Raw genomic sequence first — 56,906 nt, forward strand, 5'->3', positions numbered from 1 at the left:
CGGAGTGGACGCATCACTGGTGTTCGGGTTGTCATGCCAATGGCACTGCCCGGTAGCTAAATGCGGAAAAGATAAGTGCTGAAAGCATCTAAGCACGAAACTTGCCCCGAGATGAGTTCTCCCTGACCCTTTAAGGGTCCTGAAGGAACGTTGAAGACTACGACGTTGATAGGTCGGGTGTGTAAGCGCAGCGATGCGTTGAGCTAACCGATACTAATGAACCGTGAGGCTTAACCTTACAACGCCGAAGCTGTTTCGGCGAAGAGACAGACAATCAAATTTCAGCTTTGATACAGATTAACAGAATTTGCCTGGCGGCTTTAGCGCGGTGGTCCCACCTGACCCCATGCCGAACTCAGAAGTGAAACGCCGTAGCGCCGATGGTAGTGTGGGGTCTCCCCATGTGAGAGTAGGGAACTGCCAGGCATCAAATTAAGTAGTAAGCCGGTGCATAAATCCGGTGGTTACAAGCAGTCTTCGGTGGAGCGGTAGTTCAGTCGGTTAGAATACCTGCCTGTCACGCAGGGGGTCGCGGGTTCGAGTCCCGTCCGTTCCGCCACTTATTAAGACATTAAGCCTGCCTAATTGGCAGGCTTAATGGCAAAAAACTTTAGGGGCGTAGCTCAGTTGGTAGAGCACCGGTCTCCAAAACCGGGTGTCGCGAGTTCGAGTCTCTCCGCCCCTGCCATATAGAATCCTTTGCTTCGGCAAAGGATTTTTTTTTGCCTGAAATCCTTCAAAACGCCTCGTCTTAATATTCAGCCAGCATTCCTGCTGGCTGATGTATCAATCCATTACATTGATTTTTAACAGATCTTTTATCTGAGATTGCTTATCACTGTTTTGCAGCCAAATTGCATACAGCGGCCTGGTAAGCGTGGTGGAATCCATCACGGTGTGCAGCCCTGCTTTAGTGTCTGCCCAGCGAACAGGTAACCAGGTACAACCTTTCAGCAGGGGCAGCTGCTGACAGGCGATCTCTGCCGAGCTGGTCGTTAACTGTGGAACATCATCAGGTGCAATCAGTCCCGTCTCGTGCTGCTGAAAATCCGGCCCCCATTCCAGGCGTAAATAGGTCAGGTCTGCCTTCATCATCGAAGGTTCAGACGCATAAAGCGCCAGGCCAAACTGGCCCACAATCTGGCTGCTAAATTCGTCCATCTTGGGGGCTTCGGTTGTGATCAGAAGATCAAGCTGGCGCTCATGAAGTTGCTTAACCAGCGACTGCCGTTGCGCAATTCTGGCTTCAAATTGCAGGTGGCTGTGTGAATGATACAGCCGGGTAAGCCACTGACTTAGCATGCATTCCCACAGAGAAGCGCTGGCCCCTATCGAGAACTCATTATGCCTCGAAGTATGTGCCACCTCTTTACGTGCCGCCTGCCAGGTATTCATGAGCGTTTCTGCGTACGGCAGCAGTTTCTCGCCGGCAGGCGTTAAGCGAATATTGTTACGATGGCGGGTAAAAAGATTCACACCCAGTTGATTTTCCAGCTGTCGAATACGAAAACTGACTGCTGACTGCGTCAGGTAAAGGGCTTCAGCTGCTCGCCCAAAGTGGCGTGTTCTGCTCACTTCAAGGAAAGTTTTAAGCAATTCCGTATCCACATCTTTCTCCGCAAAATTATTTGTCGTTATGATTTAAATGTTTTGTTTTACACTCTGTCAAGCGTAACTAATACTCCGCGCCATAAATAGCTCGGCCAAAGAATTAGGAGCGTGTAGGATGGCGGAAAGCTTTACGACGACTAATCGTTTTTTCGACAATAAACATTATCCGCGCGGGTTCTCTCGTCACGGCGATTTCACCATCAAAGAAGCTCAACTGCTTGAGCGCCATGGTTATGCCTTTAACGAGCTGGATCTGGGTAAGCGTGAACCTGCTACCGAAGACGAAAAACAGTTTGTTTCTGTTTGCCGTGGTGAGCGTGAGCCGGAGTCTGAAGCGGAACGCGTATGGATCAAGTACATGGCGCGCATTAAGCGTCCTAAGCGCTTCCATACGCTGTCTGGCGGCAAGCCGCAGATGGAAGGTGCAGAAGACTACACCGAGTCTGATGACTAAAAGAAGAGAAGGGGCTACGGCCCCTTTTTTTATGCCAGCAATTTCTGCAAATGCAGCAGCAAACGATCGATAGCGCGGTAGCTCAGCGCCTCCTGCAAATGTTTCCTCTCAATGTCAGTGCACCCCTCTACGTCGGCAATAGTTCTGGCCACCTTCAACAAACGCTGCCACGCACGTATGGACAGCCCGAACCGCGTTAGCGTCTCCTCCAGCCATCCCGCATCCTCAACGTTAAGAGAACAAAACTGCCGGATCCCGGCATTATCCAGCCGTGCATTCAGTTTGTTCTGGCGAGCGTACTGCCGCATCTGGGCTGCAATCACCCGCTCGCGTACCTCCGCTGAGCTTTCACCCGTTATGCCCGTTTGCCTGAGCAGACCCGGCGGGGGAAGGGGAATTTCGAGGGATAAATCGAAACGGTCGAGGAACGGGCCGGATAACTTGCCCAGATAACGCAACGTCTGCTCTGGCGTACAGCGGTTATGGTTGCCCTGGTAGTGCCCCGTCGGGCTGGGATTCATCGCCGCGACCAGCTGAAACTGCGCGGGATAGCTTATTTTTGCTCGTGCGCGTGAGATATGTATCTCACCGGATTCAATGGGCTCTCTCAGTGCATCCAGCACGCGGCGCTCAAACTCAGGCAGCTCATCAAGAAACAGAATGCCATTGTGTGCCAGAGAGATCTCTCCCGGCCCGGGGATAGACCCGCCGCCAACCATTGCCGTCAGTGAAGCGCTATGATGCGGCGAACGAAAAGGACGGCGGCGCCACTGTTTTTGCAACGACATCGAACTGATAAGGCTATATATGGCGGCACTTTCCAGCGCTTCATGATTATTGAGCGGTGGAAGCAACCCACTTAACCTGCTTGCCAGCATTGTTTTACCCGTACCCGGCGGGCCAATTAACAGAAGATTGTGTCCACCTGCCGCCGTAATCTCCAGCGCCCGTTTCCCTTGCTCCTGTCCCATAATCTCGCTGAGATCCTCTGGTGCATCCGCTATAGCATCATCACACTCCTCCGGCTCGGACAGTTCATGCCGCCCTTCCAGCCAGGCACAAACTTCCTGTAAATGCCCCGCGATGAGACACCCCTTCTCGGCGATAAGACTCACTTCTGATGCGTTTTCATTGGCGACAATAATTTGCCGCCCTGCACGTATGGCTTCCAGCGCTCCCGATATCGCACCGGGAACGCCTCTTAACGCGCCTGTAAGCGCGAGTTCGCCAACGAACTCATACGAGCCTAGCCGTGTCGTATTAAGCTGCTCAGAAGCCGCGAGAAGGGCAATTGCGATAGGTAAATCGTATCGTCCCCCCTCTTTAGGCAGATCGGCGGGCGCAAGGTTGATGGTGATCTTCTTCGCGGGGAAGGCATAACCGCTATTTATTATTGCGCTGCGAACGCGATCCCTGGCCTCTTTAACCGTCGTTTCAGGTAACCCGACAAGCGTGAGTCCGGGGAGTCCGTTACTCAAATGAACCTCGACGGAAATAAGCGGTGCCTTTACCCCGAGAGCCGCACGCGTATAAACAACTGACAGTGACATTTGCACTACCTCCTGGGGTAACTATGCCAGCGCCTGTTTTGTCTGTTTAGCGTCATTTTGCGAATTTACGCCGCCTGTTCAGTGATTTTAAACGCACACTGAAACCCTTGCATAACCGTGGAAGCTTCCTCGCAGAATGTAAAAAGCCCCGTTTTGGCACTAAGAACCGCAGTAAAAAAATGAAAAATATTCATTTTCTAATTTCCGTATATAAAACAACGCTTTTAAGAAATATGATTCGCTGTCTAATCAATTTCGTCATAAATAAATCTTGTGTTTGATTTAAAAACTGTGATAACTCTTTAGGTATTCCTTCGAACAAGATGCAAAAAGAACTGAAAATGACAGCCCTTCTACGAGTGATTAGCCTGGTCGTGATTAGCGTGGTGGTGATTATTATCCCACCGTGCGGGGCTGCACTTGGACGAGAAAAGGCTTAGAAATCAAGCCTTAACGAACTAAGACCCCCGCACCGAAAGGTCCGGGGGTTTTTTTATGACTAAAAAACGTAAATGAGGAGCAGAGAATGACGACTAGCACAAAATTCTGTTTCTCCCGATTTATGACGGGGAACTAACTATGAATGGGGCACAGTGGGTAGTACATGCGTTGCGCGCGCAGGGAGTCGAAACCGTATTCGGTTATCCGGGTGGCGCAATTATGCCGATTTACGATGCACTGTATGACGGCGGCGTGGAACATCTCTTGTGCCGACACGAGCAGGGTGCAGCGATGGCAGCCATCGGTTATGCCCGCGCGACAGGTAAAACCGGCGTGTGTATGGCCACTTCAGGCCCGGGCGCAACTAACCTGATCACCGGTCTGGCTGACGCGCTGCTGGATTCCGTTCCCGTTGTCGCCATCACCGGGCAGGTGGCGTCTCCGTTCATCGGTACCGATGCTTTCCAGGAAGTCGACGTCCTCGGTTTATCGCTGGCCTGCACCAAACACAGCTTCCTCGTCCAGTCTCTCGAAGAACTGCCGCGCGTAATGGCAGAAGCGTTCGAAGTGGCAAGCTCCGGTCGTCCTGGTCCGGTTCTGGTCGATATCCCGAAAGATATCCAGGTGGCGCTCGGCGATCTGGAGCCGCACTTCTCTACCGTTGAAAGCGACGATGCTTTTCCGGAAGCGGAAGTTGAAGAGGCCCGTCAGATGCTGGCGCAGGCGAAACAGCCGATGCTGTACGTTGGCGGTGGCGTCGGCATGGCGCAGGCCGTTCCAGCCCTGCGTGAATTTATCGCAACAACGCAGATGCCGGCGACCTGCACGCTGAAAGGTCTCGGTGCAGTCGACGCGGATTACCCATACTATCTGGGCATGCTGGGGATGCACGGCACCAAAGCGGCAAACCTGGCGGTGCAGGAGTGCGATCTGCTCATCGCCGTAGGTGCCCGTTTTGACGACCGCGTCACCGGCAAGCTGAATACCTTTGCGCCGAACGCCAAAGTCATCCATATGGATATCGACCCGGCGGAGATGAACAAGCTGCGTCAGGCGCATGTTGCCTTGCAGGGCGATCTCAACGCGCTGTTACCGGCATTGCAGCAGCCGCTGGATATCAACGCATGGCGTCAGCACACCGCAGACATGCGCGCCGAGCACGCCTGGCGTTACGACCACCCCGGCGAGGCCATCTACGCGCCGCTGCTGTTGAAGCAGTTGTCTGACCGTAAACCTGCTGACAGCGTCGTCACAACCGACGTAGGCCAGCACCAGATGTGGTCCGCGCAGCACATGACCTACACCCGCCCGGAAAATTTCATCACCTCCAGCGGGTTAGGGACGATGGGCTTCGGTCTGCCGGCAGCCGTTGGCGCGCAGGTTGCCCGCCCGAACGATACCGTTATCTGTATCTCCGGTGACGGCTCCTTCATGATGAACGTTCAGGAGCTCGGCACCGTTAAGCGCAAGCAGTTGCCGCTGAAGATCGTGTTGCTCGACAACCAGCGTTTAGGGATGGTTCGCCAGTGGCAACAGCTGTTCTTCCAGGAGCGCTACAGCGAAACGACTCTCACCGATAACCCCGATTTCCTCACCCTGGCCAGCGCCTTTGGCATCCCTGGCCAGCACATCACCCGTAAAGATCAGGTTGAAGCGGCGCTCGACACCATGCTGAACAGCGATGGGCCTTACCTGCTTCATGTCTCAATCGACGAACTCGAGAACGTCTGGCCGTTGGTACCGCCTGGTGCCAGTAACTCACAAATGATGGAGAAATTATCATGATGCAGCATCAGGTCGCCGTACAGGCTCGCTTCAACCCGGAAACCTTAGAGCGCGTTTTGCGCGTGGTGCGTCATCGTGGTTTTCAGATTTGCTCTATGAATATGGAGACGGCCACTGACGCCCAAAATATCAGTATCGAATTAACCGTTGCCAGCCCGCGGCCGGTCGACTTACTGTTTAGTCAGTTATCAAAGCTGGTAGACGTTGCCCATGTTGCCATCTGCCAGAGCACAACCACATCACAACAAATCCGCGCTTAAGCGTGACAGGACGAAAAAATGACGACAAAAAAAGCTGATTACATTTGGTTCAACGGTGAGATGGTTCGCTGGGAGGACGCGAAGGTCCACGTGATGTCCCACGCGCTGCACTACGGTACCTCCGTGTTTGAAGGCATCCGCTGCTACGATTCTCACAAAGGACCAGTGGTGTTTCGCCATCGCGAACACATGCAGCGTCTGCATGACTCAGCCAAAATTTATCGTTTCCCGGTTTCACAAAGCGTCGACGAGCTGATGGAAGCCTGCCGCGACGTGATCCGTAAAAACAACCTGACCAGCGCCTATATCCGTCCGCTGGTGTTCGTGGGCGATGTCGGCATGGGTGTGAACCCGCCAGCCGGTTATACCACCGATGTGATCATTGCCGCGTTCCCGTGGGGTGCCTACCTGGGTGCAGAAGCCCTGGAGCAGGGGATCGACGCAATGGTCTCTTCCTGGAACCGCGTGGCGCCAAACACCATCCCGACCGCCGCGAAAGCAGGCGGTAACTATCTCTCCTCATTGCTGGTCGGTAGCGAAGCGCGCCGCCACGGCTATCAGGAAGGTATCGCCCTGGACGTAAATGGCTACATCTCAGAAGGTGCGGGTGAAAACCTGTTTGAAGTGAAAGACGGCATTCTGTTCACGCCGCCGTTCACCTCGTCCGCGCTGCCGGGCATCACCCGCGACGCCATCATCAAGCTGGCGAAAGATCTGGGTATCGAAGTCCGCGAGCAGGTGCTGTCCCGCGAATCCCTGTATCTGGCCGATGAAGTGTTTATGTCCGGTACGGCGGCTGAAATCACGCCGGTACGCAGCGTAGACGGTATCCAGGTGGGCGAAGGCCGCTGCGGTCCGGTCACCAAACGTATTCAGCAAGCGTTCTTTGGCCTCTTCACCGGCGAAACAGAAGATAAATACGGCTGGTTGGATCAGGTTAATCACTAAGCATAAATTTGGGACGGCACGCACCGTCCCATTAAATAGTCAGACGGGAGTCAATAAAGCATGCCTAAGTATCGTTCAGCCACCACCACCCACGGTCGTAATATGGCGGGAGCCCGCGCGCTGTGGCGCGCCACCGGAATGACCGACGCCGATTTCGGCAAGCCGATTATCGCCGTGGTGAACTCCTTCACCCAGTTTGTACCGGGCCACGTGCACCTGCGCGATCTCGGCAAGCTGGTTGCCGAGCAAATCGAAGCCTCCGGCGGCGTGGCGAAAGAGTTCAACACCATTGCGGTGGATGACGGTATCGCGATGGGTCACGGGGGCATGCTCTATTCACTGCCGTCGCGCGAGCTGATCGCCGACTCGGTTGAGTACATGGTTAACGCCCACTGCGCCGATGCGATGGTCTGCATCTCCAACTGCGATAAAATCACCCCGGGGATGCTGATGGCCTCCCTGCGCCTGAATATTCCGGTGATCTTCGTCTCCGGTGGTCCAATGGAAGCGGGGAAAACCAAGCTCTCCGACAAAATCATCAAGCTCGACCTGGTCGATGCGATGATTCAGGGCGCGGATCCGAAAGTCTCTGACGAGCAGAGTGACCAGGTGGAACGCTCCGCGTGCCCGACCTGCGGCTCCTGTTCCGGTATGTTCACCGCCAACTCCATGAACTGCCTGACCGAAGCGCTGGGCCTTTCTCAGCCGGGCAACGGCTCGCTGCTGGCAACCCACGCCGACCGTAAGCAGCTGTTCCTTAACGCCGGTAAGCGCATCGTTGAGCTGACCAAACGCTACTACGAGCAGGACGACGCCAGCGCGCTGCCGCGCAACATCGCCAGCAAAGCCGCGTTCGAAAACGCGATGACGCTGGATATCGCCATGGGCGGCTCCACCAACACCGTTCTGCATCTGCTGGCCGCCGCGCAGGAAGCAGAAATCGACTTCACCATGAGCGACATCGATAAGCTCTCCCGCAAAGTCCCGCAGCTGTGTAAAGTCGCGCCGAGCACCCAGAAGTACCATATGGAAGATGTACACCGCGCGGGCGGCGTGCTGGGCATTCTGGGCGAGCTGGATCGCGCCGGGCTGCTGAACCGTGACGTGAAAAACGTGCTCGGCCTGACGCTGCCGGAGTCGCTGGACCAGTACGACGTCATGCTGACCAAAGACGACGCGGTGAAAAAGATGTTCCGCGCCGGTCCTGCCGGTATCCGTACCACCCAGGCGTTCTCGCAGGACTGTCGCTGGGATACCCTGGACGATGACCGCGCCGAAGGCTGCATCCGCTCGCTGGAACATGCCTACAGTAAAGACGGCGGTCTGGCCGTGCTGTACGGTAACTTCGCGGAAAACGGCTGCATCGTGAAAACCGCAGGCGTGGACGACAGTATCCTGAAATTCACCGGTCCGGCGAAGGTATACGAAAGCCAGGATGAAGCGGTAGAGGCGATTCTCGGCGGCAAAGTGGTGGAAGGCGACGTGGTTGTCATTCGCTACGAAGGGCCGAAAGGCGGCCCCGGCATGCAGGAGATGCTCTACCCAACCACCTTCCTGAAATCTATGGGACTCGGTAAGGCGTGTGCGCTGATCACCGACGGGCGTTTCTCCGGCGGCACCTCCGGCCTCTCTATCGGCCACGTTTCCCCGGAAGCGGCAAGCGGCGGCAACATCGCCATCATTGAAGACGGCGATCTGATCGAAATCGACATTCCGAATCGCGGCATTCAGCTGAAGCTGAGCGACCAGGAGATTGCGGCCCGTCGTGAAGCGCAGGAAGCCCGCGGCGACAAAGCCTGGACGCCGAAAGATCGCCAGCGTGAAGTCTCCTTTGCCCTGCGCGCCTACGCGAGCCTTGCCACCAGTGCAGATAAAGGCGCGGTGCGCGATAAATCTAAACTTGGGGGCTAATGATGGCCGAGTCACAACCCTTATCCGCCGCCCCCGAGGGGGCGGAATACCTGAGAGCGGTGCTGCGCGCGCCGGTCTATGAAGCCGTGCAGGTTACGCCCCTGCAGAAAATGGAAAAACTTTCTTCGCGCCTCGACAACGTCATTCTGGTGAAGCGCGAAGACCGGCAGCCGGTGCACAGCTTCAAGCTGCGCGGCGCCTACGCGATGATGGCCGGGCTGACCGACGAGCAAAAAGCGCGCGGCGTGATTACCGCGTCTGCGGGCAACCACGCCCAGGGCGTGGCGTTCTCGTCTGCTCGCCTGGGGCTGAAGGCGCTGATCGTGATGCCGGTTGCTACCGCAGATATCAAAGTCGACGCGGTGCGCGGCTTCGGCGGCGAAGTGCTGCTCCACGGTGCCAACTTTGACGAAGCCAAAGCCAAAGCGATTGAGCTGGCGCAGCAGCAGGGTTTCACCTGGGTGCCGCCGTTCGACCACCCGATGGTGATTGCCGGGCAGGGCACGCTGGCGCTGGAACTGCTGCAGCAGGATGCCCATCTCGACCGCGTGTTTGTGCCGGTCGGCGGCGGTGGCCTGGCCGCAGGCGTGGCGGTGCTGATTAAACAGCTGATGCCGCAGATCAAAGTCATCGCCGTTGAAGCGGAAGACTCTGCCTGCCTGAAGGCGGCGCTGGATGCGGGTCATCCGGTAGACCTGCCGCGCGTCGGGCTGTTTGCCGAGGGCGTGGCGGTGAAGCGCATTGGAGATGAAACCTTCCGCCTGTGCCAGGAATATCTCGACGATATCGTCACGGTTGATAGCGACGCTATCTGCGCGGCGATGAAGGATCTGTTCGAGGATGTGCGTGCGGTGGCGGAGCCGTCAGGCGCGCTGGCGCTGGCGGGGATGAAAAAATACATCGCCCAGCACAACATTCGCGGCGAGCGTCTGGCGCACGTGCTGTCTGGTGCCAACGTGAACTTCCACGGTCTGCGCTACGTTTCCGAGCGCTGCGAGCTGGGTGAACAGCGGGAAGCGCTGCTGGCGGTGACAATTCCGGAAGAGAAGGGCAGCTTCCTGAAGTTCTGCCAGCTGCTGGGCGGCCGTTCGGTGACGGAGTTCAACTACCGTTTTGCCGATGCCAAAGACGCCTGCATTTTTGTCGGCGTGCGTCTGAGCCGCGGCGTGGAGGAGCGCAAAGAGATCCTCAACCTGCTGCATGAGGGCGGCTACAGCGTGGTCGATCTCTCTGACGACGAGATGGCGAAGCTGCACGTGCGCTACATGGTCGGCGGGCGTCCATCGAAGCCGCTCAGGGAACGTCTGTTCAGCTTCGAGTTCCCGGAATCGCCGGGCGCGCTGCTCAAGTTCCTGCACACGCTGGGCGCGCACTGGAACATCTCTCTGTTCCACTACCGCAGCCACGGCACCGACTACGGCCGCGTGCTGGCGGCGTTTGAACTGGGCGAGCACGAGCCGGATTTCGAAACGCGGCTGAACGAGCTGGGCTATGAGTGTCACGACGAAACCCATAACCCGGCCTTCCGCTTCTTCCTCGCGGGCTAAGGGCTGGCCGGGTAAGCGCAGCGCCACCCGGCTTTAGTGATTCGGCAATATCTGCCAGAACGCATCAATAAGCGGCTCATGCAGCCGCTTTTTTTGTGCGCACACGCCAAGCTCAAACGGCGTCTTCTCGTCGCTGCGCTCCAGAATCATCACGCGATTGCGCACCGGTTCGGGGCTGTTTTCCAGCACCACTTCCGGCAGCAGCGCCACGCCGCAGCCCAGCGCCACCATCGACACCATCGCCTCATGGCCGCTGACCGTGGCGTAAATCGACGGATTGCTGATTTTCTGACGACGGAACCACAGCTCGATGCGGCGGCGCACCGGCCCCTGATCGGCCATGATAAACGGCACCGTGGACCAGTCCGGTTTTTCCACCGATACCTGGTTGCGCACCGGGCAGGGCAGCGCCGGCGCGATCAGCACCACCGCCAGATTCTCCAGCATTGAGAATGCCACCGCGCCCGGCAGAGTTTCGGGTTTCCCGGCAATAGCGAGATCCGCTTCGCCCGTCACCACTTTTTCCATTGCGTCGGAGGCGTCGCCGGTGGTGAGCTTAATTTCAACCGACGGATGCGCCGCGCGGAAGCGGTCAAGAATCGGCGGCAGATGGCTATAGGCGGCGGTCACGGAGCAGAAAATATGCAGTTCGCCGGAAAGTGACGGCCCCTGCTGGTCAATCGAGTGCCGCAGCTGCTGGTACTGCAACAGCGTCTGCTGGGCAAAAATGCGCAGTTCTTCACCCGCTTCCGTGAGGGTGACGGTGCGGTTGTCGCGCACGAACAGCGGCTGGCCGAGGTCTTCCTCAAGGCGCTGGATCTGGCGTGAAAGCGTGGAGGGGCTAACGTGCATCGCCCGGGCGCTGCGGCCAAAATGGCGGCTTTCCGCCAGGTGCAGGAACATTTTCAGATCGCGTAAATCCACCGATTCCACTCCCTCTTTTTACATTGCAAAAATTGCAACATGACGTTGTGAATATATCAATTTCCGCAATAAATTTCCTGTTGTAATGTGGGTACATTCTCGCTGAAACGCGAACCGAACAATAAGACACACAACATCACGAGGTATCACCCATGGCTAACTACTTTAATACACTGAACTTGCGCCAGCAGCTGGCGCAGCTGGGCAAATGCCGCTTCATGGCGCGCGATGAATTTGCCGATGGCGCGAGCTACCTTCAGGGTAAAAAAGTGGTCATCGTCGGCTGTGGCGCACAGGGTCTGAACCAGGGCCTGAACATGCGTGACTCCGGTCTGGATATCTCCTACGCCCTGCGTAAAGAAGCGATTGCCGAGAAGCGTGCTTCCTGGCGCAAAGCGACCGAAAACGGCTTCAAAGTGGGTACCTACGAAGAGCTGATCCCGCAGGCGGATCTGGTGGTTAACCTGACCCCGGACAAGCAGCACTCTGACGTTGTGCGTGCCGTACAGCCGCTGATGAAAGACGGCGCCGCGCTGGGTTACTCCCACGGCTTCAACATCGTTGAAGTGGGCGAGCAGATCCGTAAAGACATCACCGTGGTGATGGTGGCGCCGAAGTGCCCGGGTACGGAAGTACGCGAAGAGTACAAACGTGGCTTCGGCGTGCCGACCCTGATCGCGGTTCACCCGGAAAACGATCCGAAAGGCGAAGGTATGGCGATTGCCAAAGCATGGGCAGCGGCGACCGGCGGCCACCGTGCGGGTGTGCTGGAATCTTCCTTCGTTGCCGAAGTGAAATCTGACCTGATGGGCGAGCAGACCATTCTGTGCGGCATGCTGCAGGCCGGTTCTCTGCTGTGCTTTGACAAGCTGGTGGAAGAAGGCACCGACCCGGCCTACGCGGAAAAACTGATTCAGTTCGGCTGGGAAACCATCACCGAAGCGCTGAAGCAGGGCGGTATTACGCTGATGATGGACCGTCTGTCCAACCCGGCAAAACTGCGTGCTTACGCGCTGTCTGAACAGCTGAAAACCATCATGGCACCGCTGTTCCAGAAACACATGGACGACATCATCTCCGGCGAATTCTCTTCCGGCATGATGGCGGACTGGGCGAACGACGATAAAAACCTGCTGACCTGGCGTGAAGAGACCGGTAAAACCGCGTTCGAAACCGCGCCACAGTATGAAGGTAAAATCGGCGAGCAGGAGTACTTCGATAAAGGCGTACTGATGATCGCCATGGTGAAAGCAGGCGTTGAGCTGGCGTTCGAAACCATGGTGGATTCCGGCATCATCGAAGAGTCTGCGTACTACGAATCTCTGCACGAGCTGCCGCTGATCGCGAACACCATCGCCCGTAAGCGTCTGTACGAAATGAACGTGGTGATCTCTGATACCGCAGAATACGGTAACTACCTGTTCTCTTACGCCTGCGTACCGCTGCTGAAAGAGTTTATGACCACTCTGCAGACGGGCGATCTGGGTAAAGCGATTGCGGAAGGTGCCGTGGATAACGCGCAGCTGCGCGATGTGAACGAAGCGATTCGCAGCCACCAGATCGAGAAAGTGGGTCACAAACTGCGTGGCTACATGACCGATATGAAGCGTATCGCGGTAGCGGGTTAACAACCTTGTCGGGTGGCGCTTCGCTTACCCGACCTACAAAACCGTAAGATGTAGGCCGGGTAAGGCGTAGCCGCCACCCGGCTTTTTTATTTGCGATACAGCACTTTGATAATGTGATAACCGAACTGGGTGTGCAGCGGGCCGGTTGGCTCCAGCACCGGGCAGGAGAACACCACTTTATCGAACGCCGGAACCATCTGGCCCTGACGGAACTCACCCAGATCGCCGCCGCGCTTGCCTGACGGGCAGATGGAATGCTTCTTCGCCAGCTTGCCGAAGTCGGCACCGTTTTTAATCTGCTCCAGAAGATCTAAAGCCAGTTTCTCTTCTTTAACGAGGATGTGCACTGCTGCTGCTGTTTTTGCCATGATCGTGCCTTGAATAGGTTGAAATAAATCGGGGCGCAATATATCACGCGTCAGCGGCGATATAGCACCTTAATGATATGGTAGCCAAATTTGGTTTTCACCGGGCCGTAGGGCTTCAGAAGCGGGCAGCTAAAGACCGCCCGATCGAACGGACCGACCATCGCACCTTGTTGAAACTCGCCGAGATCCCCGCCATTTCGTCCGGACGGGCATTTAGAGTAACGCTTCGCCAGATGATCAAAGCTGATGCCGCGCTCCAGCTTGGCCAGGATCTCCTGAGCCAGTTTCTCTTCTTTTACCAGAATATGCAGGGCTGCTGCGGTCTTTTTCATGGTTCTGCTCTACGGGTTAAACGCGATTTCTCCACTTTATCATTAGCCGGTAAATCTGCGCCCGGCTTTCTGCTACAATCCACACCCCGTTCGAAGATTGAGCAACACTCCCATGCGTTTAAACCCTGGACAACAACAAGCGGTCGAATTCGTTACTGGACCATGCCTGGTGCTGGCAGGGGCCGGTTCGGGTAAAACCCGCGTGATCACCAACAAAATCGCCCATCTGATCCACAACTGCGGATATCAGGCGCGACACATTGCGGCGGTCACCTTTACCAATAAAGCGGCGCGCGAGATGAAAGAGCGCGTCGGTCAGACGCTGGGTCGTAAAGAGGCGCGCGGCCTGATGATCTCCACCTTCCACACGCTGGGGCTGGATATCATCAAACGCGAGTATGCGGCGTTGGGAATGAAGTCCAACTTCTCGCTCTTCGATGACACCGATCAGGTGGCGCTGCTCAAAGAGCTCACCGAGGGGCTGATCGAAGATGACAAAGTGCTGTTGCAGCAGCTGATCTCGACGATCTCGAATTGGAAAAACGATCTGATGACGCCGGCCCAGGCCGCGGCGATCGCCAAAGGTGAACGGGATCGGATCTTCGCCCACTGCTACGGTCTGTACGATGCGCATATGAAAGCGTGCAACGTGCTGGACTTTGACGACCTGATCCTGCTGCCCACGCTGCTGCTGCAGCGCAATGAAGAGGTGCGCGAGCGCTGGCAGAATAAAATCCGCTACCTGCTGGTGGATGAATATCAGGATACCAACACCAGCCAGTACGAGCTGGTGAAGCTGCTGGTGGGGCAGCGCGCGCGTTTCACCGTGGTAGGCGACGACGACCAGTCGATTTACTCCTGGCGCGGTGCGCGCCCACAAAACCTGGTGCTGCTGAGCAAAGATTTCCCCGCCCTGCAGGTGATTAAGCTGGAGCAAAACTACCGCTCCTCCGGGCGTATCCTGAAGGCGGCAAACATCCTGATTGCCAATAACCCGCACGTATTTGAGAAGCGTCTCTTCTCCGAACTGGGCTACGGCACGGAGCTGAAAGTGCTCAGCGCCAACAATGAGGATCATGAAGCGGAGCGCGTGACGGGCGAACTCATCGCTCACCACTTCGTCAACAAAACCGAATATAAGGATTACGCGATCCTCTATCGCGGCAATCACCAGTCGCGCGTCTTTGAAAAGATGCTGATGCAGAACCGCATTCCGTACAAAATCTCGGGCGGCACGTCGTTCTTCTCACGACCAGAAATCAAAGATCTGCTGGCCTATCTTCGCGTGCTTACTAACCCGGATGACGACAGCGCGTTTCTGCGCATCGTGAATACGCCTAAACGCGAGATTGGCCCGGCGACGCTGCAAAAGCTCGGCGAGTGGGCGATGACCCGAAACAAAAGTATGTTTACCGCCAGCTTCGACATGGGGCTGAGCCAGACGTTAACCGGGCGCGGGTATGACTCGTTAACCCGCTTCACCCACTGGCTCGGCGAAGTGCAGCGTCTCGCGGAGCGCGAGCCGGTGGCGGCGGTGCGCGATCTCATTCACGGCATTGACTATGAGTCCTGGCTGTATGAAACCTCAGCCAGCCCGAAAGCGGCTGAGATGCGCATGAAAAACGTTAACCAGCTCTTCAGCTGGATGACCGAAATGCTTGAGGGCTCTGAGATCGACGAGCCAATGACCCTGACGCAGGTGGTCACTCGCTTTACCCTGCGCGACATGATGGAGCGCGGCGAGAGCGAAGAAGAGGCCGATCAGGTTCAGCTGATGACGCTGCATGCGTCAAAAGGGCTGGAGTTCCCGTATGTGTATCTGGTAGGCATGGAAGAGGGATTGTTGCCGCACCAGAGCAGCATTGATGAAGACAACGTCGACGAGGAGCGCCGTCTGGCCTACGTGGGGATCACCCGCGCGCAGAAAGAGCTGACGTTCACGCTGTGTAAAGAGCGCCGCCAGTATGGTGAACTGGTACGCCCGGAGCCGAGTCGTTTCCTGCTGGAACTGCCGCAGGATGACCTAATCTGGGAACAGGAGCGCAAAGTGATTACCGCAGAAGAGCGGATGCACAAGGGTCAGGCTAACGTGGCGAACATCCGCGCCATGCTGGCAAAAGCCAAAGAGAAAGGATAAGTCCGGAGGGCTTGTAGGCCGGGTAAGCGCAGCGCCACCCGGCATTTTTCACACTCTTATTTTACTTCCAACACCCAGTGCACATAGCTCTGCCACTGGCACTCCTGCTCGATCATCTCGGCCCCTAACGGGTGACGATCAATCCAGTTCTCCGGCAGCGTCAGCGAAAGCTTCTCGTCATCGGCCACCAGATTAATGGCAGGCAGCAAATCATCGCGGCGGCGGCTGGCAAACAGGATCGCCAGACGCAGCAGGCGGCACATATGCTCGGCCACGCGCGGCGGGACGGCGTTTTGCTGATGCAAAGAGGAGAGATCGACGGCATTGGTCTGGTTCAGCAGCAGCGTTGCCAGCAATTTTTTCTGCGCTGGCGTGTAGCCCGGTAAATCAAGGTTTCGCACCAGATACGCTGCATGAGCCGGTGCCTGCTTAAAATCAATGCTCAGCCCCACTTCATGTAGCGCACAGGCGCTTAGCAGTAAATCCCGGCTCAGATGGTCAAGGTCCCAGGCGTTCGCGACCCGATCGGCGAAGCGTGACGCCAGCTGCGATACGCGTCCGGCCTGATCGATATCAACCAGAAAACGACGCTGCACATTGCGCAGGGTACGGCTGCGGATATCCTGATCGACCGACAGATGTAACATCCCGTAGACCAGACCTTCGCGCAGCGCGCCGCCGGCCAGGGTCATACACTGGATGTTCAACTCGGTGAAAATGGCGATAAGAATGGCCAGCCCGCTCGGGAAGACCAGCGCGCGTTCCAGCGTCAGGCCTTCAATTTCCAGCTCTTCCAGGCGTCCGCATTGAATCGCGCGCTGTTTCAGCTGCTGAAGTTTGGCAAGCGTAATCCGCTCGTCCATTCCCTGCGCCATCATGATTTCCTGCAGAGCCTGCACGGTACCTGAGGCACCCACGCAGACTTTCCAGCCGTGATAGCGCAGCTCGTCCATCACCGGGCGTAATACCTCGCGCGCGGCGTTCTCTGCCTCGTCGAAGTTCTCTTTGCCCAGGTTCCGATCGGTAAAGTAGCGCTCAAGCCAGGTCACGCAGCCCATCGACAGGCTGAACAGCGACGTTGCCTGCGCGCCGGTGCCGGTCACAAGCTCGGTACTGGCGCCGCCGATATCCACCACCAGACGGCGATCGTCACCTCCCGTGGTGTGCGCAACGCCCTGGTAAATCAGGCGAGCTTCTTCTTCACCGCTGATAACCTGAACCGGACAACCGAGAATTTCCTGCGCTCTGGCAATAAAATCCACGGCGTTAACCGCCAGGCGGAGTGTCGCAGTGGCGACCACGGTGATTTGGGCATGCGGGATATCCTGCAGACGCTCGGCAAAGAGTCGCAGACACTGCCAGCCACGTTCCATGGCTTCAGGTGAGAGGTGATTGTCACTGCTCAGGCCCGCCGCGAGGCGGACCTTGCGCTTGATGCGCGTCAGCGTTTGTATGCTTCCCGCCACCTCGCGCACAACCAGCATATGAAAACTATTCGAACCGAGATCAATTGCCGCATAAAGCGAGGTGGAGCTGAGCATATTTTTTTAACCTGAACGACGACGATTACGCGGTGCGCCGCCTGAACGACGCGGACCATTGCCGGAGCGTGGGCGGGTTAGACGCTTAGGCGGCGGCAGTTCGCTTAACAGCGCTTCCGGATTGTATTTGCTCTGCGGAATAGAGTGACCGATATAGGTCTCAATGGCTGGAAGATTCAGCGCATACTCTTCACACGCAAGGCTAATCGAGTGACCGCTTGCGCCCGCACGACCGGTACGACCGATACGGTGTACGTAGTCTTCGCAGTCGTCTGGCAGATCGTAGTTAAAGACGTGCGTCACGGCCGGAATGTGCAGACCACGAGCCGCTACGTCGGTTGCGACCAGAATATCGAGATCGCCACGGGTAAATTCTTCAAGAATACGCAGGCGTTTTTTCTGCGCCACGTCGCCGGTCAGCAGGCCAACACGGTGACCGTCGGCAGCCAGATGGCCCCAGATGTCTTCACAACGGTGCTTGGTGTTCGCGAAGATAATGGCGCGATCTGGCCACTCTTCTTCGATCAGCGTTTGCAGCAGACGCATTTTCTCTTCATTGGAAGGGTAGAAGAGCTCTTCTTTAATGCGGTGACCCGTTTTCTGCTCAGGTTCCACTTCTACATATTCGGCGTTGTTCATCTGTTCGAACGCCAGTTCGCGAACGCGGTATGAGAGGGTTGCAGAGAACAGCATATTCAGACGCTGATTGGCCGGAGGCATACGGCGGAACAGCCAGCGGATGTCTTTAATGAAGCCCAGATCGTACATGCGGTCAGCTTCATCGAGCACCACCACCTGGATTGCGCCGAGGTTAATGTGGTTCTGTTTGGCGTAGTCGATAAGACGACCGGTGGTACCGATCAGGATATCCACACCGCTTTCCAGCACTTTCAGCTGTTTATCGTAGCCGTCGCCGCCATAGGCCAGGCCAAGCTTCAGTCCGGTAGACTGCGCCAGGGGTTCAGCGTCTGCGTGGATCTGTACCGCAAGTTCTCGCGTCGGGGCCATAATTAGCGCGCGCGGCTGGTTAACTTTGCGGTCTGCAATCGCTGGGTGAGAAAGTAAATAATGAAACGTTGACGTTAAAAACGCCATCGTTTTGCCGGTACCGGTTTGCGCCTGCCCGGCAACATCGCGACCGGCCAGCGTCAGCGGCAGCGCGAGGGCCTGAATGGGCGTGCAGTTATGAAACCCTTTATTTTCAAGGGCTTCAATCACCTTCGGGTGCAGCGCGAAGTCGGAAAACTTCTGTTCTGTTAAATGTGTTTTGCTCATAGTGTGGTAGAATATCAGCTTACTATTGCTTTACGAAAGCGTATCCGGTGAAATAAAGTCAACCTTTAGTTGGTTAATGCGACATCAACACGTCGTTGGTGGAGACAAAACCAACGTACCAGGCTTATTCCTGTGGAGTTATATATGAGCGATAAAATTATTCACCTGACTGACGACAGTTTTGACACGGACGTACTTAAGGCTGACGGGCTGATCCTCGTCGATTTCTGGGCTGAATGGTGTGGTCCTTGCAAAATGATCGCCCCGATTCTGGATGAGATCGCTGACGAATATCAGGGCAAACTGACCGTTGCCAAGCTGAACATCGACCAGAACCCGGGCACCGCACCAAAATACGGTATCCGTGGCATCCCAACCCTTCTGCTGTTCAAAAACGGCGAAGTGGCAGCGACCAAAGTGGGCGCGCTGTCCAAAGGTCAACTGAAAGAGTTCCTGGACGCTAACCTGGCGTAAGGTTTCTCCGCTGTGCGTTCAGAGCTCCCGGCTAAATGATGTGGAACTCTGGACGCCCGGCTGAAGTCGTGCTAAGTTAGCTATGACTTCGTTTTAAACATATCTTGTTGTTTGAATCTTGTTTTACCCGATACTTCCCGTTGTTAACATGAACAGTGCGTGAAGTGGCTAAATTCCGGGCTTGTCACTCAATCCGTCTTGTCGTTTCAGTTCTGCGTTCTTTCCCTGTGACCAGGCAGCGAACAGACATGAGTTGATGGCCGCTAAACAGGCATGGATGACCCTGCCATACCATTCACAACATTAAGTTCGAGAATCACCCCGAGTTTAAGAACCCACACCATTATGAATCTTACCGAATTAAAGAATACGCCGGTTTCTGAGCTGATCACTCTCGGCGAAAATATGGGGCTGGAAAACCAGGCTCGTATGCGCAAGCAGGACATCATTTTCTCCATCCTGAAGCAGCACGCTAAGAGTGGCGAAGATATCTTTGGCGACGGTGTGCTGGAGATATTGCAAGACGGATTTGGTTTCCTCCGCTCTGCAGACAGCTCCTACCTCGCCGGCCCTGACGACATCTACGTATCCCCCAGCCAAATCCGCCGTTTCAACCTCCGCACTGGTGACACCATTTCAGGTAAGATTCGTCCTCCTAAAGAGGGTGAACGCTACTTTGCGCTGTTGAAAGTCAATGAAGTTAACTTCGACAAGCCGGAAAACTCGCGTAATAAGATCCTCTTCGAGAACTTAACGCCGCTGCACGCGAACTCTCGCCTGCGCATGGAGCGTGGTAACGGTTCTACTGAAGACTTAACCGCGCGTGTTCTGGATCTGGCATCACCAATTGGTCGCGGCCAGCGTGGTCTGATTGTGGCACCGCCGAAAGCGGGTAAAACCATGCTGCTGCAGAACATCGCTCAGAGCATTGCTTATAACCACCCAGACTGCGTGCTGATGGTGCTGCTGATTGACGAACGTCCGGAAGAAGTGACCGAGATGCAGCGTCTGGTTAAAGGTGAAGTGGTTGCTTCTACCTTCGACGAACCGGCATCTCGCCACGTTCAGGTTGCGGAAATGGTTATCGAGAAGGCGAAACGTCTGGTTGAGCACAAGAAAGACGTGATCATCCTGCTTGACTCCATCACCCGTCTGGCGCGTGCCTATAACACCGTGGTTCCGGCGTCTGGTAAAGTGCTGACCGGTGGTGTGGATGCTAACGCCCTGCATCGTCCGAAACGCTTCTTCGGTGCCGCACGTAACGTGGAAGAGGGCGGCAGCCTGACCATCATCGCGACGGCGCTGATCGATACCGGTTCTAAAATGGACGAAGTGATTTACGAAGAATTTAAAGGTACAGGTAACATGGAACTGCACCTTTCTCGTAAAATCGCTGAAAAACGCGTCTTCCCGGCTATCGATTACAACCGTTCCGGTACCCGTAAAGAAGAGCTGCTCACCACGCAGGAAGAGCTGCAGAAAATGTGGATCCTGCGCAAAATCATCCATCCAATGGGTGAAATTGACGCGATGGAGTTCCTCATTAATAAACTGGCGATGACCAAAACCAACGATGATTTCTTCGACATGATGAAACGCTCGTAACGCAAATAAAGCCAGCGAACGCCACGTTTTTACGTGGCGTTTTCCTTTTATGGACTATACGCTAGTACCACCAACTCCCAATTTTGACTCGTCAGTGCGACAATAAGATAATTCGCACAGTAAAAACATTAATAGCTTGAATAATAAACAAATGGAACTGTAAGAGGTTTGCTTTATAACTTCAGGCTCAGCGCCTTGATGGTTATACTTCCTTGACTAACATTTGTTGAGAACATCCATTGTGAACCTACTTGATACGTTTACTGAACTAACCAGTATTTTCTTGTTTACCACCTGCTTTTTGTTTCTGGCACGTAAGGTGGCGAAATATCTGGGGTTAGTGGATAAACCCAACTTCCGTAAGCGTCATCAAGGTATGATTCCTTTGGTCGGCGGTATCTCTGTTTTCGCGGGGATCTGCTTCACGTTTGCCATCGCGGATTACTATATTCCACATGCCAGGCTGTACCTGACCTGTGCGACGGTGCTTGTGGTGGTTGGCGCTCTTGACGACCGTTATGATATTAGCGTCAAAATCCGCGCCTTCGTTCAGGCTGCTGTGGCTATCGCTATGATGGTGTTTGCTAAGCTGCACTTGAGTAGTCTGGGTTATATTTTTGGCTCCTGGGAGATGGAACTCGGTCCGTTCGGTTATTTCCTGACACTTTTTGCCGTGTGGGTGGCAATTAACGCGTTCAACATGGTTGACGGTATCGATGGTTTGTTGGGAGGTCTGTCCTGCGTCTCATTTGCCGCAATTGGTTTCATTTTATGGTTCGATGGGCAATATAGCCTTGCTATGTGGTGTTTTGCCATGATTGCGGCCATCCTGCCTTATATCCTGTTGAATCTCGGCGCATTGGGCCGGCGCTATAAAGTATTCATGGGTGATGCGGGTAGCACACTTATCGGCTTTACTATCATTTGGATCTTGCTGGAAACCACTCAGGGTGATGTACACCCCATTAGTCCAGTAACGGCATTATGGATTATCGCTATCCCGTTAATGGATATGGTTGCGATTATGTATCGCCGCCTGCGTAAAGGGATGAGTCCTTTCTCTGCTGACCGTCAGCACATTCATCATTTGATCATGCGAGCCGGATTCACTTCCCGGCAAGCATTTGTGCTTATTACGCTGGCGGCTGCTATTCTAGCGGGGATTGGCGTGACGGCGGAATATACACATTTTGTGCCTGAATGGGCTATGTTGGTATTGTTCTTGCTAGCTTTTTCTCTCTACGGCTACTGCATCAAGCGTGCATGGAAGGTAGCACGCTTCATTAAACGTATTAAGCGCAGGATGCGTCGTAACAGTGGCAAACATACAACATTAACTAAGTAAAACCGGGACTATGATGACTCAACCGTTGGCGGGAGCGAAATCAGTGGTAACAGAGAATGAGCTGGATATTCGGGGTTTGTTTCGCGTGTTATGGGCAGGCAAACTTTGGATTGCGGGGATCGTGCTGGGGTTTGCACTGTTAGCGCTGGCCTATACATTCTTTGCAAAGCAAGAGTGGAGCGCCACGGCAATCACAGACAAGCCAACGGTTAACATGCTCGGGGGATACTATTCTCAGCAGCAATTCCTGCGAAACCTGGACATCAAAGCCAGTCTTGCTACGCCTGACCAGGCTTCCGTTATGGACGAAGCCTATAAAGAGTTTGTGATGCAGCTGGCATCGTGGGATACCCGCCGCGATTTCTGGTCCCAGACGGATTACTACAAGCAGCGTCGGGTTGATAACACCAAAGCCGATGCCGCCCTGCTGGACGATCTGATTAACAATATTCAGTTTATGCCGGGCGACGCGCTGCGTAGCGTGAATGACAGCGTCAAGCTGATTGCAGAAACCGCGCCGGATGCCAACAACCTGTTGCGCCAGTACGTCGCGTTTGCCAGCCAGCGTGCCGCAAGCCATCTTAACGAAGAGCTTAAAGGAGCCTGGGCGGCCCGTACCATCCAGATGAAAGCGCAGGTGAAACGTCAGGAAGAGGTGGCGAATACCATTTTCGGTCGCCGCGTGCATAACATTGAGCAGGCGCTGAAAATTGCGGAACAGCACAATATTTCCCGTACTGAGACGGACGTGCCGGCCGATGAGCTGCCTGATTCAGAAATGTTCCTTCTTGGCCGCCCCATGTTGCAGGCGCGTCTGGAAAACCTGAAGGCCGTTGGGCCTGATTTTGACCTCGATTACGATCAAAATCGCGCGATGCTCAATACGCTTAATGTCGGCCCATCCCTGGACCCGCGTTTTCAGACCTATCGTTATTTGCGAACACCTGAAGAACCTGTAAAACGCGACAGTCCGCGCCGCGCATTCCTGATGATCATGTGGGGGATTGTGGGCGCACTCGTTGGTGCTGGCGTGGCGTTAACGCGTCGTCGCAAAAACTAAGAACGCCGTTTACGATGAAGGCTATAGCCTTCATCGCCTAATCGAAGAGAATCGATGTGAAAGTACTTACCGTATTTGGCACCAGGCCGGAGGCCATTAAGATGGCGCCTCTGGTTCATGCGCTGGCCAGCGATCCTGATATTGAATCGAAAGTCTGCGTCACGGCACAGCACCGTGAGATGCTCGACCAGGTTTTAACGCTCTTTTCCATAGCCCCGGATTACGACCTCAATATTATGAAACCAGGGCAAGGCTTGACCGAAATAACCTGCCGCATACTGCAAGATCTCAAGCCGATCCTGGAGTCATTTAAGCCCGACGTTGTGCTGGTACACGGTGACACCACCACTACCGTGGCGACAAGCCTGGCCGCGTTTTACCAGCGAATTCCCGTGGGGCATGTTGAGGCGGGGCTGCGTACCGGCAATCTTTATTCGCCGTGGCCGGAAGAGGCCAACCGCACGTTAACGGGTCATCTGGCGATGTACCACTTTGCGCCAACGGAAAACTCGCGTCAGAACCTGCTGCGTGAAAATATCGCCGATAACAAAATCTTTGTGACCGGCAATACGGTCATTGACGCGTTAATTTGGGTACGTGACCGCGTCCTGGCAAACAGCGATCTTCAGAAAGAGCTCGCAGCCCGCTATCCGTTCCTTCACAACGGCAAAAAAACCATTCTGGTCACTGGCCACCGTCGCGAAAGCTTTGGCCGGGGTTTTGAGCAAATCTGTCACGCGCTGGCTGAAATCGCCGCGCAGAATGACGATGTGCAAATTGTCTATCCAGTACACCTTAACCCTAACGTCAGCGAGCCGGTTAACCGGATCCTGGGCCATGTCGAAAATGTCCTTCTGATTGAACCTCAGGACTACATGCCGTTTGTCTGGCTGATGAACCACGCCTGGCTGATCCTCACCGATTCCGGCGGAATTCAGGAAGAAGCGCCATCCCTCGGCAAACCGGTGCTGGTGATGCGTGAAACGACCGAACGTCCGGAAGCCGTCAAAGCCGGTACGGTGCGTCTGGTCGGCACCAACGCGCAGCTCATCGTCGAAGAGGTCACGCGCCTGCTGCATGACGATGAAGCGTATCAGGCGATGAGCCGGGCCCATAATCCGTACGGAGACGGGCAGGCTTGTGGCCGTATTTTGCATGCACTTAAACACAATCGGGTATCGCTATGAGTTTTACTACCATCTCGGTCATTGGTCTTGGCTACATTGGTTTGCCTACTGCAGCCGCGTTTGCCTCTCGTCAGAAACAGGTTGTTGGTGTGGATATCAACGCACGAGCGGTAGAAACCATTAACCGTGGCGAGATTCATATTGTTGAGCCCGATCTTGACCGCGTGGTGAAAGAGGCGGTGGAGGGGGGCTTCCTGCGTGCCAGCACGACGCCAGTTGAAGCGGATGCCTACCTGATTGCCGTCCCTACCCCGTTTAAAGGCGACCACGAGCCCGACATGGCGTTCGTCGAGGCGGCGGCAAAATCCATAGCGCCAGTGCTGAAGAAAGGGGCGCTGGTGATCCTGGAATCGACCTCTCCGGTCGGCGCTACAGAGCAGATGGCGCAGTGGCTGGCCGACGCGCGCCCTGATTTAAGCTTCCCGCAGCAGGCGGGGGAGCAGGCGGATATCAACATCGCCTACTGTCCGGAGCGCGTGCTGCCGGGCCAGGTGATGGTCGAACTGATTAAAAACGACCGCGTCATTGGCGGTATGACGCCCGTCTGTTCCGAGCGTGCCAGCGCGCTGTATAAGATTTTCCTGGAAGGCGAGTGCGTGGTGACCAACTCCCGCACCGCCGAGATGTGCAAGCTGACGGAAAACAGCTTCCGCGACGTCAATATCGCCTTTGCGAACGAACTGTCGCTGATCTGCGCCGATCAGGGGATTAACGTCTGGGAGCTGATTAGCCTGGCGAATCGCCATCCTCGCGTGAACATTCTGCAGCCAGGCCCGGGCGTGGGTGGTCACTGTATCGCCGTCGATCCGTGGTTTATCGTGGCGCAAAATCCGGCGCAGGCGCGTCTGATTCGCACCGCGCGTGAAGTGAATGACAGCAAGCCTCACTGGGTGCTCAATCAGGTTAAAGCGACTGTAGCGGATTGCCTGGCAGAGAGCGGCAAGCGCGCCAGCGAGCTTAAAATTGCCTGCTTTGGTCTGGCATTTAAACCCAATATTGACGATCTGCGCGAAAGCCCGGCGATGGAAATTGCCGAGATGATTGCCGAATGGCACAAGGGTGAAACGCTGGTGGTTGAGCCGAATATCCATGAGTTGCCGGCAAAACTGGCGGGACACTGCACGCTGACGGCGCTGGACGAGGCGCTGGCGACGGCGGACGTGCTGGTGCTGCTGGTAGATCATAAAGAGTTTAAAGCGACGTCCGGCGATGCCGTTCGTCAGCAGTATATTGTGGATACCAAAGGTGTCTGGCGTTGAACAGCCTGAATGGGGTGCTCGAGTCCCTGCAGTGGGAGAGTGCCTTTTTCGGCCTGCCGTCGGCCATCGTGCGTCTGCGCGATGACGCGCCGGTGCTGGCTGAATCAGATTTTATCGCCTGGCAACGGGTGCAGGCTAAGATCCCGGCGGAGCGTGCCGATCTGCTTGACGCGCTCCAGCAGCACGGCTTTCAGCTGGTTGAAGGTGAGGTAGACCTTTCCATTACCCTTACCCGGCACGATGCGTCCGGCGCGGAAATTGCAAACGAACAGGACATCCCCGTGCTGCGTCAGATGGCGGCCCAGGCATTTGCACAGAGCCGCTTTCGTGCGCCCTGGTATGCGTCTGACGATAGCGGACGTTTCTATGCCCAGTGGATAGAGAATGCGGTCAAAGGCACCTTTGACCACGTCTGCCTGGTTTTCCGTGCAGGGGACGGTCAAATCCAGGGGTTCGTCTCTCTGCGTAAGCTCAACGAGCGCGAGGCGCGTATTGGCTTATTAGCCGGGCGCGGCATGGGTGAAAAACTCATGCAGGCGGCGCTACACTGGGCGCAGCAGCAGCAGCTTGTGACGCTGCGGGTCGCGACCCAACTGGGCAACACCGCCGCGCTTAAACGTTATATTGCGAGTGGTGCCAACATCGACGCCACCGCCTACTGGTTATACAGGTGACAAGATGATTCCATTTAACGCACCACCCGTTGTCGGAACTGAACTCGACTATATGCAGTCTGCCATGGGCAGCGGCAAACTCTGTGGTGACGGCGGTTTTACCCGTCGCTGTCAGCAGTGGATGGAACAGCGTTTTCGCAGCGCTAAAGTGCTGCTGACCCCGTCCTGTACGGCATCGCTGGAAATGGCGGCTTTGCTGCTGGATATCCAGCCCGGTGATGAAGTGATTATGCCGAGCTATACCTTCGTTTCCACCGCGAACGCCTTTGTCCTGCGCGGAGCGAAAATCGTCTTTGTGGATATCCGCCCGGACACGATGAACATTGATGAGACGCTGATTGAAGCGGCGATCACCGACAAAACGCGCGCGATCGTGCCGGTTCACTACGCGGGCGTAGCCTGTGAAATGGACACCATCATGGCCATCGCCAAAAAGCATAATCTGTTCGTGGTGGAAGATGCCGCGCAGGGCGTGATGTCCACCTACAAGGGACGCGCGCTGGGCACTATCGGCCACATCGGCTGCTTTAGCTTCCACGAAACCAAAAACTACACGGCGGGCGGAGAAGGTGGCGCGACGCTGATTAACGACCGGGCTCTCGTGGAGCGTGCGGAGGTGATCCGCGAAAAAGGCACCAACCGCAGCCAGTTCTTCCGGGGTCAGGTAGATAAATACACCTGGCGCGACATCGGCTCCAGCTATCTGATGGCGGATCTGCAGGCGGCGTACCTGTGGGCACAGCTGGAAGCGGCGGAACGTATCAATCTTCAGCGTCTTTCCCTGTGGCAAACGTATTACGATGCGCTTGAACCTCTGGCCAAATCCGGGCGTATTGAGCTGCCGACCATCCCGGCGGATTGCGTCCACAATGCGCATATGTTCTACATCAAGCTGCGCGATAACGACGACCGCAGCGAGCTCATCGCCTGGCTGAAAGAGGCCGAAATTATGGCGGTGTTTCACTATATCCCGCTGCACTCCAGCCCGGCCGGCGAAGCGTTTGGCACGTTCGCGGGTGAAGATCGTTACACCACGAAAGAAAGTGAGCGTTTGCTTCGCCTGCCACTGTTCTACAACCTCGCGCCTGTTAACCAGCGTACGGTGATTAATACCCTCCTGAGTTATTTCGGCTGATATGTCTCTGGCAAAAGCATCGGTGTGGACCGCCGCGTCCACGCTTGTAAAAATTGGCGCCGGGCTGCTGGTCGTCAAGCTGTTGGCCGTCTCATTTGGCCCCTCTGGCGTGGGGCTGGCGGGTAATTTCCGCCAGCTTGTTACCGTCCTTGGCGTGCTGGCCGGCGCCGGTATTTTCAACGGCGTCACGAAATACGTTGCGCAGTATCACGATGATGCGGCTCATCTGCGCAGGGTGGTGGGCACCTCTTCGGCGATGGTCACGGGTTTTTCGACCCTGATGGCGGTTGTCTTTCTGCTGGCGGCGGCGCCCATCAGCCAGGGGTTGTTCGGGCACACCCATTATCAGGGGCTGGTGCGTCTGGTCGCGTTGGTTCAGATGGGCATTGCCTGGGCAAACCTGCTGCTGGCGCTGATGAAAGGGTTTCGTGATGCCGCCGGGAACGCGCTTGCCTTAATCCTGGGAAGCGTCATCGGCGTGATTGCCTATTACTTCTGCTATCGCCTGGGCGGCTATGAGGGCGCACTGCTGGGGCTGGCGCTGGTCCCGGCGCTGGTTGTTGTGCCAGCGGCGTTTATGCTGATGCGCCGGGGCATCATCCCTCTGAGCTACCTGAAACCGCAATGGGACACGATGCTTGCCAGCCAGCTGGGTAAATTTACCCTGATGGCGCTCATCACCTCCGTCACGCTGCCGGTAGCCTATGTGATGATGCGAAACCTGCTGGCGGCGCATTATAGCTGGGATGAAGTCGGGATTTGGCAGGGCGTGAGCAGCATTTCCGATGCCTACCTCCAATTTATAACGGCTTCCTTTAGCGTTTATTTGCTGCCAACCTTATCGCGCCTGACGTCCAGACAAGAAATTACGCGCGAGATTTTCCGATCTCTGCGCTTTGTGCTGCCGGCCGTCGCGGCGGCCAGCTTTACCGTCTGGTTACTGCGCGATGTCGCCATCTGGCTGTTGTTCTCGGCGAAGTTCACCGCCATGCGCGATCTCTTTGCCTGGCAGCTGGTGGGTGATGTGCTGAAAGTGGGTGCTTATGTTTTCGGCTATCTGGTGATTGCAAAAGCGTCCCTGCGGCTGTATATCCTGGCGGAAATTAGCCAGTTTGCGTTACTGACAGCATTTTCACACTGGCTGATACCCGCGCACGGTGCGCTGGGGGCGGCTCAGGCCTACATGGCAACCTATATCGTTTATTTCGCCGCCTGTTGCGGCGTATTTTTATTGTGGCGTAAACGCGCATGACTGCACTGATTCACATCCTGGGATCGGATATCCCACACCATAACCAGACCGTTTTGCGGTTCTTCAACGACGAGCTGGCATCGGGTAATCCTGATGCGCGTGAGTTTATGGTTGCAGGTCAGGATAAGGGCCTGAGCGAGGCGTTTCCGGCGCTGACGATTCGCTTCTGGCCGGATAAGGCTGCGCTGGCGAAGGCGGTCGTTGCCAAAGCCAAAGCGGATCGTAAGCAACGTTTCTTTTTCCACGGGCAGTTCAATACCGGCCTGTGGCTGGCACTGCTCAGCGGGGGGATTAAACCCTCCCAGTGCAGCTGGCATATCTGGGGAGCCGATCTCTACGAAGTCTCCCGCGGCTGGAAATTCCGTCTTTTCTATCCGCTGCGGCGCATGGCGCAGGGGCGCGTGGGCTGCGTGTTTGCCACCCGAGGCGATCTCAACTATTTTGCTAAACAGCATCCGAACGTGCGCGGAGAATTACTCTATTTCCCAACCCGCATGGATCCGGCGCTGAACGCCATGGCGAATGACGAGGTGCGTGAGGGCAAGCTAACGATCCTGGTGGGGAATTCCGGCGATCGCAGTAACGAACACGTCGCGGCGCTCAGGGCGGTGCATCAGCAGTTCGGCGACACGGTGAACGTGGTGGTGCCGATGGGCTATCCCGCCAACAACGACGCCTATATTGCTGAGGTTCGCCAACAGGGGCTTGCGCTGTTTAGTGCAGAAAATCTGCACATCCTCAGCGATAAGCTGGAATTTGATCAATATCTTGCGCTGCTGAGAAAATGCGATCTCGGCTATTTCATCTTTGCCCGACAGCAGGGAATTGGCACGCTGTGTCTGCTGATTCAGGCGGGTGTACCGTGCGTGCTCAACCGCGACAACCCGTTCTGGCAGGACATGGCCGAGCAGCATATTCCGGTGCTGTTTACCTCAGACACGCTGAATGTCGAGGTGGTACGGGAAGCCCAACGCCAGCTCACGCTGGTGGATAAGAATAGCATCGATTTTTTCAGCCCGAATTACCTCACGCCGTGGCACCGCGCGCTGCGTATCGCTTCAGGAGACAAAGCATGAGTCAGTTGCAATTCAGCGGCTTACTGGTTGTCTGGCTTCTGAGCACCCTGTTTATCGCCACGCTTACCTGGTTTGAGTTCCGCCGGGTGCGCTTCAACTTTAACGTGTTCTTCTCGTTACTGTTTCTGCTGACCTTCTTTTTCGGCTTCCCGCTCACTAGCATTTTGGTCTTCCGTTTTGACGTGAGCGTCGCGCCGCCGGAAATCCTGCTCCAGGCGCTTCTGGCGGCGACCTGCTTCTATGCGGTCTACTACGTCACCTATAAAACGCGTCTGCGTGCAGCGCAGGCTGCTGCCCCGCGTCGGCCGCTTTTTACCATGAATCGGGTAGAGACCCACCTGACGTGGGTGATGCTGATGACCATCGCCCTGGTCAGCGTCGGTATCTTCTTCATGCATAACGGCTTTCTGCTGTTTAAGCTCCACTCCTACAGCCAGATTTTTTCGGCAGAAGTCTCGGGCGTGGCGCTTAAGCGTTTCTTCTACTTCTTCATTCCGGCGATGCTGGTGATCTTTTTCCTGCGTCAGGACAGCAAAGCGTGGCTGTTCTTCCTGGTCAGCACCGTCGCGTTTGGCATCCTGACCTACATGATTGTGGGCGGTACGCGCGCGAACATTATTATCGCCTTCGCTATCTTCCTGTTTATCGGCATCATCCGCGGCTGGATCTCGCTGTGGATGCTGGTTGCAGCAGGCGTGTTTGGGATTGTGGGGATGTTCTGGCTGGCGCTGAAGCGCTACGGAATGAACGTGGCGGGCGATGAGGCGTTTTACACGTTCCTCTACCTGACGCGCGATACCTTCTCGCCGTGGGAAAACCTGGCATTGCTGCTGCAAAACTACGACAAGATTGATTTCCAGGGGCTGGCACCGATTGTTCGCGACTTCTACGTCTTTATCCCTTCCTGGCTATGGCCGGACCGGCCTGGCGTGGTGCTTAACACGGCAAATTACTTTACCTGGGAAGTGCTGAACAACCATTCCGGTCTGGCAATCTCGCCAACGCTGATTGGTTCCCTGGTGGTGATGGGGGGGGCGTGGTTCATTCTGCCCGGCGCGGTTGCCGTTGGGCTGATTATCAAATGGTTTGACTGGCTTTACCTGCGCGGCAACGAAGAGACAAACCGCTATAAAGCCGCCATTTTGCACAGTTTCTGCTTTGGTGCCATTTTCAATATGATCGTTCTGGCGCGCGAAGGGCTGGACTCGTTCGTGTCGCGCGTGGTGTTCTTCATGGTTGTGTTCGGCGTCTGCCTGTTACTGGCCAAACTGCTGTACTGGCTGTTTGACAGCGCAGGGCTTGTGCACAAGCGCGAGCGGCAGGGCAGCACAACGCTGTCGCAAGTCTGAGTAAGGATAGTAATGACTGATAAAATTTCTGCACCGCGCTATGCGCTACGTGGCCTGCAGCTTATTGGCTGGCGCGACATGCAGCACGCGCTGGACTTTCTGTTCGCCGACGGCCAGATGAAATCCGGTACGCTGGTGGCCATCAACGCGGAAAAAATGCTGGCGGTTGAGGATAATGCGGAAGTCAAAAGCCTGATTGAAGCGGCTGAATTTAAATACGCGGACGGGATCAGCGTGGTCCGCTCTATCCGTAAAAAGTATCCTGACGCTAATGTATCCCGCGTGGCGGGGGCCGATCTCTGGGAGCAGCTTATGGCCCGCGCAGGTGCGCAGGGCACGCCCGTGTTCCTGATTGGCGGTAAGCCGGAGATACTGGCCCAGACGGAGGAGAAACTGCGTCGTCAATGGAATGTTAATATTGTCGGCAGCCAGGATGGTTACTTCAAACCGGAAGATCGGCAGGCTCTGTTTGAGCGCGTTCGTGACAGCGGGGCGAAAATTGTTACCGTGGCGATGGGCTCCCCGCGCCAGGAGATCCTGATGCGTGACTGCCGTCTGGTCTGCCCGGATGCTCTCTACATGGGCGTCGGCGGCACGTACGACGTCTTTACCGGCCACGTTAAGCGTGCGCCAAAGGTCTGGCAAAATCTGGGGCTGGAATGGCTGTACCGCCTGCTATCGCAACCGACGCGCATTAAACGACAGATCCGTCTGCTTCGCTACCTCGCCTGGCATTACACCGGGAAAATGTAATCAAAATGTAGCGCGATATGCTATTCGCGCTGCAACTCGCCTGCAAAACTGCTGATAATCTGTGCAATGCATTCATTTTTTTAATGCATCGTTTGCCATTTGGCAGATTTTAAGAAACCATTCGCTCCGTATTTTAGTACCCCTAAAAAACAATACCCGGTCTTAAGCCGGGAAACAGCAAACACAATCGAGGATCTATGGCAGAGAAAAAACCGGAGCTACAGCGTGGGCTGGAAGCTCGTCATATTGAACTGATAGCGCTGGGCGGCACTATCGGCGTGGGCCTGTTTATGGGCTCCGCAAGCACGCTCAAATGGGCAGGCCCTTCCGTATTACTGGCGTATATTATCGCCGGGCTGTTTGTTTTCTTCATTATGCGTTCTATGGGTGAAATGCTCTTCCTGGAGCCGGTAACCGGCTCTTTCGCCGTTTACGCGCACCGTTATATGAGCCCGTTCTTCGGCTACCTGACGGCCTGGTCATACTGGTTTATGTGGATGGCGGTGGGCATCTCAGAGATCACCGCGATAGGGGTCTACGTCCAGTTCTGGTTCCCGGACATGGTCCAGTGGATACCCGCGCTCATTGCCGTGGGGCTGGTGGCGCTGGCAAACCTGGCCGCCGTGCGCCTGTACGGTGAAATTGAGTTCTGGTTCGCAATGATCAAAGTCACCACGATTATCGTGATGATTGTCGTCGGCCTGGGCGTGATTTTCTTCGGCTTTGGCAACGGTGGACACGCTATTGGCTTTGGCAACCTGACCGAAAACGGCGGCTTCTTCGCCGGCGGCTGGAAGGGCTTCCTGACGGCGCTGTGTATCGTAGTGGCCTCGTATCAGGGCGTGGAGCTGATCGGTATTACCGCCGGTGAAGCGAAAAACCCGCAGGTCACGCTGCGTAGCGCGGTAGGCAAAGTGCTGTGGCGTATCCTGATTTTCTATGTGGGCGCGATCTTCGTCATCGTGACCATCTTCCCATGGAACGAAATTGGCACGACGGGTAGCCCGTTTGTTTTAACCTTCGCCAAAATTGGTATCACGGCGGCGGCGGGTATCATCAACTTTGTGGTCCTGACGGCAGCGCTGTCAGGCTGTAACAGTGGGATGTACAGCTGCGGGCGTATGCTCTATGCGCTCTCGAAGAACAACCAGCTGCCTGCGGCAATGAGCAAAGTCTCACGTGCCGGGGTGCCGGTGGCGGGGGTGGCGGTCTCCATAGTAATCCTGCTGATTGGCTCTTGCCTGAATTACATCATTCCTAACCCGCAGCGCGTGTTCGTTTATGTCTACAGCGCCAGCGTACTGCCGGGCATGGTGCCGTGGTTTGTTATCCTCATCAGCCAGCTGCGTTTCCGCCATGCGCATAAAAAAGCGATTGAAAGCCATCCGTTCCGCTCAATTCTGTTCCCCTATGCGAACTATTTGACGATGGCGTTCCTGATTTGCGTATTAATCGGCATGTACTTTAATGAAGATACCCGCATGTCGCTGTTTGTCGGGGTGATCTTCCTTGCGGCTGTAACGGCTGCATATAAGCTTTTTGGCCTGGGCCGCCGTGCCACCACGCAGAAAGTGGAGGAATAAGCGGCAAAGTGTGCAAACCATAACCAAACGCGCATTTTTTTCAAAAAAGCACTAGACAGCGGGGACGGAGGTACGTAATATCCAGCCCCGCAACGGCGCTAAGCGCCCGTAGCTCAGCTGGATAGAGCGCTGCCCTCCGGAGGCAGAGGTCTCAGGTTCGAATCCTGTCGGGCGCACCATTTACCCGGTGCTGGAGCTGCGGTGGTCTGAGAAGTAGTCAGTACCGCGTGAGTTAAGAATACAGTGGTGGCTATAGCTCAGTTGGTAGAGCCCTGGATTGTGATTCCAGTTGTCGTGGGTTCGAATCCCATTAGCCACCCCATTATTTGAAAGAGTTGTGAATTGCGAAGGTGGCGGAATTGGTAGACGCGCTAGCTTCAGGTGTTAGTGTCCTTTGGATGTGGGGGTTCGAGTCCCCCCCCTCGCACCACGACTTTTTAAATGAATTGAACTAAAAATTCAAAAAGCAGTACATCGGCGAGTAGCGCAGCTTGGTAGCGCAACTGGTTTGGGACCAGTGGGTCGGAGGTTCGAATCCTCTCTCGCCGACCAATTTTGAACCCCGCTTCGGCGGGGTTTTTTGTTTTCTGCGGCTTCTCATCCCTGTAGTCATTCTCCGACAGCGTCCTTTTTCTTTGTCGCAATCCAGCGACATGCAACTCATTGAAAGTTAGATAAAAAATCATTTATGGGTTTTGCTGTCTCCTCCTGGCGACAAATTCCCGCCTTTTCCCGATACGTTGTAAAGCCTAAGACGGCGCTTAGCAGCATAATTTCCTTTTATCTTAAAATGTTGCGTCATGTAAAAGTTCTGGGTGTTATGTTGGCACGTTACGTGCAATAATGTGCGTGTAGATGCTCATTCCATCTCTTATGTTCGCCTTAGTGCCTCATAAACTCAGGAATGACGCAGAGCCATTTACGGTGCTTATCGTCCACTGACAGATGTCGCTTCGGCCTCATCAGACACCATGGACACAACGTTGAGTGAAGCACCAAATATGTTGTCTTACAGACCTGTTTTAACGCCTGCTTTTATAGCAGGCGTTTTTTTATGCCTTATTCCCGATACAAGCGCATGATCAGGGCAACCATCAGCAGGGCCGATGCAGAGACAGCATAGAGCGCCTGTACTGAGCCAAACCCTGAAGCCACCGCCGCTGCAATGCCGGTGAAAAGAGAGGCGCTGAGCGTTTGCCAGCGCCAGGCTTTACCGCTGGCAGAAGCGGTTTGCGTGAGAGGAAAACTACTGAGTACGCCAAACGTGCCCGCTGCGAAGAGAACATTCGAGGCCAGATGCGCGATAAAGATCATCCCCAGCGCACATACCGTCCACCCGGATAAAAACGGCAGCATGCCATAAGCGGCCAGAAAGATGCTCAGGCAAACGATTATTCGCGGCGTGTGGGCCGCAACGCGCGTCAGGCTCTCTTTTTTTAGCAGCAGGGGGCCACAAAGCTGCCCCAGACTCCTCGCGAAAAGCAAAGGCAAAGCAAGGCCCGCCGCATCCTGAGGACGGAGCTGCTGGGCCAGTGCAGGGAGAAGCGCCATGGCCGGTGAGCCGACGGCGGCCAGCGCCGGCAGGATGAGCAGGCTGCGTTTCTGCCGAACGGTCAACGCCTGCCAGCGTATTGTTGCAGAACCCCCCTTTTCCATAGTAGTGGGGCCTGGTGCCGGAGAAAACCGGCGTCCAGCCATCCATAGCAGTAACAGTGACCCGAAAAAGCTCGCGGCATCAATAGCCAGCAGGGTAAACACGGAGGTCCTCTGAAATAGCACCACGCCCAGGCCGGTCCCTAACAACACCTGAGAAGCAAAAATCACATTTTCCAGACAGGTCGCAGCAGGCAGCTCTGCTTCGCTAAGTCCGCGCTTAAAGAGCAACGTCAACGCGGGCCAGCTCATCCCGCTGAGCAGGGCTTCGGTGGATTGCACGGCGAGTAATGCGGCAACGCTGTGGTAACCCACGCCAAGCAGGGGAAAGAGCAGGGCGAGCAGGCCCAGCACCTCGGTCAGTATCAGCAGCGATATCGGCGAAAAGCGCGAGCACAGTTTTTCGCCTAAGATGCTGCCGATGAACCCTGGTACCGTAGCGAAAAGAAAAGCGAGAGTGAGTAGAGCGGGCGGGGCTGACCATGCCAGCAGCAAACCGAAGACCACAACCTGGGTTAGACCATTCCCCAGTGAAGAAAAGATAAAAGCGCAGGCAAGCAGGCGCAGCCAGCGGTGGCAGCGCAGCGCCTGGATAAGCGCATACAAAAGCGAGTTCATGGAGATTTCCTTTCAAAAACGATTTAGTCCACGCTGCAAAATGTGCGCGTGTGTGAAAAAAGGTTAATGAAAAGACATTGTTACATTGGCGGATTCGTTTGCGGATGTGGGTGCAAAGAATGTAGCAGGAGAAAGGCGATAAAAAAAGGAGACCCTCTGGCCTCCTTTTTATTTACTGCTGCGGACCGTTATTTTGCAGCGTCAACAGCAACCCATCTCGCCGCATGGCGGCTGCCTCTTCCGGCTTGTGCTGCTTGTCCAGCGTATCGGCAAGCCACGCGTAGTCAAACGCGTCCGGACGCTGTTTCAGCGCCGCGCGGAAGGCGAGGCTCGCCTCCTGCCATTCTCCGTGCTTCATCAGCGACTGACCGAGCGTGCTCCACAGCAGCGGGCGGTCGCCGACGGTTTTAATCTGCTGCCGCAGCACTTTTTCGATTTGCTCAGGATTATTGGTTTTAAGGCGCGGGATCACCATCACCAGACGATCGTCATACTGACGCTTCAGGCCGTCGAGGAGGATCTCCTGAGCCGTGTCATGATCGTCACATTCAATCAGATGTTCCGCCATGGCGACCTGCAGAGGAACCTGCTGACGCGTTTTACGGCTCTGATTCTTCCACCACGTTTTCAGACCGTCGCTGCCCAGGTCGGCGCGCGCCTGATCCATCAGGCCAATCCATGCCAGACGCTGAAGCTCATCACGATGTTCATCGTCGCCCACCTCGGCCTTCGCCATTGACGGAATGATGTCCAACAGCGAACCCCAGGCGCCGGTACGAATATACGCCTGCTCGGCAAGACGCAGCACTTCCGGATGACGTGGCGCGACTTCCAGCAGGCGATCGATACCGTGGCGGGCCGCGTGATTTTCATTGCGCGCCAGCTGCAGGCGAACGCGCGTGATTTCTACAGGAATCGGGTCGCCGTGAGCCAGCTCTGCCGCCCGCTCCAGATGCTGATTGGCGCGGGCTTCGTCACCGCGCTGCTGCGCCGCTTCGGCAGCGAGCAGATAATTCACCACCGGCTGTTCGGCATGGTCGGCGTTTTTCGACATCAGCTTTTCAACCTGCTGATAGTCACCCTCGGCAAGCTTAAGCAGCGCCTGTTCGGTCTGCTTACGGGCGCGGCGGCGTTTGCGGCCAACGAACCAGCCGCGCGTGTGGGCACCGGTGCGGAAAATACGGCGCAGGATCCACTCAATCGCAAACAGCACCACCACGCCGAGGATCAGAATGATCGTCAGGCCGGTTACGCTGGTTTCAATGTTGTAGTTATCCGTCTGGATAAGGACGTAACCCTGATGACCCGCAAGCATAGGTCCCAGCACGATCCCGGCGATCAGCAGGATGAAGAGTAAGAGAACTTTTAGCATCATTACTCTCCTTGTGGTGCGCTTTCAGGCGCCGGAGCAGGAGCAGGTGCCGCTCCGCCCGACGGCTCTGCCGGTACGCCCGGCTGCGCCAGCAGGTTACGTACGCGCGTCTGCATCAGTTTCTCAAGAATCGGCTGGCTGGCCAGCTTATCCGGCACGTTCATGGTGATGTTCTGCTGGCTCAGCTTATCAATGTCTTCGAGGAAGGCGGTGGTCGTCGCATCATCGGTGTTGTAGTAGGCGCGGACCCACGTCGAGACGTTATCCAGCGCCTGTTTGTACGTCTCTTCCTGATGACGCGGCACGGCCTGAGCCGCCACCAGCAGGCGGGAACGAATGTTTTCGCGCAGATAGATATCCTGGTTCGGCGCCAGCAGCGGCACGGCGGTTTCGTCGCGACGGCGGATAGTGATGAAGCTGTCCATAAAGTTCTGCCAGCTTTTCTGCAGGTTTATGCGCCATTCGCTCAGGGAGCTGGAGAGCTCGGTACCGTCGGAATCCATTGGGGAGTCGTCGTCGTTATTATCGGCCAGCTGCAGGTTATCAATCTGATTCGACAGCTGGTTCACCTTGAGGATAATGCCGTCGTAATCCACCTGCGAGACGGCGGAGAGGCTGGCGATGTCCTCGGTGATCGCGCGACGCGCGGTGATAAGGCTCGGGTCGTTCATGTCTGCCAGGCTCGCATCGGCGCTTTTCAGCAGCGCGGCGGCAGTGGTGACGTCCTGATCGCTCCAGAGCTTACGTCCGGCGAGCTTCACCAGGAAGTCAGCCTGCGAGAGCAGCCAGGTTTTGGCATCGGTGCCGGAAATCGTGGCGACTTTCTGCTGCACGTCGCCCAGCTGTTTAGCCAGCTCTTCCTGTTTGCTGTTCGCCTCGGCAAGCGCGGCGGCCTGCTGCTTAATTACCGCTTCCAGCTCGGTTTTCTGCGTCTCCTGCGCTTTTTGCAGGGCAGTGAGCTGATTCACCAGCGCATCGCTGGTGGACGTCTGGTTAGCGCCCTGTTGCTTCACCAGACCGTACAGGCCAACCCCTGCTGCCAGCGCAATGGCGATGGCAATCGCGCTCAGCGCGAGGCTCGTTTTGTTGCTGCCGTTTTTCTTCTCAGCGGTTTTCTCTGTCGTCTCTGGCTGTGGCGTCGTTTCCACAGTCTCCCTGGTCTCTTCAACCACGGCGGAGGATTTGTCGTGTTCCGTCATTATGGCTTCCCATTTGAGAGTTATTGTAATGCGCGCAGCAGCGCATCGTTGTCGGCGTTATCAGCGATCCGAATATCCTGCCAGCCCAGTTCCCGAGCCTGGTTCGCCAGACGCTCACTGACGACCAGAAGCCGACAGCGGAGTAACCAGTTTTCGCGATACCAGAGCGGTATCAGCGACCAAAGCTGTTGTAACATTTCACCGCTGGTGACCACCAGCGTATTAATGCCGCGCGCGTGCCAGCGCATCGCCTCTTCCGCGCCATCGTAGTGTTTTGCACAGCGCTGATAGCACTCAATGAACGTTACGTCTGCACCACGCTCACGCAGCGTTTCGCCCAGCAGCTCGCGACCACCATTACCGCGCAAAATGAGCGCACGCTTTCCGGCAATGGTTTGTAATTCAGGTAATTGTAGCAAGACTTCACTGATTTCCCGATCTAACGGGTAACGAACGTCCACGCTGCTTACGGTATGCAGCGCCAGTGCCGTTGTGCGGCCAATCGCGAAATAGCAGGGGGCGGCTGGCCAGGTCAAACCCTGCTGTTGCAGCTGCGCGTGGGCAAATTCCACGGCATGTTGCGACAGCGCAAACAGCAGGTCGCCTTCCTGAAGGGTATTCATCTGGTCGGCGAGCGCGGAGAGCTCCCGACCGGGGGAGAATTCAATGAGCGGAAAACTCCAGGCCACCTGCCCCAGTGCGCGCAGACGGCTCACTAACTGCTCTCCTGCGGGAGAAGGGCGGGTGACAAGAATACTCATGCAGGGGGCTCTCCATTATAAACGTCAGCCAGAATCTCGCGGGCGCCGTTATCCAGCAGCTCTTCCGCCAGCGACACGCCAAGCTGCTCGGCATCTTGCGCTTTACCGCGGCGTTCACCGCGTACCATCTGCGAACCGTCCGGGGCGCCCACCAGCGCCCGCAGCCACAGTTCGCCATCTGTTAATTCAGCATAGCTGCCAATTGGTACCTGGCATCCCCCTTCGAGGCGGGTATTCATCGCACGCTCGGCTTTTACGCGGATAGCGGTCTCGTCGTGGTTCAGCGGCGCGAGCAGTTCGCGGGTACGCGCATCGTCCAGACGGCACTCGATGCCGACGGCACCCTGGCCCACGGCCGGCAGCGACAGCTCTGGCGGCATCGCCACGCGAATGCGCGACTCCAGCCCCAGACGCTTGAGGCCAGCAACGGCGAGGATAATGGCATCGTAATCGCCGTTATCCAGCTTGCCCAGACGCGTGCCGACGTTACCGCGCAGCGAGCGAATGATCAGGTCAGGACGACGTTCCGCCAGCTGACACTGACGGCGTAAACTGGACGTGCCAACCACGCTACCTTCCGGCAGCGCGTCGAGCGAGTCATAGTGGTTAGAGACAAACGCATCGCGCGGATCTTCGCGCTCGCAGATGGTCACCAGCCCCAGCCCTTCCGGGAACTCGACGGGCACGTCTTTCATTGAATGTACGGCGATATCGGCGCGGTTCTCAAGCAATGCCAGTTCCAGTTCTTTGACAAACAGGCCTTTGCCGCCCACTTTCGCCAGTGGCGTATCGAGGATCACGTCACCGCGCGTGACCATCGGCACCAGCTCGACGCGCAATCCACTGTGGCAGGCTTCAAGGCGCTGCTTCACATAATGTGCCTGCCAGAGCGCGAGAGGGCTTTGGCGTGTGGCAATTCTCAAAACATTGTCTAACATGCTTGTTACCGTCATTATCAATCGCTAACCATCCTAACATTGTTGACTCTGGGATGGCAGTTTTACGGTTGATGAAGCGTGAGAGGGACAAGGCGGCGTATTCGTCAGCCATAGCCGTATTCAGGAATTTACACGTACAGAACGGTGCTACACTTGTATGTAGCGCATCTTTCTTTACGGTCAACCGGCAAGGTGTTAAATTGATCACGTTTTAGACCATTTTTTCGTCGCTACCACCAAAAATGATAAGGGCGAAAAAGGGTAACGGTTATCTTTTTGAAATACTGCGGGTCCGCTGTTGTTCGTGTTTTGAATAGCTTGCGACACCCGGAAACATCAGGCGATACGTCTTGTACCTCTATATTGAGACTCTGAAACAGAGACTGGATGCCATTAATCAACTGCGTGTGGATCGCGCGCTTGCTGCCATGGGCCCTGCTTTCCAGCAGGTATACAGTCTGCTGCCGACATTATTGCACTATCACCATCCGCTGATGCCTGGCTACCTTGACGGTAACGTTCCCCAGGGCATTTGCCTTTTCACGCCTGATGAAACCCAACAGCATTACCTCAACGAGCTGGAACTCTACCGCGGCATGCCGCCACAGGAGTCTCCAAAAGGTGAACTGCCGATTACCGGCGTTTACTCTATGGGGAGCACCTCATCGGTAGGGCAAAGCTGTTCTTCGGACCTGGATATCTGGGTCTGCCATCAGTCCTGGCTCGATAACGACGAGCGTCAGCTGCTGCAGCGCAAGTGCAGCCTGCTGGAGAGCTGGGCGGCATCGCTCGGTGTGGAAGTGAGCTTCTTCCTGATTGATGAAAACCGTTTCCGCCATAACGAAAGCGGCAGTCTGGGTGGTGAGGACTGCGGCTCGACCCAGCACATCTTACTGCTGGATGAATTTTACCGTACTGCTGTGCGTCTGGCCGGGAAGCGTATTCTGTGGAATATGGTCCCGTGCGAAGAAGAAGAGCATTACGATGACTACGTCATGTCGCTTTACGCGCAGGGCGTACTGACGCCAAACGAATGGCTGGACCTCGGCGGTCTGAGCTCTCTGTCAGCAGAAGAGTATTTTGGCGCAAGCCTCTGGCAGCTCTATAAAAGCATCGACTCGCCGTACAAAGCGGTGCTGAAAACGCTGCTGCTGGAAGCCTACTCCTGGGAATACCCTACGCCGCGCCTGCTGGCGAAAGATATCAAGCAGCGTCTGCACGACGGGGAGATCGTCTCCTTCGGGCTGGACGCTTACTGCATGATGCTGGAGCGCGTGACCGAATACCTGAAAGCCATTGATGACACCACGCGTCTTGACCTGGTGCGTCGATGTTTCTATCTCAAAGTCTGTGAGAAATTGAGCCGCGAGCGCGCCTGCGTGGGCTGGCGTCGTGAAGTGGTCAGTCAGTTAGTGAAAGAGTGGGGATGGGACGAAGCGCGTCTGTCCATGCTCGACAACCGGGCCAACTGGAAAATCGATCAGGTGCGTGAAGCGCACAACGAACTGCTCGATGCGATGATGCAAAGCTACCGTAACCTGATCCGCTTTGCGCGCCGTAACAACCTCAGCGTTTCCGCCAGCCCGCAGGATATCGGGGTATTAACCCGTAAGCTGTATGCCGCGTTTGAAGCGCTGCCGGGTAAAGTCACCCTGGTTAATCCGCAGATTTCGCCAGACCTGTCAGAACCGAACCTGACCTTTATCTATGTGCCGCCGGGCCGTGCAAACCGCACCGGGTGGTATCTGTATAACCGTGCGCCAAGCATGGATTCAATCATCAGCCATCAGCCGCTGGAGTATAACCGCTACCTGAACAAGCTGGTGGCCTGGGCCTGGTTTAACGGCCTGCTGACCTCGCGCACGCGCCTGTTTATCAAAGGCAACGAGGTGGTTGATCTCGCTAAGCTGCAGGAGATGGTTGCGGATGTGTCGCACCACTTCCCGCTGCGTCTGCCTGCCCCAACGCCGAAAGCGCTCTACAGCCCGTGCGAAATTCGCCATCTGGCGATTATCGTCAACCTGGAATACGACCCGACGGCGGCCTTCCGCAATCAGGTGGTTCATTTTGACTTCCGCAAGCTGGACGTCTTCAGCTTTGGCGAGCAGCAAAACTGCCTGGTGGGCAGCGTGGATCTGCTGTACCGCAACTCGTGGAACGAAGTGCGTACCCTGCATTTCAACGGCGAGCAGGCGATGATCGAAGCGCTGAAAACCATTCTCGGCAAGATGCACCAGGATGCCGCACCGCCGGACAGCGTTGAGGTGTTCTGCTACAGCCAGCACCTGCGCGGTTTAATTCGTACCCGCGTGCAGCAGCTGGTTTCCGAGTGTATCGAACTGCGTCTCTCCAGCACCCGCCAGGAAACCGGACGCTTTAAAGCGCTGCGCGTCTCCGGCCAGACCTGGGGCCTGTTCTTCGAACGCCTGAACGTGTCGGTACAGAAGCTGGAAAACGCCATCGAGTTCTACGGCGCGATTTCACACAACAAGCTGCATGGCCTGTCGGTGCAGGTGGAAACTAACCACGTTAAGCTCCCGCAGGTGGTGGACGGATTCGCCAGCGAAGGGATTATCCAGTTCTTCTTTGAAGAGTCGGGCGACGATGCCGGGTTCAACATCTACATTCTGGATGAGACCAACCGCGCCGAGGTGTATCACCACTGTGAAGGCAGTAAAGAGGAGCTGGTGCGCGACGTCAGCCGCTTCTACTCCTCTTCGCATGACCGTTTCACCTACGGCTCAAGCTTTATCAACTTTAACCTGCCGCAGTTCTACCAGATTGTGAACGTCGATGGTCGTACGCAGGTGATCCCGTTCCGCACCCAGGCCGTAACGCCTGCCGCACCTGCCAATCAGGAAACCGCTCCGCTGTTGCAGCAGTATTTCTCCTGAGCCTTTTCGCCGGGTGGCACTGACGCTTACCCGGCCTACGGTCCGAGATGTTGTAGGCCCGGTAAGGCGTAGCCGCCACCGGGCAACAAAACTATCTGAAACTCACAGCCTCACCCGCCTGCGCGGTCGCCGCCTGTTCCAGCAGATCCCAGAACGGTACGCCGCTGCGGTCGCAAACCCATTCCCCGTCTTTCAGATCGAAATGATAGCCGCCCTGTTTCGCGGCCAGCCACACCTGGTGAAGCGGCTCCTGGCGGTTAATAATAATTTTGCTGCCATTTTCGAAGCTCAGGGTCAGAATGCCGCCGTTGATTTCACAATCGATATCGCTGTCGCCGTCCCAGTCGTCAAGACGCTCTTCGATGGTCATCCACAGGTTGTCGGCAAGGCGATGGAATTCACTGTCGTTCATGGTTTTGTTCCTGTTTTTCGTGATGCCGGCAGTATAACCCTAAATAATTCCCGTTGCAGGAAAGCGGCAAACTCTTGCTTTTGTGTCTTCTCCTGCGATGATAGAAACAGATTTGAACTTACGGGCAACTTTATAATGAAAAACGTTTTCCGAACGCTTGCCGTTCTCATCACGCTGTTTAGCCTGACTGGCTGCGGACTGAAGGGACCACTGTACTTCCCACCTGCGGATAAAACCGCGCCGCCGCCGACGAAACCCGTGCAAAGCGGCATTGAGTCTACCACGCCAAATACTAACGATCGTGGCGACAACGGCGGCCCGACTCAGGTTAATCTCTGACGACAACGTTCTGTACCCGCGCAATGGAGCAAATGATGCAGTTCTCTAAAATGCATGGCCTTGGCAACGATTTTATGGTCGTCGACGCGGTAACGCAGAATGTGTTTTTCTCCCCGGAACTGATCCGTCGCCTGGCGGATCGGCATCTGGGCGTGGGGTTCGATCAGCTGCTGGTGGTCGAGCCACCGTACGATCCCGACCTCGATTTCCACTACCGTATTTTTAACGCGGACGGCAGCGAAGTTAACCAGTGCGGCAACGGCGCGCGCTGTTTTGCCCGTTTTGTCCGCCTGAAAGGGCTGACCAACAAGCGTGATATTCGCGTCAGCACGGCCAATGGCCGCATGGTGCTAAGCGTCACCGATGATGAGCTGGTGCGCGTGAACATGGGCGAGCCTAACTTCGAGCCCTCCGTCGTGCCGTTTCGCGCAAACAAAGCGGAAAAGACCTATATTATGCGTGCGGCCGAGCAGACAGTATTGTGCGGCGTCGTCTCAATGGGTAACCCTCACTGCGTGATTCAGGTTGATGATGTGGAAACCGCCGCGGTCGAAACGCTCGGCCCGGTGCTGGAAAGCCACGAACGTTTCCCGGAGCGCGCGAACATCGGCTTTATGCAGGTGGTGAAGCGCGAGCACATTCGCCTGCGGGTTTACGAGCGCGGTGCGGGCGAGACTCAGGCCTGCGGAAGCGGTGCCTGTGCTGCGGTGGCCGTTGGCATCTCTCAGGGGTTACTGGCAGAAGAGGTTCGCGTGGAGTTACCGGGCGGTCGGCTTGATATCGCCTGGAAAGGACCGGGTCATCCACTGTATATGACTGGCCCGGCGGCACATGTCTATGACGGGTTTATCCATCTATGAAACAACCAGGGGAAGAACTGCAGGAAACAGTGACGGAACTGGACGACAGAGCTGTTGTTGATTATCTGCTGCGCAATCCTGAGTTTTTTATTCGCAATGCACGCGTCGTCGAAGAGATGCGCGTGCCGCATCCGGTTCGCGGGACCGTGTCGCTGGTCGAATGGCACATGGCGCGCTCGCGCAACCACATCAATCAGCTTGAAGAGAACATGACGCTGCTGATGGAGCAGGCCAGCACCAACGAAAGCCTGTTCTATCGTCTGCTGCACCTGCAGGCGCGTCTGGCGTCGGCGCACAGCCTTGACGAGTTTCTCAGCCGCTTCCACCGCTGGGCCCGGGAGCTGGGGCTGGCGGGCGCAACGATTCGTCTGTTTCCTGACCGCTGGCGCATTGGCGCGCCGTCGGGGTTTACCCATCTGGCGCTCAGCCGTCAGGCGTTTGAACCGCTGCGCATTCAGCGTCTGGGCCATCAGCACCACTATCTGGGGCCGCTGAACGGGCCTGAGCTGCTGGTGGTATTACCGGAAGCCAAAGCGATTGGCTCGGTAGCGATGTCGCTGATGGGGCGCGATGGCGATCTGGGTGTCATGTTATTTACCAGCCGCGACGCGCATCACTATGAGCAGGGGCAAGCCACGCACCTGCTGCAGGAGATCGCCCTGATGCTGCCCGAGCTGCTGGAGCGCTGGATTGAGCGCGTATGACGGACGGACTGCTCGCCACTGACGTTTCGCGCTTTCTGCGCTATCTGGGCGTGGAGCGTCAGCTTAGCCCCATTACCCTGCTCAACTACCAGCGTCAGCTTGATGCCATCATGCAGATTGCCGACGAAATCGGCCTGAAAAGCTGGCAACAATGTGACGCTGCGACGGTACGCGGGTTCGTCGTGCGTAGCCGTAAAAAAAATCTCAGCCCGGCGAGCCTGGCGCTCAGGCTCTCAGCGCTGCGCAGTTTCTTCGACTGGCTGGTCAGTCAGGGGGGCTTAAAAGCCAACCCGGCAAAGGGGATCGCCACGCCGAAAGCGCCGCGTCATCTGCCTAAAAATATCGACGTTGACGACGTAAACCGCCTGCTGGATATCGACCTTAACGATCCGCTCGCCGTGCGCGACCGCGCGATGCTGGAGGTGATGTACGGTGCCGGGCTGCGTCTGTCCGAGCTGGTTAATCTTGATATCAAACACCTCGATCTGGAGTCCGGTGAAGTGTGGGTGATGGGCAAGGGCAGCAAAGAGCGCCGCCTGCCGATTGGCCGCAATGCGGTTTCCTGGATTGAGCACTGGCTTGACCTGCGCGGGCTGTTTGGCAGCGAAGAGGATGCGCTGTTCCTGTCGAAGCTCGGCAAACGGATCTCGGCGCGTAACGTCCAGAAGCGCTTTGCGGAGTGGGGCATTAAGCAGGGGCTGAACAGCCACGTTCACCCGCACAAGCTGCGCCACTCCTTTGCGACACACATGCTTGAGTCGAGCGGCGATCTGCGCGGCGTGCAGGAACTGCTTGGCCACGCAAATCTGTCGACCACTCAAATCTATACCCACTTAGACTTCCAACACCTTGCCTCGGTGTATGACGCGGCGCATCCACGCGCCAAACGGGGGAAATAATGCGTTTTTACCGCCCACTTGGTCAGATCTCAGCCCTGACGTTTGACCTTGATGACACCCTTTATGACAACCGCGAGGTGATCCTGCGTACCGAGCAGGAGTCGCTGGCGTTTGTGCAGAACTACCATCCCGCGCTGAAAGCGATACAGAACAAGGACTTTCAGAAGCTGCGTCAGTCCCTGCGTGAGACCGAGCCGGACATTTACCACGACGTGACCGAATGGCGTCGTCGTGCGGTTGAGCAGGCGATGCTTAATGCCGGTCTGAGCGCGCAGGACTCGGCCATCGGGGCCGAAGCGGCCATGGAAAACTTTGCCAAATGGCGCAGCCGTATCGACGTTCCGCAGGAGACTCACGAGACGCTGGCGAAGCTTGCCGAAAAGTGGCCGCTGGTGGCCATCACCAACGGCAATGCCCAGCCCGAGCTGTTTGGCCTGAGCGATTACTTTGAGTTTGTGCTGCGCGCAGGCCCTCACGGGCGCGCGAAGCCGTTCAGCGATATGTACCATCTGGCGGCGGAAAAGCTTAACCTGCCGCTGGGTAACATTCTGCACGTGGGGGATGACCTGACCACGGACGTGGCCGGGGCTATCCGCTGCGGCATGCAGGCCTGCTGGATCAAGCCGGAAAATGCGGAGCTGATGACCGCAACCGACAGCCGTCTTCTGCCGCACGTGGAAATTTCACGGTTGGCATCCCTCACGACGCTGATATAATCACCAGTAATATTGTATAAATTACCAGGGGTTTGCAGTTGTAGGCCCGGTAAGCGAAGCGCCACCGGGCGCTTCGCTGTGTTCCTGAATACTATGTGACGGTGCCAATGGACGTTTCTTACCTGCTCGACAGCCTTAATGACAAACAGCGTGACGCGGTTGCCGCCTCGCGCACCAACATGCTGGTGCTGGCTGGGGCGGGCAGTGGTAAGACGCGCGTGCTGGTTCACCGTATCGCCTGGCTGCAGAGCGTGGAAAACTGCTCCCCGTACTCCATCATGGCGGTGACGTTTACCAACAAGGCGGCGGCAGAGATGCGCCACCGTATCGCTCAGCTGATGGGCACCAGCCAGGGCGGCATGTGGGTCGGCACCTTCCACGGCCTGGCGCACCGCCTGCTGCGCGCGCACCATATGGACGCCAACCTGCCGCAGGATTTCCAGATCCTCGACAGCGAAGACCAGCTCCGCTTGCTGAAGCGCCTGATCAAGGCGATGAACCTTGACGAGAAGCAGTGGCCGCCGCGTCAGGCGATGTGGTACATCAACGGCCAGAAGGACGAGGGGCTGCGCCCACACCACATTCAGAGCTTCGGCAACCCGGTCGAGCAGACCTGGCAGAACGTCTACAAGGCCTATCAGGAAGCGTGCGATCGCGCCGGTCTGGTGGATTTCGCCGAGCTGCTGCTGCGCGCCCACGAGCTGTGGCTCAACAAGCCGCACATCCTGCAGCACTACCGTGAACGCTTCACCAATATCCTGGTGGACGAATTCCAGGATACCAACAACATCCAGTACGCGTGGATCCGCCTGCTGGCCGGTGATACCGGCAAGGTGATGATCGTGGGTGATGATGACCAGTCGATTTACGGCTGGCGCGGGGCGCAGGTGGAGAATATCCAGCGCTTCCTCAACGATTTCCCCGGCGCGGAAACCATCCGTCTGGAGCAGAACTACCGTTCAACCAGCAACATCCTGAGCGCGGCCAACGCCCTGATTGAAAACAACAACGGGCGTCTGGGTAAAAAGCTGTGGACCGACGGCGTCGACGGCGAACCGATTTCCATTTACTGCGCCTTCAACGAGCTCGACGAAGCCCGCTTCGTGGTGAACCGCATCAAAACCTGGCAGGACAACGGCGGCCCGCTGGAGCAGTGTGCCATTCTCTACCGCAGCAACGCCCAGTCGCGCGTGCTGGAAGAGGCGCTCCTGCAGGTGAGCATGCCGTACCGCATTTATGGCGGCATGCGATTCTTCGAGCGTCAGGAGATCAAAGATGCGCTGTCGTATCTGCGCCTCATTGCGAACCGTAACGACGACGCGGCGTTTGAACGCGTGGTGAACACGCCGACCCGCGGGATTGGCGACCGCACGCTGGACGTTGTGCGTCAGGCCTCGCGCGATCGCCAGCTGACGCTGTGGCAGGCGTGCCGCGAGCTGCTGCAGGAAAAAGCCCTCGCCGGACGTGCCGCCAGCGCGTTACAGCGCTTCCTCGAACTGATTGACGCCCTGGCGCAGGAAACAGCCGATATGCCGCTGCACGTGCAAACCGACCGGGTGATTAAAGACTCCGGCCTGCGAACCATGTACGAGCAGGAGAAAGGCGAGAAGGGCCAGACCCGTATTGAGAACTTAGAGGAACTGGTCACGGCAACGCGCCAGTTCAGCTACAACGAAGAAGACGAAGACCTGATGCCGCTGCAGGCGTTTCTGTCCCACGCCGCGCTTGAAGCGGGAGAAGGGCAGGCGGACACCTGGCAGGATGCGGTTCAGCTGATGACCCTGCACTCCGCCAAAGGGCTGGAGTTCCCGCAGGTGTTTATCGTCGGGATGGAAGAGGGGATGTTCCCGAGCCAGATGTCGCTGGATGAGGGCGGCCGTCTGGAAGAGGAGCGTCGTCTGGCCTACGTGGGCGTGACGCGCGCGATGCAAAAGCTGACGCTGACCTACGCCGAAACCCGCCGCCTGTACGGTAAAGAGGTTTATCACCGTCCATCGCGCTTCATCGGCGAACTGCCGGAAGAGTGCGTAGAAGAGGTGCGTCTGCGGGCGAGCATCAGCCGTCCGGTCAGCCATCAGCGCATGGGCTCGCCGATTGCGGAAACCGACACCGGCTACAAGCTGGGCCAGCGCGTGCGCCATTCGAAGTTTGGCGAAGGTACCATTGTGAATCTGGAAGGCAGCGGCGAACACAGCCGCCTGCAGGTAGCGTTCCAGGGGCAGGGGATCAAATGGCTGGTGGCGGCCTATGCGAAGCTGGAAACAGTCTAACATTCAGAAAAATATAATTATTTTGTAATAATCTGCTAGCCTTATACAGTGAAGGTCAATTAATGCCCTTCAGCGTTCCGTTGCGTGTTGACGCCACAGTTATAGCTGGCGTAACATGCGCGCACGATTACGCTAAGAGGACATTCGCCTTGGACACACCCAGTAGATACTGGCTCAATTCCCTGTCATCCAGGAACAACTCCTAAGGCTATCTCCTCTTGCTGATGGCCTTAGTGGTTGTCAGCGACCTGCATTATTCCCGTCGCGCTGAGTCAGGCTGTTTAATGGTCTGAAACCCAATTTGTTTCTGTGTGCCCACCGAACTGTCCGATATTTTTTGCATTGGGAGTCCCGGTCATGTTGAGCGCATTTCAACTCGAAAATAACCGACTGACTCGGCTTGAAGCCGAAGAGTCACAGCCCCTCATTGATGCCGTATGGGTGGATCTGGTCGAGCCGGACGACGATGAACGCCTTCGCGTACAATCTGAACTGGGGCAAAGCCTGGCAACCCGCCCGGAACTGGAAGACATCGAAGCATCCGCGCGTTTTTTTGAAGACGAAGACGGTTTGCACATTCACTCCTTCTTCTTCTTTGAAGATGCGGAAGACCACGCGGGTAACTCCACCGTGGCGTTTACCATTCGCGACGGCCGTCTGTTTACCCTGCGCGAGCGCGAGCTGCCGGCATTCCGCCTCTACCGTATGCGCGCCCGCAGCCAGGCAATGGTGGACGGTAACGCTTACGAGCTGCTGCTCGATCTGTTCGAGACCAAAATTGAACAGCTGGCGGACGAAATTGAAAACATCTACAGCGATCTGGAAAAGCTGAGCCGCGTGATCATGGAAGGCCATCAGGGCGATGAGTACGACGAAGCGCTCTCCACGCTGGCGGAGCTGGAAGATATCGGCTGGAAGGTGCGTTTGTGTCTGATGGATACCCAGCGCGCGCTGAACTTCCTGGTGCGCAAGGCGCGTCTGCCGGGCGGTCAGCTGGAGCAGGCGCGTGAGATCTTACGAGATATCGAATCCCTGCTGCCGCACAACGAATCTCTGTTCCAGAAGGTGAACTTCCTGATGCAGGCGGCGATGGGCTTTATCAACATCGAGCAGAACCGCATCATCAAGATCTTCTCGGTGGTGTCCGTGGTGTTCCTGCCGCCGACGCTGGTGGCGTCCAGCTACGGGATGAACTTTGAGTTTATGCCGGAGCTGAAGTGGAGCTTTGGCTACCCGGGGGCGATTATCTTTATGATCCTCGCGGGGCTGGCGCCGTATCTGTACTTTAAGCGTCGTAACTGGCTGTAAAAATCTGGCGGGTGGCGCTGCGCTTACCCGCCCTACGATCGAATTCCCTCTCCCTGTGGGAGAGGGTTAGGGCAACATCACAGCCCTTTGCGCACCCTGCGCTGGGTATAAATCGCATCGGCGACGAAAATCGCCAGAGCTACCCAGATAAAGGCGAACGTCACCATCTTATCCGCCCCCGGCACCTCGCCGTAAAACACCACCGCCAGCAGGAACATCAGCGTCGGGCCAATGTACTGGAAGAAGCCCAGCGTGGAGAGACGCAGACGCGTCGCGGCACCGGTGAAGCACAGCAGAGGAATGGTGGTCACCACGCCCGCCGCCATCAGCATCAGATTCAGCGACCACGGGTTGCTGCCCATATGGCTGGTGGCGCTGTCGGCGATGCCGAAGAGATAAATCGCCGCCACGGGCAGCAGCCACAGGGTTTCAAACAGCATCCCCGTCTGCGCTTCCACCGCAATCTTCTTACGCACCAGGCCGTAGAAGGCAAAGCTGAACGCCAGGCCGAGGGCAATAATCGGCAGCGAGCCGAAGGTCCAGAGCTGCACCAGCACGCCGCAGAAGGCCAGAATCACCGCCACCCACTGCATCCGGCGGAAACGCTCGCCGAGGAAAATCATCCCCAGCACGATGTTCACCAGCGGGTTAATGAAGTACCCCAGGCTCGCTTCGAGCATGTGATGGTTATTCACCGCCCAGATAAACAGCAGCCAGTTGCCGCCAATCAGCACCGCTGACAGCGCCAGCAGGAAAATCTTTTTCGGGGTTTGCAGCAGCGTTTTGACGCCCGACCACTGACGGCTGAGGCTCATCAGCGCAATCATAAAGAAGAATGACCAGATAACGCGGTGAGTCAGGATCTCATCGGCCGGAACGTAGGCGATAAGCTTGAAATACGCCGGGGCGATACCCCAAATAAAATAAGCGGCAAGGGCGAGTAAAACGCCCTGCCGCGTCTGTTTAGCATCCATCGGGAAAATCCGTTACAAAGAAGTGAATTAATTTTACCCGATTTTGCTGCCTCAACCCACCATATAAGTGGCGGTTGCGCTGGCGATATACACCTGTTCTTCGTTGTGTAACTCAACGCGCGCCACGGCAACTTTATTTCCCGCGCGCAGCAGGCTGCTGGTACAGGTAAAGCGATTTCCGCGCCCCGGGCGAAGATAGTCGACGCGCAAATCAATGGTGCCCATGCGCGCCAGGCGCTGGCGGAGTTCGTCTTCGTTGATGGTGTCATGGCGGGTCAGCGTGCTGCCCACGCAGACCAGACCTGCCGCCACGTCCAGCGCGGAGGCAATCACGCCGCCGTGCAAAATACTTTGCGCCCAGTTACCTACCATCATCGGCTGGTTGTTGAAGCTCAGCTGGGCAAAATCTTTCTCGTAACGCTCCAGCTCCAGTCCCAGCGCGCGGTTAAACGGCATATGGTAAACAAAAATCTCGCCCACGAGTTTTAACACTTCTTCGGCGGTAAGCATGGCTGACATGAGGCATCACATCCTTATTGTTAATGAAATGTTGATTTTATGCCTCAGCAACAAGGAATTCCACTTTCAGAAACGAGGATGCAGCAGTTGTCGCAGAAGTCTGTAGAATGTCCGCCACATAACTATTTAGCTAATTTTACTCTTTTGCAGGAGAACACCACCGATGCGGACGTATCTGGCATGGTTACTGGCGGCGGTTGCGCTGCCCCTCACAGCATATGCGCAGGAAGCGACGATCAAAGAGGTGCATGATAAACCTGCCGTTCACGGTAGCATTATCGCGAACCTTCTTCAGGAGCATGACAATCCGTTCACGCTCTACCCGTATGACACCAACTACGTGATTTATACCCAGACCAGCGATCTCAACAAAGAGGCGATAAGCTCCTATAACTGGTCTGATAATGCGCGTAAAGATGAGGTGAAGTTCCAGCTCAGCCTCGCGTTCCCGTTCTGGCGCGGTATTCTGGGGCCGAACTCGGTGCTCGGGGCGTCTTACACGCAGAAATCCTGGTGGCAGCTCTCTAACAGCGGAGAGTCCTCGCCGTTCCGTGAAACCAACTATGAGCCGCAGCTGTTCCTCGGTTTTGCTACGGATTATGAGTTCGCGGGCTGGACGCTGCGTGACGTCGAAGTGGGCTTTAACCACGATTCCAACGGTCGCTCTGACCCTACCTCGCGCAGCTGGAACCGTGCCTATACGCGTCTGATGGCGCAGAACGGTAACTGGATGGTGGAAGTGAAGCCGTGGTATGTGGTGGGCGAAACCGATGACAACCCGGATATCACCAAATATATGGGCTACTACCAGCTCAAAGTCGGCTATCAGTTGGGTGATGCCGTGCTCAGCGCCAAAGGCCAGTACAACTGGAACACCGGCTACGGCGGTGCGGAAGTGGGCTTAAGCTATCCAATGACGAAGCATGTCCGCATCTATACTCAGGTGTACAGCGGTTACGGCGAGTCGCTTATCGATTACAACTTCAACCAGACCCGCGTCGGCGTGGGCGTGATGCTGAACGATATTCTCTAGGCTGTTCGAATGTTTTTGCGTTAAACGTTGAAGTTTCTCTCTCAGGCGCTGAAAATAGCGCCTGTTTCATTTCTGGCATATGGGGTTAACGTGGCGCAGGCGGAAGTATTGAATCAGGAGTCGCTGGCTAAACAGGTTTTGCATGAAACCTTTGGCTACCAGCAGTTCCGCCCCGGCCAGGAAACCATCATTGAAACGGTGCTGGAAGGTCGTGATTGCCTGGTGGTGATGCCGACCGGCGGCGGTAAGTCCCTCTGTTATCAGGTGCCCGCGCTGGTGCTTAACGGCCTGACGGTCGTGGTATCCCCCCTCATTTCCCTGATGAAAGACCAGGTTGACCAGCTGCTCGCCAACGGCGTGGCGGCAGCCTGTCTTAACTCCACGCAAACCCGGGAGCAGCAGCAGGAGGTGATGGCCGGGTGTCGCACCGGGCAGATCCGCCTGCTGTATATCGCGCCGGAGCGGCTGATGCTGGATAACTTCCTCGATCACCTGGCGCACTGGAACCCGGTGCTGCTGGCGGTGGATGAAGCGCACTGTATTTCCCAGTGGGGACACGATTTCCGCCCGGAATACGCTGCCCTCGGCCAGCTGCGTCAGCGCTTCCCCGAGCTGCCGTTTATGGCGCTTACCGCGACGGCGGATGACACCACGCGGCTGGATATCGTTCGCCTGCTCGGGCTGAACGACCCCTATATTCAGGTCAGCAGCTTCGACCGCCCAAACATCCGCTATATGCTGATGGAAAAGTTCAAGCCGCTGGATCAGCTCTTGCGCTACGTCCAGGAGCAGCGCGGCAAGTCCGGCATCATCTACTGTAACAGCCGTGCTAAGGTGGAAGACACCGCCGCGCGTCTGCAAAACCGCGGCTTTAGCGCCGCCGCGTATCATGCCGGGTTAGAGAACCACATCCGCGCCGACGTGCAGGAAAAATTCCAGCGTGACGACCTGCAAATCGTCGTCGCGACGGTGGCGTTCGGAATGGGCATTAACAAGCCCAACGTGCGCTTTGTGGTGCATTTCGACATCCCGCGCAATATCGAATCTTACTATCAGGAAACCGGTCGCGCCGGGCGTGACGGGCTGCCTGCGGAAGCGATGCTGTTTTACGATCCGGCTGATATGGCGTGGCTGCGCCGCTGTCTGGAAGAGAAGCCGCAGGGACAGCTGCAGGATATTGAGCGCCACAAGCTCAACGCGATGGGGGCGTTTGCCGAAGCGCAAACCTGCCGTCGTCTGGTGCTGCTCAACTACTTTGGTGAAGGGCGCCAGGAGCCGTGCGGCAACTGCGATATCTGCCTCGATCCGCCAAAGCAGTACGATGGCCTGATGGACGCGCGTAAGGCGCTTTCGACCATTTACCGTGTGAATCAACGCTTCGGGATGGGCTACGTGGTGGAGGTGCTGCGCGGCGCCAATAACCAGCGTATCCGCGATATGGGGCACGACAAGCTGCCGGTCTACGGTATTGGCAAGGAGCAGAGCCACGAGCACTGGGTGAGCATCATTCGCCAGCTGATCCACCTCGGCTTCGCCACGCAGAACATTGCCCAGCACTCCGCCCTGCAGCTGACCGAGGCGGCGCGTCCGGTCCTGCGCGGTGATGTTGAGCTCAAGCTCGCCGTGCCGCGCGTCATCGCCCTGAAGCCACGCGTGATGCAGAAATCCTACGGCGGCAACTACGATCGCAAGCTGTTCGCCAAACTGCGCAAGCTGCGTAAAGCCATCGCCGACGAAGAAAACATCCCGCCTTACGTGGTGTTCAACGACGCGACGCTGATCGAGATGGCCGAACAGATGCCGCTCAGCGCCAGCGAAATGCTCAGCGTCAACGGCGTGGGGACACGCAAGCTGGAGCGCTTCGGTAAAGAGTTTATGGCGCTCATCCGCTCTCACGCCGATGGTGATGATGAGGAGTAGTCAGCCGGGCGAAAAAGTGCCAGGATGATGACTCACTAAATTATTTCCCCGCGAGTTAATTATGTTGATGCTATTTCTCACCGTGGCGTTAGTGCACATCGTTGCGCTGATGAGCCCCGGCCCGGACTTTTTCTTCGTATCACAAACGGCCGTCAGCCGCTCCCGCAAAGAGGCGATGATGGGCGTGCTCGGTATCACCATGGGCGTTATGGTCTGGGCGGCCGTTGCGCTCCTCGGTCTGAACCTTATCCTGGCGAAGATGGCCTGGCTGCATAACATCATTATGGTCGGCGGCGGTCTGTACCTGTGCTGGATGGGCTACCAGATGCTGCGCGGGGCGCTGAAGAAAGAAGAGAAAAAGCCGGAAGAGCCAAAGGTGGAGCTGGCAACGGGCGGCCGCAGCTTTGTAAAAGGGCTGCTGACCAATCTGGCGAACCCGAAAGCCATTATCTATTTCGGCTCGGTGTTCTCGCTGTTTGTCGGCGATAGCGTCGGCGCGGGCGCACGCTGGGGCATCTTCCTGCTGATCGTCGTTGAAACCTTTGCCTGGTTTACCATCGTGGCCAGCCTGTTTGCCTTACCGGCGATGCGCCGCGGCTACCAGCGTATTGCGAAGTGGATTGACGGCTTCGCCGGCGCGCTGTTCGCCGGCTTCGGCATTCATCTCATCATTTCTCGCTAAGCGTGACGCGCTGACGCAAGCAGCGCGCCAACCAGCATAAACAGCGAGCCAAAGACTTTATTCAGGGCCTTCATCTGCTTAGGCCCTTTAATCCACGCCGCAATTCGCTGCGCCAGCGTCGCGTAACCAATCATCACGATGATATCGACGATAATGGTGGTCGCGCCCAGCACCACGTACTGCATCACCTGGGGCTGGTGCGGCACGATAAACTGCGGGAACAGCGCGGCGAGGAAAACGATGCTCTTCGGGTTGGTCAGGTTGACGAACACTGCGCGCTTAAACAGATGGCCGCGGTTTTGCGTCTGGGCCAGCGTATTCAGGTTGATGGAGCCTGCCGCGCGCCACTGCTGGATGCCGAGCCAAATCAGATACGCTGCCCCGGCCCATTTCAGCACCTCAAAGGCCAGCACGGAGCGGGAGAACAGAGTTCCAAGACCGATCCCGACCAGCACAATATGAATGCCCAGCCCGGTCTGCAAACCGGCAATCGACGCCGCCGCACCGCGGTAGCCGTGGTTGATGGAAGTGGTCATGGTGTTAATAGCACCCGAACCCGGAGAAAGGCTGAGGATAATGGATGTCAGCAGGTAGGCGAACCACCATTCGAAGGTCATTTGAAGCTCCCGAACCGTCTATTTTTATGCCACAATACGCTATTATTGAGTCATTTTGTGGCCGGTGACGAAAAAAACGATATTCCCTGGATTACGTGAGTGGAAACCCAATGTTTCAGCAGAAAAAGGACTGGGAAACACGAGAAAACGCTTTTGCTGCTTTCTCTATGGGGCCGCTGACCGATTTCTGGCGGCAGCGTGAGGAAGATGAGTTTACGGGCGTCGGGGGCGTCCCGGTGCGTTTCGTTCGTTTCCGAAATGAAAAAAATGACCGGGTGATTGTGGTCTGCCCTGGGCGTATTGAAAGCTACGTTAAATACGCCGAGCTGGCCTATGACCTGGTCCATATGGGGTTCGATGTCCTGATCATCGACCATCGTGGACAGGGGCTGTCCGGACGTATGCTGCCGGACACGCACCGTGGGCACGTCGATCGCTTCAGCGATTACGTCGACGATTTTGCCGCGTTCTGGCAGCAGGACGTTCAGCCCGGCCCCTGGCGCAAGCGGTATATTCTTGCGCACTCCATGGGCGGCGCCATTTCGACGCTGTTTTTGCAGCGTTACGCGCACCAGTGCGACGCCATTGCGCTCACCGCGCCGATGTACGGTATCGTCATCCGTTTTCCTGACTGGATGGTGCGCCATCTTCTTGACTGGGCTGAGGGCCATCAGCGCATTCGTGAAGGTTATGCCATTGGCACAGGACGCTGGCGCGCGCTGCCGTTCGCCATCAACGTCTTAACTCACAGCCG

52 protein-coding genes, 6 tRNA genes and 2 rRNA genes (1 of these 60 running past the window's edge) are annotated in these 56,906 nt (G+C 56.4%); 44 read left to right on the forward strand and 16 right to left on the reverse strand.

Annotated elements, in window-relative coordinates:
• The 4 genes from P346_RS0122055 to P346_RS00840 form a co-directional block, all read left to right on the forward strand.
• Window positions 1–238, forward strand: a 23S ribosomal RNA gene (locus tag P346_RS0122055); the annotation flags it as partial.
• A gap of 72 nt (window positions 239–310) precedes the next feature.
• A 5S ribosomal RNA gene (gene rrf, locus P346_RS00850) occupies window positions 311–426 on the forward strand.
• A 56-nt stretch (window positions 427–482) separates the two neighbouring features.
• A tRNA-Asp gene (locus tag P346_RS00845) sits at window positions 483–559 on the forward strand.
• Window positions 560–612: 53 nt separating this feature from the next.
• Window positions 613–688: transfer RNA gene (locus P346_RS00840), tRNA-Trp, on the forward strand.
• Window positions 689–786: 98 nt separating this feature from the next.
• Here the strand turns inward: P346_RS00840 and hdfR are convergent.
• Window positions 787–1,608: an HTH-type transcriptional regulator HdfR gene (hdfR, locus tag P346_RS00835; RefSeq protein WP_032662787.1), complete on the reverse strand. Its 822-nt coding sequence runs from the start codon at window positions 1,606–1,608 to the stop codon at window positions 787–789.
• 118 nt (window positions 1,609–1,726) lie between these two features.
• On the opposite strand from hdfR, the gene P346_RS00830 reads away from it, so the two are divergent.
• Window positions 1,727–2,065, forward strand: coding sequence for a DUF413 domain-containing protein (locus tag P346_RS00830; RefSeq protein WP_023309658.1), 339 nt, complete (start codon window positions 1,727–1,729; stop codon window positions 2,063–2,065).
• A gap of 29 nt (window positions 2,066–2,094) precedes the next feature.
• Here P346_RS00830 and P346_RS00825 read toward each other — a convergent pair whose 3' ends face one another.
• A complete protein-coding gene (locus P346_RS00825) occupies window positions 2,095–3,615 on the reverse strand; it encodes a YifB family Mg chelatase-like AAA ATPase (protein ID WP_032662788.1) in 1,521 nt (506 codons plus the stop codon).
• A gap of 341 nt (window positions 3,616–3,956) precedes the next feature.
• Here P346_RS00825 and ilvL point away from each other — a divergent pair, with 341 nt between their 5' ends.
• The 7 genes from ilvL to ilvA all read left to right on the forward strand — a co-directional run bounded on the left by ilvL (window position 3,957) and on the right by ilvA (window position 10,507).
• Window positions 3,957–4,055, forward strand: a complete 99-nt coding sequence (gene ilvL, locus P346_RS22845) for an ilv operon leader peptide (protein WP_071996002.1) — start codon at window positions 3,957–3,959, stop codon at window positions 4,053–4,055.
• 86 nt (window positions 4,056–4,141) lie between these two features.
• Window positions 4,142–4,192 (forward strand): peptide IlvX, encoded by a 51-nt coding sequence (ilvX, locus tag P346_RS23490; protein ID WP_166792073.1) that lies wholly within the window; start codon window positions 4,142–4,144, stop codon window positions 4,190–4,192.
• A gap of 2 nt (window positions 4,193–4,194) precedes the next feature.
• Window positions 4,195–5,841 carry an acetolactate synthase 2 catalytic subunit gene (gene ilvG / locus P346_RS00820; RefSeq protein WP_032662791.1) on the forward strand — a complete coding sequence of 549 codons (1,647 nt, stop codon included), beginning with the start codon at window positions 4,195–4,197 and terminating at the stop codon, window positions 5,839–5,841.
• The gene (gene ilvM / locus P346_RS00815) at window positions 5,838–6,101 is read left to right on the forward strand and encodes an acetolactate synthase 2 small subunit (protein ID WP_003860184.1); all 264 of its coding nucleotides are present in this window, start codon (window positions 5,838–5,840) and stop codon (window positions 6,099–6,101) included. The genes ilvG and ilvM overlap by 4 nt, the downstream gene beginning before the upstream one ends.
• An 18-nt stretch (window positions 6,102–6,119) precedes the next feature.
• Window positions 6,120–7,049: a branched-chain-amino-acid transaminase gene (gene ilvE / locus P346_RS00810; RefSeq protein ID WP_023309654.1), complete on the forward strand. Its 930-nt coding sequence runs from the start codon at window positions 6,120–6,122 to the stop codon at window positions 7,047–7,049.
• A gap of 60 nt (window positions 7,050–7,109) precedes the next feature.
• Window positions 7,110–8,960 (forward strand): dihydroxy-acid dehydratase, encoded by a 1,851-nt coding sequence (ilvD, locus tag P346_RS00805; protein WP_023333831.1) that lies wholly within the window; start codon window positions 7,110–7,112, stop codon window positions 8,958–8,960.
• Between the two features lie 2 nt (window positions 8,961–8,962).
• A complete protein-coding gene (gene ilvA, locus P346_RS00800; RefSeq protein ID WP_152537882.1) occupies window positions 8,963–10,507 on the forward strand; it encodes a threonine ammonia-lyase, biosynthetic in 1,545 nt (514 codons plus the stop codon).
• 33 nt (window positions 10,508–10,540) lie between these two features.
• On the opposite strand, the gene ilvY is transcribed toward ilvA, so the two are convergent.
• Complete coding sequence (gene ilvY, locus P346_RS00795; protein ID WP_032641403.1) at window positions 10,541–11,431, reverse strand: HTH-type transcriptional activator IlvY; 891 nt, start codon at window positions 11,429–11,431, stop codon at window positions 10,541–10,543.
• 152 nt (window positions 11,432–11,583) lie between these two features.
• Here ilvY and ilvC point away from each other — a divergent pair, with 152 nt between their 5' ends.
• Entirely contained in the window at window positions 11,584–13,059 is a 1,476-nt protein-coding gene (gene ilvC, locus P346_RS00790) for a ketol-acid reductoisomerase (protein ID WP_032662794.1), read from the forward strand.
• 86 nt (window positions 13,060–13,145) lie between these two features.
• Here ilvC and ppiC (P346_RS00785) read toward each other — a convergent pair whose 3' ends face one another.
• Window positions 13,146–13,427: a peptidylprolyl isomerase PpiC gene (gene ppiC / locus P346_RS00785; protein WP_023309650.1), complete on the reverse strand. Its 282-nt coding sequence runs from the start codon at window positions 13,425–13,427 to the stop codon at window positions 13,146–13,148.
• Between the two features lie 50 nt (window positions 13,428–13,477).
• On the reverse strand, window positions 13,478–13,759 hold the full coding sequence (gene ppiC, locus P346_RS00780; protein WP_023309649.1) for a peptidylprolyl isomerase PpiC: 282 nt from the start codon (window positions 13,757–13,759) through the stop codon (window positions 13,478–13,480).
• Between the two features lie 112 nt (window positions 13,760–13,871).
• Here ppiC (P346_RS00780) and rep point away from each other — a divergent pair, with 112 nt between their 5' ends.
• Window positions 13,872–15,896 (forward strand): DNA helicase Rep, encoded by a 2,025-nt coding sequence (rep, locus tag P346_RS00775; RefSeq protein WP_023309648.1) that lies wholly within the window; start codon window positions 13,872–13,874, stop codon window positions 15,894–15,896.
• Window positions 15,897–15,952: 56 nt separating this feature from the next.
• On the opposite strand, the gene gppA is transcribed toward rep, so the two are convergent.
• Window positions 15,953–17,437 carry a guanosine-5'-triphosphate,3'-diphosphate diphosphatase gene (gene gppA / locus P346_RS00770; protein ID WP_032662796.1) on the reverse strand — a complete coding sequence of 495 codons (1,485 nt, stop codon included), beginning with the start codon at window positions 17,435–17,437 and terminating at the stop codon, window positions 15,953–15,955.
• A gap of 6 nt (window positions 17,438–17,443) precedes the next feature.
• Window positions 17,444–18,712, reverse strand: coding sequence for an ATP-dependent RNA helicase RhlB (gene rhlB, locus P346_RS00765; RefSeq protein ID WP_023309646.1), 1,269 nt, complete (start codon window positions 18,710–18,712; stop codon window positions 17,444–17,446).
• Between the two features lie 144 nt (window positions 18,713–18,856).
• On the opposite strand from rhlB, the gene trxA reads away from it, so the two are divergent.
• The 17 genes from trxA to P346_RS00680 all read left to right on the forward strand — a co-directional run bounded on the left by trxA (window position 18,857) and on the right by P346_RS00680 (window position 34,016).
• Window positions 18,857–19,186: a thioredoxin TrxA gene (trxA, locus tag P346_RS00760; RefSeq protein ID WP_006179218.1), complete on the forward strand. Its 330-nt coding sequence runs from the start codon at window positions 18,857–18,859 to the stop codon at window positions 19,184–19,186.
• Window positions 19,187–19,531: 345 nt separating this feature from the next.
• Window positions 19,532–20,791, forward strand: a complete 1,260-nt coding sequence (gene rho, locus P346_RS00755; protein ID WP_032662797.1) for a transcription termination factor Rho — start codon at window positions 19,532–19,534, stop codon at window positions 20,789–20,791.
• Window positions 20,792–21,032: 241 nt separating this feature from the next.
• Window positions 21,033–22,136: a UDP-N-acetylglucosamine--undecaprenyl-phosphate N-acetylglucosaminephosphotransferase gene (wecA, locus tag P346_RS00750; RefSeq protein WP_029739567.1), complete on the forward strand. Its 1,104-nt coding sequence runs from the start codon at window positions 21,033–21,035 to the stop codon at window positions 22,134–22,136.
• 13 nt (window positions 22,137–22,149) lie between these two features.
• The gene (wzzE, locus tag P346_RS00745) at window positions 22,150–23,196 is read left to right on the forward strand and encodes an ECA polysaccharide chain length modulation protein (protein ID WP_032662799.1); all 1,047 of its coding nucleotides are present in this window, start codon (window positions 22,150–22,152) and stop codon (window positions 23,194–23,196) included.
• A gap of 56 nt (window positions 23,197–23,252) precedes the next feature.
• Window positions 23,253–24,383 (forward strand): non-hydrolyzing UDP-N-acetylglucosamine 2-epimerase, encoded by a 1,131-nt coding sequence (wecB, locus tag P346_RS00740; protein ID WP_032662801.1) that lies wholly within the window; start codon window positions 23,253–23,255, stop codon window positions 24,381–24,383.
• Complete coding sequence (gene wecC / locus P346_RS00735) at window positions 24,380–25,642, forward strand: UDP-N-acetyl-D-mannosamine dehydrogenase (RefSeq protein WP_032662802.1); 1,263 nt, start codon at window positions 24,380–24,382, stop codon at window positions 25,640–25,642. The genes wecB and wecC overlap by 4 nt, the downstream gene beginning before the upstream one ends.
• Complete coding sequence (gene rffC / locus P346_RS00730; protein WP_032662804.1) at window positions 25,639–26,316, forward strand: dTDP-4-amino-4,6-dideoxy-D-galactose acyltransferase; 678 nt, start codon at window positions 25,639–25,641, stop codon at window positions 26,314–26,316. The genes wecC and rffC overlap by 4 nt, the downstream gene beginning before the upstream one ends.
• Before the next feature lie 4 nt (window positions 26,317–26,320).
• A complete protein-coding gene (rffA, locus tag P346_RS00725; RefSeq protein ID WP_032662807.1) occupies window positions 26,321–27,451 on the forward strand; it encodes a dTDP-4-amino-4,6-dideoxygalactose transaminase in 1,131 nt (376 codons plus the stop codon).
• A 1-nt stretch (window position 27,452) separates the two neighbouring features.
• On the forward strand, window positions 27,453–28,703 hold the full coding sequence (wzxE, locus tag P346_RS00720; protein WP_032662809.1) for a lipid III flippase WzxE: 1,251 nt from the start codon (window positions 27,453–27,455) through the stop codon (window positions 28,701–28,703).
• On the forward strand, window positions 28,700–29,779 hold the full coding sequence (locus P346_RS00715; protein ID WP_032662810.1) for a TDP-N-acetylfucosamine:lipid II N-acetylfucosaminyltransferase: 1,080 nt from the start codon (window positions 28,700–28,702) through the stop codon (window positions 29,777–29,779). The genes wzxE and P346_RS00715 overlap by 4 nt, the downstream gene beginning before the upstream one ends.
• Complete coding sequence (gene wzyE / locus P346_RS00710; protein WP_032662812.1) at window positions 29,776–31,128, forward strand: ECA oligosaccharide polymerase; 1,353 nt, start codon at window positions 29,776–29,778, stop codon at window positions 31,126–31,128. Before P346_RS00715 ends, wzyE begins: the two co-directional genes overlap by 4 nt.
• Window positions 31,129–31,140: 12 nt before the next feature.
• Window positions 31,141–31,881 (forward strand): lipopolysaccharide N-acetylmannosaminouronosyltransferase, encoded by a 741-nt coding sequence (gene wecG, locus P346_RS00705; RefSeq protein WP_029739560.1) that lies wholly within the window; start codon window positions 31,141–31,143, stop codon window positions 31,879–31,881.
• Window positions 31,882–32,078: 197 nt separating this feature from the next.
• On the forward strand, window positions 32,079–33,464 hold the full coding sequence (gene thrP, locus P346_RS00700) for a bifunctional threonine/serine APC transporter ThrP (protein WP_032662815.1): 1,386 nt from the start codon (window positions 32,079–32,081) through the stop codon (window positions 33,462–33,464).
• Window positions 33,465–33,566: 102 nt separating this feature from the next.
• Window positions 33,567–33,643 (forward strand) — tRNA-Arg (locus P346_RS00695).
• Between the two features lie 67 nt (window positions 33,644–33,710).
• Window positions 33,711–33,786 (forward strand) — tRNA-His (locus P346_RS00690).
• A gap of 22 nt (window positions 33,787–33,808) precedes the next feature.
• Window positions 33,809–33,894: transfer RNA gene (locus tag P346_RS00685), tRNA-Leu, on the forward strand.
• A gap of 45 nt (window positions 33,895–33,939) precedes the next feature.
• A tRNA-Pro gene (locus P346_RS00680) sits at window positions 33,940–34,016 on the forward strand.
• Window positions 34,017–34,523: 507 nt separating this feature from the next.
• Here P346_RS00680 and P346_RS00675 read toward each other — a convergent pair.
• The 5 genes from P346_RS00675 to hemC all read right to left on the reverse strand — a co-directional run bounded on the left by P346_RS00675 (window position 34,524) and on the right by hemC (window position 40,005).
• Complete coding sequence (locus tag P346_RS00675; protein ID WP_032662816.1) at window positions 34,524–35,735, reverse strand: hypothetical protein; 1,212 nt, start codon at window positions 35,733–35,735, stop codon at window positions 34,524–34,526.
• A gap of 172 nt (window positions 35,736–35,907) precedes the next feature.
• Window positions 35,908–37,107 carry a protoheme IX biogenesis protein HemY gene (gene hemY, locus P346_RS00670; protein WP_032662818.1) on the reverse strand — a complete coding sequence of 400 codons (1,200 nt, stop codon included), beginning with the start codon at window positions 37,105–37,107 and terminating at the stop codon, window positions 35,908–35,910.
• Between the two features lie 2 nt (window positions 37,108–37,109).
• Window positions 37,110–38,306, reverse strand: coding sequence for a uroporphyrinogen-III C-methyltransferase (gene hemX / locus P346_RS00665; RefSeq protein WP_032662820.1), 1,197 nt, complete (start codon window positions 38,304–38,306; stop codon window positions 37,110–37,112).
• Between the two features lie 20 nt (window positions 38,307–38,326).
• Complete coding sequence (gene hemD / locus P346_RS00660; protein ID WP_032662822.1) at window positions 38,327–39,067, reverse strand: uroporphyrinogen-III synthase; 741 nt, start codon at window positions 39,065–39,067, stop codon at window positions 38,327–38,329.
• Window positions 39,064–40,005, reverse strand: coding sequence for a hydroxymethylbilane synthase (gene hemC / locus P346_RS00655; RefSeq protein WP_032662824.1), 942 nt, complete (start codon window positions 40,003–40,005; stop codon window positions 39,064–39,066). The genes hemD and hemC overlap by 4 nt, the downstream gene beginning before the upstream one ends.
• 350 nt (window positions 40,006–40,355) lie before the next feature.
• On the opposite strand from hemC, the gene cyaA reads away from it, so the two are divergent.
• Window positions 40,356–42,899, forward strand: a complete 2,544-nt coding sequence (gene cyaA, locus P346_RS00650; RefSeq protein ID WP_032662826.1) for a class I adenylate cyclase — start codon at window positions 40,356–40,358, stop codon at window positions 42,897–42,899.
• Window positions 42,900–42,990: 91 nt separating this feature from the next.
• On the opposite strand, the gene cyaY is transcribed toward cyaA, so the two are convergent.
• Window positions 42,991–43,311, reverse strand: a complete 321-nt coding sequence (cyaY, locus tag P346_RS00645) for an iron donor protein CyaY (RefSeq protein ID WP_023333807.1) — start codon at window positions 43,309–43,311, stop codon at window positions 42,991–42,993.
• Window positions 43,312–43,446: 135 nt separating this feature from the next.
• Between cyaY and lptM the strand changes: the two genes are divergently transcribed.
• The 8 genes from lptM (at window position 43,447) to corA (ending at window position 50,407) form a co-directional block, all read left to right on the forward strand.
• A complete protein-coding gene (gene lptM, locus P346_RS00640; protein ID WP_032662828.1) occupies window positions 43,447–43,650 on the forward strand; it encodes an LPS translocon maturation chaperone LptM in 204 nt (67 codons plus the stop codon).
• Between the two features lie 35 nt (window positions 43,651–43,685).
• Window positions 43,686–44,510, forward strand: a complete 825-nt coding sequence (dapF, locus tag P346_RS00635) for a diaminopimelate epimerase (protein ID WP_008501545.1) — start codon at window positions 43,686–43,688, stop codon at window positions 44,508–44,510.
• Entirely contained in the window at window positions 44,507–45,214 is a 708-nt protein-coding gene (locus P346_RS00630) for a DUF484 domain-containing protein (RefSeq protein ID WP_032662831.1), read from the forward strand. Before dapF ends, P346_RS00630 begins: the two co-directional genes overlap by 4 nt.
• On the forward strand, window positions 45,211–46,113 hold the full coding sequence (gene xerC, locus P346_RS00625) for a tyrosine recombinase XerC (RefSeq protein WP_023309625.1): 903 nt from the start codon (window positions 45,211–45,213) through the stop codon (window positions 46,111–46,113). The genes P346_RS00630 and xerC overlap by 4 nt, the downstream gene beginning before the upstream one ends.
• Window positions 46,113–46,829, forward strand: coding sequence for a 5-amino-6-(5-phospho-D-ribitylamino)uracil phosphatase YigB (yigB, locus tag P346_RS00620; RefSeq protein ID WP_032662833.1), 717 nt, complete (start codon window positions 46,113–46,115; stop codon window positions 46,827–46,829). The genes xerC and yigB overlap by 1 nt, the downstream gene beginning before the upstream one ends.
• Before the next feature lie 107 nt (window positions 46,830–46,936).
• A complete protein-coding gene (gene uvrD / locus P346_RS00615; RefSeq protein WP_032662835.1) occupies window positions 46,937–49,099 on the forward strand; it encodes a DNA helicase II in 2,163 nt (720 codons plus the stop codon).
• 149 nt (window positions 49,100–49,248) lie between these two features.
• Window positions 49,249–49,305: a YsgD/CorL family protein gene (gene ysgD, locus P346_RS23630; protein WP_212743980.1), complete on the forward strand. Its 57-nt coding sequence runs from the start codon at window positions 49,249–49,251 to the stop codon at window positions 49,303–49,305.
• Between the two features lie 151 nt (window positions 49,306–49,456).
• Window positions 49,457–50,407 (forward strand): magnesium/cobalt transporter CorA, encoded by a 951-nt coding sequence (gene corA / locus P346_RS00610; RefSeq protein WP_008501540.1) that lies wholly within the window; start codon window positions 49,457–49,459, stop codon window positions 50,405–50,407.
• Window positions 50,408–50,484: 77 nt separating this feature from the next.
• Here the strand turns inward: corA and rarD are convergent, their stop codons facing one another.
• Window positions 50,485–51,381: an EamA family transporter RarD gene (gene rarD / locus P346_RS00605; protein ID WP_023309622.1), complete on the reverse strand. Its 897-nt coding sequence runs from the start codon at window positions 51,379–51,381 to the stop codon at window positions 50,485–50,487.
• A gap of 51 nt (window positions 51,382–51,432) precedes the next feature.
• Window positions 51,433–51,900: an acyl-CoA thioesterase YigI gene (gene yigI / locus P346_RS00600; RefSeq protein ID WP_008501538.1), complete on the reverse strand. Its 468-nt coding sequence runs from the start codon at window positions 51,898–51,900 to the stop codon at window positions 51,433–51,435.
• A gap of 163 nt (window positions 51,901–52,063) precedes the next feature.
• Between yigI and pldA the strand changes: the two genes are divergently transcribed.
• From pldA to rhtC, 3 genes are all read left to right on the forward strand, one after another.
• On the forward strand, window positions 52,064–52,933 hold the full coding sequence (gene pldA, locus P346_RS00595; RefSeq protein WP_023333803.1) for a phospholipase A: 870 nt from the start codon (window positions 52,064–52,066) through the stop codon (window positions 52,931–52,933).
• Window positions 52,934–53,023: 90 nt separating this feature from the next.
• The gene (recQ, locus tag P346_RS00590) at window positions 53,024–54,853 is read left to right on the forward strand and encodes an ATP-dependent DNA helicase RecQ (RefSeq protein ID WP_029741834.1); all 1,830 of its coding nucleotides are present in this window, start codon (window positions 53,024–53,026) and stop codon (window positions 54,851–54,853) included.
• A 61-nt stretch (window positions 54,854–54,914) separates the two neighbouring features.
• On the forward strand, window positions 54,915–55,535 hold the full coding sequence (rhtC, locus tag P346_RS00585) for a threonine export protein RhtC (protein ID WP_010426287.1): 621 nt from the start codon (window positions 54,915–54,917) through the stop codon (window positions 55,533–55,535).
• Here rhtC and rhtB read toward each other — a convergent pair.
• Window positions 55,532–56,152 (reverse strand): homoserine/homoserine lactone efflux protein, encoded by a 621-nt coding sequence (rhtB, locus tag P346_RS00580; RefSeq protein WP_008501533.1) that lies wholly within the window; start codon window positions 56,150–56,152, stop codon window positions 55,532–55,534. The genes rhtC and rhtB overlap by 4 nt on opposite strands.
• A gap of 110 nt (window positions 56,153–56,262) precedes the next feature.
• Here rhtB and pldB point away from each other — a divergent pair, with 110 nt between their 5' ends.
• A protein-coding gene (gene pldB / locus P346_RS00575; protein WP_032662837.1) for a lysophospholipase L2 crosses the window boundary here: on the forward strand, window positions 56,263–56,906 show its 5' portion. It continues 349 nt past the right edge of the window; the window shows 644 of its 993 coding nt (coding positions 1–644); it begins with the start codon at window positions 56,263–56,265; its stop codon lies beyond the right edge, outside the window.

The organism is Enterobacter sp. DC1 (assembly GCF_000568075.1).
GTDB classification, from domain to species: domain Bacteria; phylum Pseudomonadota; class Gammaproteobacteria; order Enterobacterales; family Enterobacteriaceae; genus Enterobacter; species Enterobacter asburiae.

What these genes read in the sequence shown, in the direction of transcription:
- pldA (WP_023333803.1), top strand. Translation starts at nt 52,064, where the DNA reads ATGCGGACGTATCTGGCATGGTTACTGGCGGCGGTTGCGCTGCCCCTC.
- rhtC (WP_010426287.1), top strand. Translation starts at nt 54,915, where the DNA reads ATGTTGATGCTATTTCTCACCGTGGCGTTAGTGCACATCGTTGCGCTG.
- xerC (WP_023309625.1), top strand. Translation starts at nt 45,211, where the DNA reads ATGACGGACGGACTGCTCGCCACTGACGTTTCGCGCTTTCTGCGCTAT.
- rhlB (WP_023309646.1), bottom strand. Translation starts at nt 18,712, where the DNA reads ATGAGCAAAACACATTTAACAGAACAGAAGTTTTCCGACTTCGCGCTG.
- uvrD (WP_032662835.1), top strand. Translation starts at nt 46,937, where the DNA reads ATGGACGTTTCTTACCTGCTCGACAGCCTTAATGACAAACAGCGTGAC.
- P346_RS00830 (WP_023309658.1), top strand. Translation starts at nt 1,727, where the DNA reads ATGGCGGAAAGCTTTACGACGACTAATCGTTTTTTCGACAATAAACAT.
- yigB (WP_032662833.1), top strand. Translation starts at nt 46,113, where the DNA reads ATGCGTTTTTACCGCCCACTTGGTCAGATCTCAGCCCTGACGTTTGAC.
- ilvE (WP_023309654.1), top strand. Translation starts at nt 6,120, where the DNA reads ATGACGACAAAAAAAGCTGATTACATTTGGTTCAACGGTGAGATGGTT.
- P346_RS00715 (WP_032662810.1), top strand. Translation starts at nt 28,700, where the DNA reads ATGACTGCACTGATTCACATCCTGGGATCGGATATCCCACACCATAAC.
- ilvL (WP_071996002.1), top strand. Translation starts at nt 3,957, where the DNA reads ATGACAGCCCTTCTACGAGTGATTAGCCTGGTCGTGATTAGCGTGGTG.
- gppA (WP_032662796.1), bottom strand. Translation starts at nt 17,437, where the DNA reads ATGCTCAGCTCCACCTCGCTTTATGCGGCAATTGATCTCGGTTCGAAT.
- hemY (WP_032662818.1), bottom strand. Translation starts at nt 37,107, where the DNA reads ATGCTAAAAGTTCTCTTACTCTTCATCCTGCTGATCGCCGGGATCGTG.
- wzzE (WP_032662799.1), top strand. Translation starts at nt 22,150, where the DNA reads ATGACTCAACCGTTGGCGGGAGCGAAATCAGTGGTAACAGAGAATGAG.
- ilvC (WP_032662794.1), top strand. Translation starts at nt 11,584, where the DNA reads ATGGCTAACTACTTTAATACACTGAACTTGCGCCAGCAGCTGGCGCAG.
- rarD (WP_023309622.1), bottom strand. Translation starts at nt 51,381, where the DNA reads ATGGATGCTAAACAGACGCGGCAGGGCGTTTTACTCGCCCTTGCCGCT.
- ppiC (WP_023309649.1), bottom strand. Translation starts at nt 13,759, where the DNA reads ATGAAAAAGACCGCAGCAGCCCTGCATATTCTGGTAAAAGAAGAGAAA.
- dapF (WP_008501545.1), top strand. Translation starts at nt 43,686, where the DNA reads ATGCAGTTCTCTAAAATGCATGGCCTTGGCAACGATTTTATGGTCGTC.
- P346_RS00630 (WP_032662831.1), top strand. Translation starts at nt 44,507, where the DNA reads ATGAAACAACCAGGGGAAGAACTGCAGGAAACAGTGACGGAACTGGAC.
- ilvM (WP_003860184.1), top strand. Translation starts at nt 5,838, where the DNA reads ATGATGCAGCATCAGGTCGCCGTACAGGCTCGCTTCAACCCGGAAACC.
- wecG (WP_029739560.1), top strand. Translation starts at nt 31,141, where the DNA reads ATGACTGATAAAATTTCTGCACCGCGCTATGCGCTACGTGGCCTGCAG.
- rffA (WP_032662807.1), top strand. Translation starts at nt 26,321, where the DNA reads ATGATTCCATTTAACGCACCACCCGTTGTCGGAACTGAACTCGACTAT.
- thrP (WP_032662815.1), top strand. Translation starts at nt 32,079, where the DNA reads ATGGCAGAGAAAAAACCGGAGCTACAGCGTGGGCTGGAAGCTCGTCAT.
- wecC (WP_032662802.1), top strand. Translation starts at nt 24,380, where the DNA reads ATGAGTTTTACTACCATCTCGGTCATTGGTCTTGGCTACATTGGTTTG.
- ilvG (WP_032662791.1), top strand. Translation starts at nt 4,195, where the DNA reads ATGAATGGGGCACAGTGGGTAGTACATGCGTTGCGCGCGCAGGGAGTC.
- hemC (WP_032662824.1), bottom strand. Translation starts at nt 40,005, where the DNA reads ATGTTAGACAATGTTTTGAGAATTGCCACACGCCAAAGCCCTCTCGCG.
- rho (WP_032662797.1), top strand. Translation starts at nt 19,532, where the DNA reads ATGAATCTTACCGAATTAAAGAATACGCCGGTTTCTGAGCTGATCACT.
- lptM (WP_032662828.1), top strand. Translation starts at nt 43,447, where the DNA reads ATGAAAAACGTTTTCCGAACGCTTGCCGTTCTCATCACGCTGTTTAGC.
- rep (WP_023309648.1), top strand. Translation starts at nt 13,872, where the DNA reads ATGCGTTTAAACCCTGGACAACAACAAGCGGTCGAATTCGTTACTGGA.
- ilvA (WP_152537882.1), top strand. Translation starts at nt 8,963, where the DNA reads ATGGCCGAGTCACAACCCTTATCCGCCGCCCCCGAGGGGGCGGAATAC.
- rhtB (WP_008501533.1), bottom strand. Translation starts at nt 56,152, where the DNA reads ATGACCTTCGAATGGTGGTTCGCCTACCTGCTGACATCCATTATCCTC.
- hemX (WP_032662820.1), bottom strand. Translation starts at nt 38,306, where the DNA reads ATGACGGAACACGACAAATCCTCCGCCGTGGTTGAAGAGACCAGGGAG.
- P346_RS00825 (WP_032662788.1), bottom strand. Translation starts at nt 3,615, where the DNA reads ATGTCACTGTCAGTTGTTTATACGCGTGCGGCTCTCGGGGTAAAGGCA.
- P346_RS00675 (WP_032662816.1), bottom strand. Translation starts at nt 35,735, where the DNA reads ATGAACTCGCTTTTGTATGCGCTTATCCAGGCGCTGCGCTGCCACCGC.
- wzyE (WP_032662812.1), top strand. Translation starts at nt 29,776, where the DNA reads ATGAGTCAGTTGCAATTCAGCGGCTTACTGGTTGTCTGGCTTCTGAGC.
- cyaY (WP_023333807.1), bottom strand. Translation starts at nt 43,311, where the DNA reads ATGAACGACAGTGAATTCCATCGCCTTGCCGACAACCTGTGGATGACC.
- corA (WP_008501540.1), top strand. Translation starts at nt 49,457, where the DNA reads ATGTTGAGCGCATTTCAACTCGAAAATAACCGACTGACTCGGCTTGAA.
- ppiC (WP_023309650.1), bottom strand. Translation starts at nt 13,427, where the DNA reads ATGGCAAAAACAGCAGCAGCAGTGCACATCCTCGTTAAAGAAGAGAAA.
- trxA (WP_006179218.1), top strand. Translation starts at nt 18,857, where the DNA reads ATGAGCGATAAAATTATTCACCTGACTGACGACAGTTTTGACACGGAC.
- ilvD (WP_023333831.1), top strand. Translation starts at nt 7,110, where the DNA reads ATGCCTAAGTATCGTTCAGCCACCACCACCCACGGTCGTAATATGGCG.
- wzxE (WP_032662809.1), top strand. Translation starts at nt 27,453, where the DNA reads ATGTCTCTGGCAAAAGCATCGGTGTGGACCGCCGCGTCCACGCTTGTA.
- yigI (WP_008501538.1), bottom strand. Translation starts at nt 51,900, where the DNA reads ATGTCAGCCATGCTTACCGCCGAAGAAGTGTTAAAACTCGTGGGCGAG.
- hemD (WP_032662822.1), bottom strand. Translation starts at nt 39,067, where the DNA reads ATGAGTATTCTTGTCACCCGCCCTTCTCCCGCAGGAGAGCAGTTAGTG.